Raw genomic sequence first — 57,671 nt, 5'->3', positions numbered from 1 at the left:
CCAAAGTTCATTCATTCTTTTGTACTCACTTAGTAGATATGATTCTGTAGATTGTTCTGCTTGAATTTTAGCGGCAATCAGGCGAACCTTGGCCATAGCGGACGCATATTTGGCTTGCCGCCGATCAAAATCACTAAATACCGCAATGACATCTTCCTTGCGTACAGCTTGCCCCTCTTTCACCAGAATTTCTTCTACCCGGGCACCATCACCATCGTAGGAAACAACAACAACGCGGGAACGTGGCTCCACCCGTCCAAGAGCACCAATTCCAGATAGTCGCCTGGCTTGATCCAAAACTTCTTCGGACGTGTCTCGACGTACCGTAGTCTTTGATTTTTCTTGCCCGCTCAGCAGCCAATAAGCTGCTATAGTCAGAACGAGTAGGGCTATTGCTGCCCAAGCGATTTTTTTGTTATATTTCATCGGTCGACTCCTCAATTGTTCTTTCCAAATCGGTCACGCAATTTTACTGGTTTTTTGTTATCTTCAAATTCATCATACAGGGTCATCATGAATCGCCGCTAAAGAAAGTATAAATTTCTGTAAAGCAGATCTAAAAAATAATGAAAAAATTGCATTTACTGTGGTGAGGAAGGCAAAAAAAGGGCTGATGGATATAAAATCCTCAGCCCAAAACGTAAAAATTATCTTCATTCCGGAGCGATATCCCTTTGGCAACACCGCCCGTTCAAATCAACGGAATCGTGAACCTGATTCCCAAGCCTCCGTATTGGGAATGAAAAGCGCTGATTTGACCGCCGTGGTGTTCAATAATGGATTTGCAGCTTGCCAGGCCAAGTCCGGTACCCCCGCTCTTATTTTCCCTGGACTTATCGACGGTAAAGAATTTCTGAAACAAGGAATCCAGGTCCTGGGCCGGCACTCCCACCCCGTTATCCTCCACTTGAAAATGGGCATAATCTCCCTCCTGATAAACGCTCAGGTAGATATGGAGTTCTTTCCTTTCTCCATATCTTAGGATGTTGCTGAACAGATTCCCAAAAACCCGGCGGATCATAGGCTTGTTAATCATTACAACCTGATTGGCGCTGAAGGAATGACTCGAAGTCAGCCGATAATCAAACCCGGACAATTCGGTTTCATATTCCGCCACAATGCTTTCAAACAGTTTCAGAACCTGCACAGGTTGCTTATCGATTGCCTCCAATTTAAGCTCATCCCTGGTAAAAGCTGAAAAATAATTTATCAAATCCACCATGTGCTTTGATTTCTTTAGAATCAGCTCATAATATTCCTGTTTGTCGCTCTCCGAAAGATCTTTTTGCAGGGTCAACAATTCCACAAAGCCGTTAATGGTCGTCAGGGGAGTTTTTAGATCGTGAGCAATCGCCGCAATCATATCGACCTGTTCCCTGTGCGCCTGATGAAGCCTTGCTTGCATTTCGTTAAAATAATGATACAGTTCCCCGATCTCATCCTTCCTTTTCAAATATAAGGAGGTAAATGAATGCCCGATATTTACCCTTTTTAACCGGGTATTCAGTATCTGAATCGGCCTGGTGATGCTGAAATGAAAATATACTGCCAGAACAACAAAGATGGCAGCTATCAAAAACAGCATCAACCAAAGGAACAACATGAGTTGCTCTCTTGAATTTTGTTCCCACTGGAGAACCCTTTCAATCTCTAAAAAATACACTAAGTGGTTCTGGGATGTTTTTACGGGTAACCAGAAATTCTTTAATGCTTTATCGTCATAATCGTCGTACGGTTTCAAATAGGATAAAAGCACCGCAGATGCGTCGTGATTATATAGTTTCAAGGAAACATTTTGAGAGTTGGAAATCTGCCTCAGATAAGCAGCGATTCCTTGCTGATCAGGATATAACGCAGCCACACGATCGGCTATTATTTTATTGTCAGCGGCATAATCTTTATAACCTGGAAATAATTTATCCATGGTGTATACTCTAATAGCCACAAGCAAAAACACCAGTGTTACCAGCATCAATAAAAACAGCAAAGGCAGTTTAATTTTGAGCTTCAATTCTCCAGTTATCCTTCCGTATATTTGTAGCCGACACCCCAGATCGTTTTAATCAAATCATACTCCGAGCCGAGCTTTTTGCGAATATTTTTGATATGCACGGTGACGGTGTTTAGTTCACCGTATTCGTCTCCCCAAACATTTTCATAAATTTGTTCCCGGGTTAAGACCATATTGGGATGGTTCTTCAGAAAAGCCAAAATCAAAAATTCCTTGGTTGACAAATCAAGCTTTTGCCGGTTTAAAAAAGCTTCAAAAGTCTGCTCATTTAAAACCAACGGCGACATAGATGCCGATCCGTTGCTGTCAGCATCTTTCCTGCATTCGTTCCACTCCTCATACAAACGGTCCACCTTTCGGAAATGCGCCTTGATCCGGCTGGTCAACTCTTGAATGCTAAAAGGTTTGGTCATGTAATCATCGGCGCCGATTTCCAGTCCGATAATCTTATCAATGTCCCGGTCCCGCGCGCTCAAAAATAAAATCGGGATATTATAGTCAGTGCGGATGTTGCGGCAAACTTCCAACCCGTCCATTTCCGGCATCATGATATCCAGCACCACAAAATCAACGGGAGTTGCTATAAGTATTGCCAGGGCCTCTTTCCCTGAACAAGCCGTCATGACTTCAAATTGTTCGTATTTTAAACTTTTGGTGATCAATTTGATAATGTCCGGATCATCATCAACTACCAAAATAGTTTTTCCCATGAGAACTTCACCCGCTTTATTGCCTTTTTTCTATTATAACAAGAACATGTAAAGAGAGTATAAATAATTCTAAAAAATCATGAAGGTACATTAATGGTATAATGAAAATGGAACTCTTTTTTTTGAGTCGGTCCTTAATCATATCCGGAAGATCTTTTATAATATCAGAAATGGCTGTGAACATTTATAAAATGCGACAGGGACGGCCCCTGTCGCATTACGCAATTTTATTATCATTTGCGCATCGTACTTGTACTACCTAGCATCTCTGACATATCAGTTCTAAACCTATTCGTACAATAATTGTATCTTTGGTACTAATAAAAGAAAAAAATCACATCGATTCGAGAAGAATTTTATTGGGCCTGATTTCGTTTAGGCTTCATCCGAAATATTCGTCTTCATAAGGCTCCTACATAATATGTCTGCAATTTTATGCATAGAATCAACGAAAGATACAGAATTGTTTAGGTAAAAACTCTGATCCATCAACTCTTTCACAGTACCATCAAAAATTATCCTTAGTATAGTCAAATCAAGAGAGTCAATAGAACGAAAATATCCAGCCTCAATACCTTGTGTTATTAAAGATTCAACGATTTCCCATTTTTCGGTCCGGGACTGTTGAATTTTGTTCCATTCCTCCGGAAAATGACGCTTCAAGTCAAACATAAATTCCATACTTACATCCATGGGGGGATGAGCCAATAATAATGCCTTTAATTTCTCAGGCACATTCAAAGTATTATTATTAAGTATGTCCTTCCTCTGTTGGCGCAGGCTTCCCAAGGCCAGGTCCACTATAGCTCCTATCACCTCTTCTTTCGATTTAAATTGTGCATACAAGGTACTTTTGCTAATTGACAGGCGTTTTACGAGGTCACTCATTGTAAACTTTATACCAAACTTGTTTATATCTTCTATTGCCGCTGCGATAATTTGATTACGCAAACGGATCACCATCCTTTGTTAAAGCATCAGTACAAAAAATGTATTTTCGTTACTATGGTAACCGGCTTTTCCTTCCACGTCAATATCTAACAATAACCAGAGTAAAAGTTTTCTTTATATGTAAATATTTGATATTTTTTCTTTACTCCTAAAGTAAGATCCTGCCATAATAAACTATATGGCAGGATCAGCTAATATCTAACCATTTATTGTTGTATTCCATTAAATGTTACTTTAATGAACATGGCACCACTGTCATGCTCACTTGGTTGACTGATTCAGACGAGTTCAGCATTTCAAGCATCTGAATAAGTATATCAAGCTATACCGGAAGGTGTTTAGTACTGATTTTTAAAAAAAGATGCCCCGAAGTAATACTTCTTCGGGGCATCTTTTTTTATTTAGCATTCTGGTGAACTGCTCCGTTAGCTTTAGCTTCTTCTGCTATCGCTTGCTCGCCATGTTTAATAGCTTCTCTAATAATAGAGCCAACTTCACCCGTAGTAACGTCATCTCAATGAGATGTTTCTAAATAACCTTTTTAAGGCCCGGTCTCATATTATCTGCTTATTCATGGATACCCAAAGTAAACAGTTGACCACTTTCACCTAATCGATTATTCCGGGCATCATCAAGTAAGTTGCACAATAATTTCAATTCTGTTTTCCCGTGCTCAATGGCACTGACAATGATGTAAAGAGCGCTCCTGGGGACAAACGGGACCATATTCGCGTATTCCTTTTGCATCAGCACTAGATTTGATTCCAGTTTTTCAATTCTGTTTTCCAGCATTTCTGCTATTCGAGACTGATTTCCATGATAAACAAACGCTAAACCGGCATGTAATGGATTATAGACTTTATCATGGTTTAAAAACTGTTCCAATAATAATTTATGAAATTCTTCTACGCCTGCTTCTGTAATACGATAAATTGTCTTATAGGGATGTGAACCGTCTTTCACAACGTCGACAACTTCGGTCAGACCATTTTTTGTTAATTGTTCTACTGCATAATATAAGGATCCTTTTTGTAGTTTAATATATCTTGACATATTTCGCTTGACCATAATCTGCTGCATGTCATAAGGATGCTTTTGACCTTCCATCAAGATACCCAGAACAATTAGTTTCATTGACATGCTTCGTTGGCCTCCTTGCGTGCTTCTATAGGAACTTGCGCAACGGTCATCTTAGAATTACCCATTAACATAATGCATGCTGCAGCCAAAAGTATAAAAATAAGTGCCCAGAAAAATATATGAACAACCGATTCCGTCAACACAGTTAACATGATACTCAAAATCTCCGGAGGCAGGTTCAGCCGTGTCTCCGGCTGTAAAATCGTGCGGATTTCATTAAATCGACTTAAGTGAGAAAAGCCTGGAGGCACAAGGTTAGCCAATTTTTCCTGCATCTCCATGTTTTGAGCGCTGCCTAACAACGTAAGTCCAATTGTCATACCGATAATTCGAAAGAAAACAACCAACAAATTGGCTGAACCGCGTTGACGAATGTCCAATCCATGAATAGCGGCTGTAGTCAACACAGGAAATGAGATGCCAATACCCAATCCGGCAATCGACATATATGCGGCAACTATGAATATAGGTGTGGTCGCCTTTAACGTACTAAGCAAATATATCCCGCTGAATAATACGCTCGCCGATAGCAGCATAAGATTGCGATAGGATTGAGTTCGTAAGGAAAATCCTCCGACCTGGCTTCCGATCACAGAACTTAGCATCATGGGCATAAGTATCATTCCGGCATTGGTTGCCGAACCGCCAAATGTACCAAGCGCATATATGGGAATATATACGATTGGCAGAATAAATACACAGCCATAGAAAAAACCAGCAGCCTGAGTAGCCAAAAACAGCTTGTTTTTAAACATATCCAACGGAATGATCGGTGACGAAACCTTCCGCTCTATGGCAATAAATACAATACAGGATACAGTAGATAAAACCAGTAATCCTAAAATGAGTGCAGAATCCCATGGGAATTTTTTCCCTCCCAGTTCAAGCACAAACAACAAACCGACAAGTGAAATAACCATACATAAGGCTCCCCACCAGTCAACTTTTTGTTTTCTATGTTCAAAAGACTCAAAATAAAATTTATATATGAGAATCATAGAACCTATTCCCAAAGGCAAGTTAATATAAAAAATCCACCGCCAGTTTATATAATCGGCAAAAAGAGCTCCAATGAAAGGACCCAAAATACTTGACAAACCAAACACTGCACCAAACAATGCGGACATTTTACCACGCTGTTCTGACGGGAAAATATCAAAAATAATAGTAAAGGCAATAGGCATGATCGAACCGCCCCCGAGTCCCTGAATGGCGCGATAAATACTAAGCTGCAACATGTTTTGGGCCGTTCCGCACAGAAGGGAACCAATGATAAATAAGCTCAACCCGGTAATATAGAAAAGCTTTCGTCCATACATATCGGATAACCGACCAAAAATCAGCATGCTGGGAACGCTGGCTATCAGATAAGCCGAAGTTACCCAAATAATCTGATCCAGTCCGCCTAAATCCGCAACGACTTTGCCTATTGCCGTGGCTACTATGGTATTATCCATAGAGGTCATTAATATTCCTAATAATAATCCTCCAATCACAGACTTTCGAGTGTCATCATGAGTCATAAAATATTCCCCGTTTATAGTCAAGAACGGGAGCGTAATGAGTCCGGTATCCAGCCACCCAGCAGGCCCAATTAATATTATTTTGCATTTCCCATAACCAACAATTTTATCTAATGTTGTAAAAAACATAGACCATCAATAGATAAGTGCAACAAAAAAACCGAAGCCTTAATCAAAGACTTCGGTTTTTTTATTATTTAGCATTCTGATGTACTTGCCCATTCACTTTCGCTTCTTCAGCGATTGCCTGCTCACCACGTTTAATAGCTTCTCTAACCATAGAGCCAACTTCACCTGTAGTAACGTCATCCCAATTTCCGTCCTCAACTTTTTCACCAAAACCAAGATCGTGCGCTAATTTATATTTTGTTTCTTCCGACATAACTTTTCCCATATCAAGCCACCTCCAAATTTATTTTAGGAAGCCTATGTATAGTATTGCCGTTATGCCAAAAGCTATTCTGTTAAAAAAGGGGATTCTGTTACATCCCAGTAAAATGTTCCAGTTAACCTCTTCTTGTTGGCGAAATCTGCACATCCGCTAATAACAAAAACCAGCTCAAAGCTGGATATTTTTTACTGTTTTCGTCGTTCCCTCAGAACATCATAAAACATTTTCTTTTCTATAAGTTTCTTCTGGATATTGGTTTTTTCCGCCTCAACCGCAGTTTGCAACTCTTCTTCCAACTTGGCGATCTCTTTACGCAATTCCATTTCCGGCGGGAGAGAACCGGAATTTCCCAGAGCCAAAAATGCTGCCCGCTGTTCCGGAGGAACAAACCTGAGATCGATAAGCTGCTGGGGTTTACCCTGGCCGGGCAAATTATCAAACGCGCCCTGTTTCATAGCCCTTTTGATATTCTGCTCTATGATCCTGCTGATCCCATCATTCATCTTTCAGATGCTCCCTTAAAACCTTTAGCATCATAACACCCATAAGTTAAACTGGCACGGTAGTTTGTTTTCTGAGTACGCCTTCATAGTGTCTTCCTATTGTATAGGAAGTATAAATGTAAAATTATGTGATATAAGGAGATGACAGAGTGAAAAAAAACTGGTTAAGCAACCAGCTATTTCACTTGGCGCACCGGAAGCGCCGCTACTGTCTTCTGCATTGGCTGCCGGAAGATCCCTCGTGGGGATCTTCTCATGCTATCCGGCTTGTTGTCAACGCTTCTTGCTCCCGGTTAAACGGGTTATTTCATAAGAAACAACTCTACGTGGTTTCGTTAAATAATCTAAACAGCCAAAAGCAGCCTGTAACGTCTTAATAAGCAGTTACAACCTTAACGCCCTTTTGCAGCATGGCAATCCCTTTGGCGCCCAGAACCTCAACAGCCTTCTCGACATCCTGCTCGGTTACCTGGGCTGCCAGCCCCTCGCAGGATGCGCTGAGTTCACGCGGGACAGGCACCAGCTCTGCCAGGATTCCTTGTTCTTTGAGTATCTTTTTTGCCCGGAATGCATGATAGACGGACGGAAATGTAATTACGCAACTGCTCATATTCTGACCCTTTCACATATATGGATGGATATAATCACTGTTTGGATATGTTAATAGTATATTCGCCGTTAGCCTCAGAACAATCGACACGGAAGTTCTGGGACTGGGCATATTTAATGATATTTTCCTTGGCAGGCGGTTCATCAACCAGTACGGTTACTGACGCCATTTCCTGCAGAGCGTCCCTGGCTTTAATGAGTGGTATCGGGCAGCTCAGGCCCCTTACATCCAGAACATTCGCCATGTTTTGATCAAACTCCTTTACTTAGCGGGATTAGTTTTTCCCGGCACATATAGCCAAGACCTGCAACCAGGACAATGCCAATAATCACGGCAAATTGCCCGTTTACCCCGACACCGGCGGCTGATCCGGCCGCACTTAGGTTATGGGCCAAACCGGCGCCGGCCAGCATGCCTAACACAGTAATCATGGCATCTGTACTGCCTTCACCGGCCATGATAAGCTGACGCAGCGGGCAGCCGCCAGCCAGGGTAGCAGCCAAACCGGTCAGGAATAAGCCGAGGAAATTCCACACATGCATGGTATGAGCCAGCGGCTGATTCTCAAATCCCAGTTTAAAGAAACCGAAGTAAAGGTTGCCTGCCAGCGCCGCCAAAAACATAACACCGTAAATTTTAAGCAGTGATGTGTCACCCACAAGCATAAAATCGCGGAAGCCGCCGCTTAGGCACATACGGGTACGCCAGGCTAAACCGCCTGCGGCCAAGCCGGCAACCAGACTGGCTATAACCGGAGCATGCATCGCTCCTGGTCCTTTGTCGCTAAAGTTCAAAAATCCGGCGCCGGTACTGACAGCAATTAAAAGAATAAGTGCGACAACAGCAGCCAGATAGCCGCCATATTTTACGCCACCGGCATAGACATGGGCACGGCCCAGGTTAAAACCGCGTTTTAAGAAGAGTACACCGGCGCCAATTCCGGCAATAAAACCGGCAAGTGCCGTAAGTCCGTTCAGGTCACCGCCGGCTACCCGCAAAATAGCCCGCAGCGGACAGCCCAGAAATGCCAGGGCGCCGATCATCATAGCCATCCCCAGCACAAACCGCATCACCGGACTGGAGCCGCCCCGTGGCCTAAACTCACCGCTAATCTTCGCCAGGCCAAAAGCGCCAAGCACAAATCCGAGAATTTCCGGCCGGGCATATTGCAGCGTGGCTACCGTATGAATCCCTAATGCACCCGCAATATCCCGCAGTTGACAAGCTGCGCAGAAACCATAGTTTCCCGGGTTCCCCAGCTTAACCAGCAGGACGGCCCCCAAACCGAATACTAAACCGGTTACAATGATCAAACCATTCACTCCATCACCTCATACAAAATATTTTGAATACATACATAAATATTATATATCTGTATTATTTTTCCTGCTTTTAAAACTTGTAAGAGGAAAATATATCTGCTAACACGAATTGAAATAGCTAATATGCAATAAATATTCCTGAGGTGACAACATGTCTTATATTCAATCACTAACCGTCTTTCTCCAGGTTGCTGAAGAAGGAAGCTTTTCAGCGGCAGCAAAAAAACTCGACCTGACACAGCCGACCGTCTCTTTTCATATTGACAACCTCGAAAAAAACTTTGGATGCCCGCTTTTTACCCGGACATCCAAAGGCGTTTCTTTAACAATATACGGTGAAAAATTATATGAAACAACCCGGACCATAAATGGCCTGATTGCCAATACTCATAATGAAATCCAGGCCATGACCCAGGGAACGGCCGGCCGGATACTGCTTGGCGCAAGTACAATTCCGGCTGACTATATCTTGCCGCCGCTATTGGCCGGTTTTCTGCTGGAACACCGGAACCTCTCAATCTCCCTGGTAACCGGCGACAGTAATACCATTCTGGATAAGTTTCACAAGGGTGAAATCCCTGTTGCCATTGTCGGCGTAAAGCCGGAAGACAGTCTTGTGAGCCAACCGCTTTGGTCGGATAATCTGGTCCTGGTTGCCCACCCCGATTATCAAGCCCTGGCCCCGGTTACGCCAACCGGGGAGTGGCTGCTTTCCTTACCCTTTGTTTTGCGCAAGAAATCGTCAGGGACCGCCATTTCCGCGCTGGAAGCATTGACGCGGTTAGGAATTGCCCCGGACAAACTCCGGGTTGTCCTCGAAGCCGGCAGCAATCAAACAGTCAAAGCAGCGATTATGAGCAAAATCGGTGTTGGTTTCATCTCAGCCTGGGCTGTTGAAAACGAACTTGCCGAAGGCAAACTCATTTCCTTACCCTTACCCGGTCCGGTCATTAAACGGCAATTCTACGCCGTCAGCCGCCAGCCGCTCCGGCCAGCATGCCTGGAACTTTTCTGGCAGTATCTCATCAATCAGCCAATTATATAAAGAAAACACGACTTGCGCCGAGCCTCTGGCGAAAGCGGAAGTCGATGTTGCCCTTATCCAGGCGAAAGTTATACTTTCTATCAGGATAAGAAAAGACTTGGCTTGTGCCAAGTCCTTCAGGACGACCGAATTGCTATGCCATCCATGGCGCAATCGGCACTAGCGCCATCCGGGCGCGTCGCGGCAGAAGCCTTAGTTAGTCGTTCTTACTTATTATCAGAAAGGGGATATACTTTCTGATAATGTAAAGCAAACACGGCCTCAGCCGAGCCTTTGGCGAAAGTGGAAGCCGATGTTGCCCTACTTTGTATCAGAAAAATAAACCAATCTGCAGGTGGGTTTAAGTCCCATCTGCAGAAGCAACCCATACCTGATTGCGTCCTGAGTGTTTAGCTTCATAAAGGGCAGCATCGGCACGGGCTATCAATTCCGCCGGCTTTGCTGCGGGCTTCACCCGGCCGCCGGCTACGCCGACACTCACTGTTACATGATCAGCTACCTGCGAAGCAGCATGTGGTATATGGCATTTTTCCACAGCCACACGTATCTCTTCGGCCAGCTTCTGCCCGCCAGCTACACCTGTTCCCGGTAAAACAATAACAAATTCCTCTCCGCCATAACGCGCCAGTAGATCTGCCGGGCGCTTCAACACCCGGCCCGCGGTAGCCGCAATAACTTTTAAACAATCATCACCTTCCTGATGCCCGTATGTATCGTTATAAGCTTTAAAAAAGTCTATGTCCAGAAAAAGTATCGAGAGCTCGTAACCCTCCCTGGCGGCCCGACGCCATTCGACATCGTAAACCTGGTCAAAATGCCGCCGATTCGCAATGCCGGTCAACCCGTCAAGCGAAGACAGGCGGTGTAATTCTTTATTAGCGCTTTCCAACTCTTCAAGTACCTTTACCAGTTCGGCTTCCCGCGCTTTGCGCTGGTCTATCTCATACTTGATTCTTAGCGCCGAATGAACCCGGGCTTTTAACTCGAGCTGGTTAACCGGCTTGCTGATAAAATCAGTGGCGCCGGCGGCGAAAGCCTTATCGAGCGTTTCGGCGTCATTACTGGCAGTAATTACAATAACCGGCACGTCGACAAAACACTTGTGGGACTTTAGCAGCCAACAGGCTTCTATTCCATCTACCCCCGGCATAACAACGTCCATAAGCACTAAATCAACGTTTTTGACTATACAGGCAGGTTGATCAAGCCCCAGCAGCGCGAAAGCGTCAGTAGCCGATTCGGCTGTGAGAATATCACTAAACCCGTTTTTCTCCAGGATACGTTTTAACAGTTCCTGGCTTTCCACCGAATCATCAACAATCAGAATAGACATTTGTACCTCCCAGCTGCTATTCATAGCGGATTTCAATGAGTTCGAGATACTCCTTAAGCCTGTGAGCCAGTTCCCTGGCTTTGTTACCGTCTTTAATTTTGGCCGCCTGCTCAATAGCGGCCCCCAGCATAGTTATCCGTTCAAAACCATAACCGCCGCCTATTCCTTTTAGCGTATGGCCGACTATTCTGATACTCTCGTAATCTTCGTTATCCGCCGCCGTTTGTATAGACTTTATATCTGTCTGCCGCTTATTGATAAAGCCCGGAATCAGATCCCTAAGGTCGCTGTCAATAACTACCGTTTCTTTATTCATATTGTCTGCCTCCTGGCATATTGTTCTATTGCATTTAAAAGCACCTTTTTCCTGATTGGCTTGGCAAGGTACGCGTCGCAGCCAGAGTCTTGCATTTTGGCCGTATCTTCATGCTGTGCATACGCAGTCAGGGCAACAATGGGGGTATGACCGAGCCCGTGCTGCCATTCCCATTCCCGGATAGCCTGCGTGGCCTGATATCCATCCATTACCGGCATCTGCATATCCATCAGTATGAGATCATACCGGTTTTGACGAACCTTTTGCACAGCCATTTCCCCGTTTTCCACCATATCCAGTTGATATGCGGTTTTCTTAAGAAAGGATTCCACCAGCAGTTGATTATCTTCTGAATCCTCCACTAGCAAAATATGTAGTGCCGGCCCGGATACCGGGACAGGCAATGGCAGCTTGGGCACAAGTTCTGTGCTCGCCTCTTCAGTGCCGCTTTCCAATGAAGTCGCAGCACACTGGCTGTCACCAGGGCCAAACAGCACAGTGAAATAGAAGCTGCTGCCTTTTTCAACAGTGCTTTCCACCCAGATGCGCCCTCCCATAAGCTCTGTCAGATGCCGGGAGATAGCCAGCCCCAGACCGGTACCGCCATAGCGGCGCGTATTTGAGGAGTCAACCTGCGTAAAGCGTTCAAAGATATGTTCCAGCATATCCTGCGGAATGCCAATCCCCGTATCTCGTACCGTAAAGAGGAGCTCTACAAGGCCGTCTTCTCTCGTACCGGTTTGTCTGATTTCCAGGGCTACTTCCCCGGTATCGGTAAACTTTACGGCATTATCCAGCAGGTTAATGATTACTTGCCGCAGCCGTACCGGATCGCCAATCAGATTGACAGGTGTTCCCGGCGCTATTGACTGGGTAAGCCGGATACTTTTTACCTGGGATTTGATCAGTAACAGTTCACAGGATTTTTCTATCACTTCCGGTAAGGAAAAACGCGTTCTTTCTAAAGGCAACTGCCCGGCCTCCACTTTAGACAAATCAAGAATATCATTGATGAGGTTAAGCAGGTTTTCTCCCGCTGCCGCTGATATGCGCACATGTTTCTCCTGCTCCGGTGTAAGCTGTGTCTCCGCCAGCAACTCCCCCATTCCGAGGATAACGTTAAGGGGAGTACGAATTTCATGGCTCATGTTTGCCAAGAACTGTGATTTGGCAAGCGATGCTTCCAGAGCAGCATCCCGCGCCTCGGTAAGCGCTTTGTTGGCAAAATACAGAGTTTCTGTTTTTGTGTCGATATTTTCCGCCATATAATTGAAGAGTTTGCACAGATCCCTGATTTCAATAACCGAAGTTTCAATAAGCTCCGGCCGGATACGATAGCTGTAATCGCCGGCCCGCACAGCAGCCGCGCCGGCAAACAAGTGTTTAAGCGGAGTTTCCAGACTGCTGGCCAATACCATGGTGAGCGGCAATGAAACAGCTAACAAAATAACAAAACATAAAAGCAGAATATGTATTTGGCTATAAAAAGGATACAGTCCGTAATAAGTAAAAACCAGCATCAGGCATGTACTTGGTAAAAGCACCAGCATTACTCCCCAAAACCGGAGCTGGGCCTTAAGAGTTTTAATATGCAGCCAGTGATTAACTAATACAAACCAACGTTCCAAAAGCTTCATTTTCCACCTCCGCTTGCTGATATTTCCTTTTTTCGCCATTCCTGGCATTTGCTCCTCCTGCTGAATAAAGATATTTCTAAGGATATACAATAAGAACGTTGTTTACTGGCGAAAACGCGTCCTCCCCAAAAACGGGGAGTTTCTTTTTTCCCGGATTAGCAGTCAAAAACCAATTATAATCTTTACCAGAACATACGTTCTGGTATATAATGAATAGGAGCAAGGGAGTTGATGTACGTTGGATGCCTTTGATAAGTTAACAATCCTGACAGATGCAGCCAAATATGATGTAGCATGCACATCGAGCGGAGTTAACAAGAAGGCCGCTGCCGGGGGAATCGGCAGTGCGGCCGCCGCTGGAATTTGTCACAGCTTTTCGGCAGATGGGCGTTGTATTTCTTTGTTAAAGATATTGCTGACTAATGTTTGCATCTATGATTGTAAATACTGTGTTAATCGCATTTCTAACGACACGACGCGCGCTTTCTTCACACCCAGGGAACTCGCTGAGTTGACGATGAACTTTTACCGCCGCAATTACATTGAAGGCCTGTTTATAAGTTCTGGCGTTATAAAAAATCCGGATTATACTTGCGAGCAAATGATAGAAGCTCTGCGTATCTTACGTGAGGAGTACCGGTTTTCCGGCTATATTCATGCCAAAGCAATTCCGGGAGCCGATAACATACTGCTTACACGCCTTGGAATGCTGGCGGACCGAATGAGTGTAAATATTGAACTACCTTCACAAAACAGCTTACAATTGCTGGCGCCTGATAAGTCAAAGCATTCCATTTTTACACCGATGGAATTTATTCAGAATCACATACAAGAGAATTCACGTGACATTGTTAAATATAAAAATGCCCCCAGATTTGTCCCTGCTGGCCAGAGTACGCAAATGATTATTGGCGCCACTCCTGACACCGACTATCAAATTTTGAACTTAACCGAAGGTTTGTATAGAAAATATAAGCTAAAGCGGGTCTTTTTCTCTGCTTACATGCCGGTAACTGAAAATAGTCTTTTACCTGCATTAGATACAAAACCACCGCTATGGCGTGAGCACAGGCTTTATCAGGCGGACTGGCTTTTGCGCTTTTACGGCTTTTCAGCCCGAGAACTTCTCGATCAGCAGAATCAGAACTTTAATCCTTATTTAGACCCTAAATGCAACTGGGCTCTTAACAATATAGACTTTTTCCCCGTAGACGTTAACCGGGCTCCTTATCAAAACTTACTAAGAGTGCCTGGTATTGGTGTAACCAGTGCAAAGCGGATTTTATCCGTCCGTCGTACTGCAACACTTAATTTCGACAGTCTAAAAAAATTAGGGGTTGTTCTAAAACGCGCCCAATACTTTATTACTTGTAATGGAAAAAGAGCAGACGGAATTAAAAATTCACAAAGTGTGATGTTGCAAGCTTTACTATCGGAGAAAGCTCTGGAAATAAAACGCTGGGATTTTTCTCGCACAGAACAGCTTTCCCTGTTTGAGCAGCACCTGCCGGTTTTACCTGCAGCGATGGGGGTTATGGAAAAGTGTATAGCCAGTCAGATTTGATCTACTGCTACGACGGTAGTTTTGACGGATTATTGTGTTGTGTATTTGAAAGCTATGAGAAAAAAGAAATTCCAATGGATATTGTATTAGCAGATGAAGCTCATTCCCTGCTTTTTGCAACAAAAAAAATCTCGACCGACTTGTATAAAGCGGGTCGAGTACTGGATTCTATACCCAGAAAGATGGGAATTTCCGCTCTTGATTTTGTACGTCACTCTTTTTTAACTTGTCTTGCCCAAAAAGAATTATACATTTTACTATTTCTGCGTCTGGGATACCGACATGGTCCTGCGGTAATGAACATGTTAACGGAAGATATTGTAAATAAGCTTTTTAAGGCAGTTCAGCATCTGGAAAGGGAAAGTCATCTGTTTAAAGGATTCCTTAGATTTTCTATCATTAACAATGTCCTTGTCGGCGAAATAGAACCCAAAAATTACGTATTGCCTCTCTTGGTACAGCATTTTTGCGAGCGTTATCCGGAAGAGCGTTTTTTAATTCATGACAAAACACATGGGATGGGACTTGTTTATCGGCCATACCAGTCTGCAGTCATTTCGATTGAAGAACTTGAACTGCCGGAAGTTGATGAGGATGAGAAAACTTTTCGCGAACTATGGCAGTTGTTTTACGATACTATTGCAATACAGGGTCGATATAACCCGCAATGTCGCATGAGCCATATGCCCAAACGTTACTGGAAATATATGACCGAGTTTGGGCGACAAACACAAACAAGTATCCCCCGAGACCGGTCTGGCTCTAGTGATACTTTATTGAGCATCCCGGCGCATGAAACTTAATAAAATTTATTTCTTTCATCACCCATTTTTATTCGTTGTACACCTATTTCCAATATTGATAAACTTCCTTAATTGGTTTATTCTTATTGTTGACTGCCAAATAGAAACGCAGGTGTTGTACGCAAACGGGCCTTATCGTTTGTCACCATTGACAGACGGGTTCGCGCTTGGCCGCTCCAAACTTGCCACTAACCAGCCGTCAAAACTATTTTCAGCTTAATTTATCCGATGACTACCCCGCCCTAAGACTCCCGCTTCGATAAGCGGGAGTGAAGAGCGGCTAAGTCTCTGGATAAGGGCGACTAACCTTCAGCTGGGGTTAAAACCCACCTGAAGCTAAGTCTACTTTATGGAGGGACTCGCGTGATTATATGCTCACCGGCGCCATGGCCGATCATAAAAGCAGCGCTTTTGTCACAAATCCATAATGACCTGCCATGCTTTCACGGGGAGCAGGACAGTCTGGGCCTGTTTAAAGAGACTGACCGCTATGATGCCGATACTACGGCTCTGACGGTCCTGGTCAGACAACTGGCCGACACCTGCAGCCTGGATGCCGGCTGGTTGCTTGGAATGCCCGGGCAAACGCTGGCGCGCCTGATTTTTACCAACCTTCGCTATCAGGCAAACGACAAAGGGGCTGTCATCTTTTCCGCAGTCGAACAAGCCCTGCGCTACGGTTATTCTTACTGCTGCTGCGGTATTGGGGACATCAGCCGGATTTTTCTCTCCCGTGCTAAGGTAGTCTCCCACGAAGTTCATAAAATGACCGGCTTTATCCGGTTTCAGCCCGCGCCTGACAATACCTTGGTTGCCAAACCAAAGCTTTTTCACCAGACCGGCGATCTAATTTTAAAGCAGTTTGCCCCTCGCTATCCCAACACCCGCCTTGTACTTATCCTGGAAAATACGGCTCTTGTGTTTATTAACGGCAAAATGAGCAGTACAGACGCCAAACCATTCTTGCCATATCTGGAGAACCAGGATTTTACCGCCGCCTGGGAAACTTATTACCAGTCGCAGTATATTGCCACCCGTAAAAACATCAGACTGGCCCAGCATGCCATTCCAAAAAAATACTGGGACTGGCTGACTGAGAGCAAAATTCTGGAAAGTGAGGCTTCCAACTAAACCATGCGTAAATATCTGCCCCAACCTTACTTTAGCCGGTTTATCAGGGCCATTATCGAATTCGATATGCTGCAAGCAGGCGACAAAATCCTTGTCGGCTTGTCCGGCGGCAAGGACAGCTTATTTCTCACTTATGCTTTGGCAGTACTCAAGGATATTTCGTCGGTCCAGTTTGAACTTGGCGCTTTTACCCTCGATCCTTTATTCACCGATAACTTCGACCCGGCGCCACTTGTGGATTTTTGTGCCAAACTGGGTATTCCCTACGGCACAGAGCAGGCTAATATCGCCGGTATTATTGATAATAACGAGGGTAAGGACCCGTGCTTTACCTGTGCCTTTTTCCGTCGCGGCTCTGTCAACAGCTATGCGCAAAAACACGGTTACAACAAAGTAGCGCTGGCCCATCATCACGATGATGCCGTGGAAACTTTCTATATGGGGCTCTTATATGCCGGCCATTTGAAAACCTTCTCCCCGGTAACGCATTTAAGCCGGACCGGACTTACCGTAATTCGTCCGCTGGTTTATTTCCGGGAAAGAGAAATTAGGGAAACGGTAGGATTGCACGGATTAACCCCTATCGCCAGCCCTTGCCCAATGAATGGTAAAACCAAGCGCCAGGAGATTAAAGAGCGGATCGCCGCATTGGAGCAAGCCGACCCGGCTTTCTATGCGCATCTGGCTGCAGCTATGCGCGGTGGAAAACCGCTCGAGTTATGGCCAGACGAACCTACCAGAACTCAGCTCAAAGCTAAGCATGACGCATTCTGGCAGCGCAAACCGGTATAAGGTTTTTCATCAGACATAAAAATCCCAAAGGAAATCTATGGATTATCATAGAATCTTTTTACAAGTCATAAAAAACGGATAAAAGATTGTGAGGGATTTTTATGTTATGGATGAAAAAGGTTTGCATAGTTGTTGGGCTGTTCCTATTGCTCACCGGCGCTGCCGCCCCATTCCAGGCGCAGGCAAGCAGCAGGGATCTCACCAGAGTTACAGTTATTTTCAAGGTGGACAACCCTGATTATTTCTGGCACTACCCCTTCCTGGGCAAACCGTTGGACCAGATTACCGTTTCCAGTTTCGGCAAAACCTTTACGATACCGTCTTCATCAGATACCGATAAGATTGAAATCGATGTACCGACAGACTACTACCTGCGGCTGAATATTCAGTTGCAAAGCGATGACACGACACTGCAGACTATTCCTTATATCTCAAAACACCGGATACGTTCCGGCAGCACAAGTTTTACCATTGTGCTCAAAGCGCCTGAGCCGCAGTCAGTCAAAATATCCTCCGATGATTTTGAAGCCGCCCGTCCTTAGAAACAAAAATACCCTGCTTGGGCAGGGTATTTTTTATTGCTTGACTTATCTTTCTCATTTAACCAGCTGGTTGGCATAAACCAGGCGAATACCGGCTGCTTCAATCTCGGGGATCATTTCCCGCACAGCCACAACTGTGTTAGGGCGGGAATGCCCGATTACAATTACGGAACCATAGCGCCCTGCCAAATCAACTGCTTTACGCAGTTGATTTTTTATGAGCCCAATATCCGGGCTGTTATCCAGAAACAACTCGTTTTCCCCGGTTCTAATCCCCATCTGTCTGGCTGTTTCGGCAGCCACCGATTGACTGCTGGTGCGGCTATCAATAAAAAACAAGCTCTGCGATTTAATAACACCTAATACTGTTTTCATGACCCGCCGGTCGGCTGTCGCCTTTGAGCCCTGATGATTATTGACACCCTTGACTCCAGGTACAGCAGCAATGGCGTTGGTTACAGTCTGGCGTATTTCCTCATCACTCATGCCGGTAGTAATAACAGTCGGTTCAACCCCTTCACTGGCCGACAGTGGTTCTAAGGGTAAATGGAGCATAACAAGATGACCGGCGCTCAGGGCTTTGGCAGCCGCTTCATTGCTATAGGTACGGTAAGGCAGTACGGCAAAAGTAATTGGCCGCCCCATCTCGGCAAAGCCGGCAATAGGCTCCCGGTTATAGCCAAAATCGTCAATAACAATGGCCATTTCCCCACGGCTGCCTTCCCCTTTGGATTTTCGTTTTTCGGCAGGCTTGCCTTTAACAGCAATATATAAGCGGTCAGTTACCAACGTCAGCGGCTCACCACCCAGTTTCTCCTGCAAACCAATATCAAATCGCACTACAGACTGTCCGGCGTAGGTATCCGGCTCGGTTCCGAGCAGTTTGACCTCTGCCTGAATCAGCATCTTTTCAAGACTTTGAGGTGACATAACATCAGGCAGTTCGATAAGCATCTGGCGGCTGTGCCAACGAATCAGTCCTTCAACCTCTTTCCTGGGAACCTCGCGCTTGCTCTCCTTCGGTTCTTTTACTGCCAGCTTGGCATTGGCCAGTACAGCATCAACAGCATTATGAATTTTTAGCGAAGCCTGCGAATAATCAGCAACAACCCCTGCCCCTGTTTTTTCCAGATTATAGCCGGGCTCCGGGGCAGGCTTGGCTTTTCCGGGAGATTTTCCGTTGTAATAATAAATAAGGCCAATTATAGCAATCCCTAACAGCAGCCACCATTTTAAACTTCCGGTTTTCTTAGCCATGTTGATAAATCTCCTTGCGCAAATTAACAGTATCTCGGGCAATATTGTCAACTCAATTATATAAGCAGCCAGCGTTCATTGTCTACTTTAATGTTGTGAAAGCCTGTTGCAATATTAACATAAAATTAACCTTATCTTAAGAAAACATGGAAGGAAAATGTCGTAAAAAAAACTAACATTTTATAACAGCCAGGAAAAAAACGCTAAATCAAAAAACCGATCTAAAGGAGTACAGCGTGAACATTATCAGAAATGCCGCAGTAAAATTACGTAAAATCCATGTCAAAATGAAAGCCCTGCACCTCCCCGCAATCCTTCATCGCAAACTTCCCTGTTTTAAGACGTCATTAACAGCCTGCCGCATTCCCTGTTGCACTGTTTACGGCAAGATATTAAGCAACCTCAGTCTGCAAGCCAAATTGGCCGCAATCATTGCCATTATGTCACTTTTATCGATCGGTGTTGGCGTAATCGGGCTGCAGGGTATCAAGAATTCTAACGATTCACTGAAAGGCATGTATCAGAGCCGCATTGTATCGCTACAGGAGCTTAAGGTCATGTCAGATAATTTTACAATAAATATTGTTGATACCTGCCACAAAGTCAAGGATGGGCATATGGCCTGGGCGCTAGGGCGCAGCAGGCTGCAGGAAGGCACCAAGGCCATCAAGGAACAGTGGACTTCCTATAAAAACAAACCGCTCACGCCCGAAGAAGATCGGATGGTTTCCCAGATTGACGGATTGTTCGGGATTGCGGACGGCGCTATTGCCAAAGCCACTGAAATTATGGTCAAAGAAGACAAGAATGCCCTGTCCGCCTTTATGATTGAAGAAATGTATTCAAGTATCGAACCGGTATCCGGGAAACTATCCGAGCTGCTGGACTTGCAGCTCACCCTGGCCAACCAGGAATACCAGGAGGCCGATTCCCGCTACACCCGGCTAATTATGATATTCTGCACCATGATTATCGCTGGTCTTGGTACTGCTGTCGGACTGGCTTTATTCATTCTTCGCCAGACTCTCAAGGAAATTCATACTATGGTCACCTGTGTTGAGGATGTCGCTGCCGGTAACCTGGCAATACCGGAAATTGTTATTACCTCTCAGGACGAAATCGGCCGTCTGGGTACTGCCATCAACGCCATGGTGCTGAACTTACGCTCCCTTGTGCAAACAGTGTCTCAGTCAGCCGAACAGGTAGTTGCAGCCTCGCAGGAAACTGCCGCCTCAGTTGAGCAAGTGTCGGTTACAGCGGCTGAAGTCGCCAATAACAGCGTCGCGTTGGCCAATGACGCTGCTATTGGTACTGTATCCGTTGTGGAGGTTTCTAAGTCGCTGCTGGAACTATCCTCGCTGACCGATATTGCCAAACGGGAAGCAGCCTCTGCCGCCGCCAGTTCAAAAGAGACACTGAACACTGCGCTTGAAGGCCGGCAGACAGTGGATCACACGGTGGTTTGTATGGACAATATCAAGATTAAAACAACCGAGACCGAAAAAGAAATTACCATGCTCAACCAATACATTGCGCAAATCAGTGCAATTACCGAGACCATAACCAATATAGCCTCGCAGACTAATCTTCTGGCCCTTAACGCGGCTATCGAAGCTGCCCGGGCCGGCGAAGCAGGCCGGGGTTTTGCCGTAGTAGCCAAAGAAGTAAAACACCTGGCCGAGCAATCCACCCGGGGTGCAGGCGAAGTATCCCTGCTCATCAGCAAGGTTACACAGAGTATCGCCGCCGCAGTAGCAGCTATAGAGGGCAGTCGTATGAAAGTGGAAGAAGGTGTTGCCAGCGCCGGTCAGGCGCATAAAACCCTGGAGAATATTTTGACAGCCGTTAATCATACGGCAACCGATATTGAAGCCGTTCTTGCCATTACCGATGAAGAAGTAACCCATTCGGACATCCTAATCGATTTGATAGATTCACTGGCCACTGTAATTGAAAATACGGCTCAGCAAGCCAAGGAAGTGTCCGGGGCGACACACCAGACTTCGAGCGTAATGGATTGCCTGGCTACCACTTCTACCGCTACGAATTCCATGGCAACCAATCTCAAATTGGCAATGGCGCAATTCAGGACATGATGAAGCAAGGAGGATTACTTATGGAAAATCAAGAGTTTGTGATTGTGGACAATCAGGTTGTTATTAATCTGACCGGTGACCTGCAAGGAGAGCTGGCAGCCGCCATCAGAGAGGCTGTGTTAGGATATATTGATGATGGCTACCCCAATTTCCGACTGAATTTCTCCCGGGTGAGCGGTATCAACTCAACCGGTTTGGGTATGCTTGTCAATATTCAGAAACGGGCTCTGCAAAATGGCGGCAGCATTACCATCGCCGGCCTCGACGGCAGTGTCAAAGCGGCCTTTGACCGCACCCGGCTGACCCGTGCCTTTACTATCCTGGATAATCAAGCTGCTGCAGCCTGAGATAAAGAAAACACGGCTTGCGCCGAGCCTCTGGCGAAAGCGGAAGTCGATGTTGCCCTTATCCAGGCGAAAGTTATACTTTCTATCAGGATAACAGAACGCAAATGCCCGCGGCCTGCAATGTGAGGGGATGACCAATCCCTTGCATTGCAAACCAGCGGGCATTCGCGCTTTTATTTATACCGTAATAAATAGCGTTCTCTTATGAGCGGAAGTTGATAAACTGCAACTCAATACCAAAGTCTTTATCTTTCAGCTTCTGAATGACGGCCTGCAAATCATCCTTTTTCGCGCCGGTCACCCTTACCTGATCATCCATAATTTGCGCCTGCACTTTGAGTTTTAAATCTTTTATGGCGCTAACAACGTCTTTGCCTTTTTCCTTGCTAATTCCTTTTTGAATTTTTACCGTCTGTCGCACCGTGCCCCCTGACGCTGGCTCTACCTTCCCCTCATCCAGGCATTTTAACGGCACATTGCGTTTTACCATCTTACCTCTTAGGATATCCAGCATAGCGCCAAGTTTGTAATCATCCTCAGCCGATAATTTAAGCGAATCACCGTCCAAAACAATTGCAGCCTTACTGCCTTTAAAATCATAGCGCTGGCCAATTTCCTTACTGCTTTGATTAACGGCGTTATCCATTTCCTGCATGTCAACTTCAGATACAATATCAAAAGAACTATCTTTTGCCATAACACAAACCCCTTCCTTGCTTTAACTCACCAAAGCCAATATTTTGTTTGCTGTTATTCGTTTCTCTATTTTTCCCACAAAAACCTGCCTCTATCACTTTCTAATCCATAATTTTCATCGATCGAGAAATTCAGGCAAGTCTTATAACCGGAAAATCGCCTTTACCTGACAAACCACAGGATAAGAACCGGCGCCAACACCGAAGTAAATATTCCGGCCAAAGCCATGGCCACACCGGCCATCGAGCCTTGCTGCTCTCCTTCCAGCAGGGCCATTGCCGTCCCCTGGCCATGCGATACCGTACCCATTGCCAGCCCCCGGGCCACCGGATCATGGATTTTGAACCAGGACAGCAGGGCTAGCCCGGCTACTGAACCAAACGTACCTGTTGCCACAACAAAAGCTACCGCCAGCGCCGGATTACCCCCGGCCATCTGGGCAACGTCGACGGCAAAAGGAATCGTCGAGGATTTAGGGATAATGGACACAATTATTTCCCGTGATAAACCACCGGCCCCGGTGATACAAAGAACGGTAACCATTGATACAACGGTTCCCATGCCAACACCTAAAATAATAGCGGCGCCGTATTGCCGCAGCAATTGCCGGTTACGGTATAAGGGCACGGCCAAAGAAACAGTCGCCGGCCCAAGCAGTATCGTCATAATATCCTTGGCCGGAGTGTACGCTGCGTAAGAAAACTTGCCTAAGGACAGAATGGCGATAAGCACAACCGAGCTAATTAGGACAATATTAACTAACGGATTATTATAGCGAAAATATAAATAGCGGCTGCCAAGGTACGCTGCGACAGTAAGCAAAATAAAAATGCCGGTAGTAATTACTTCCATTTCCTATCCCCCCTCTGCAATAGCTGCGTCAGGATGCCCACCGTGAAAAACGGTAAAACAGCACCGGCCAGCAGCGCAACCGTTAATATCACCCCGTACTCATAAAAAACGGCTCCCCAGTCCATTAACCCAACCGCAATCGGAATAAAGAAAAATAACATATGTTTCAGTAAAAAATCAGCAGCAGCCTGAATGTAGTGGAGTTTTATAATTCCACTGAGTAACAGGACAAACAGCAAAACCATGCCAAACACGGTTCCGGGGATAGGTAAACCGCTAAGGGCTGTAATTTGGTTGCCTAACCAGTAAATGATCCATAGCAGCAGGCCTTGTGCCGTCATCTTGAGCAGATTCAATAGCATGTGAAGTTCTCCTTATGAACATATATTAAAATGGTAAATGAAAATAGGCTATTCTGTCAAATTAAGTGTTAATAAAAACGCTGCATTCCCGGAATCTGAATGCAGCGTTTTGCTTTATCCGCGACTAACCTTTAGATGGGGTTAAAACCCATTTGAAGCTAAGTCTACTTTATTGTGGGCAATATCGGGGAAAACTCAGGTTTTTTAAAAAACCGTTCTGAAAACCAGGCTGCGCCGCCAATTCCACATAATTAACTTTGGCAGCTATTGCAATACATCGTTGCATGCGTTCGGCCGACAGCAGTGTCTGAACGGCGCCGGTGCCGGCTGCATTTCCGACCGAATAGATGCATTCCGGCCTGACACCCGGCAGCATACCAATAATTACGGCACTCTCAATGTCAATATAGTTGCCAAACGCGCCGGCCAGGCACACCTTTAGCTCATGCCGCGCAGACAACCTTTCCTGCAGAAATTCAATACCGGTACATATCGATGATTTTACTAATTGTATCTGGCGCACGTCGGCCTGCGTAATGGAAATATCAGCTCCGCCGGCGCTGTCCTTAGCCGCGACAAGAACAAACTCCCATTGCCCGTCACGCTTTTTCAGGCGCTCACGGATTGATAGCGGCAAACCGCCGGCTGCTGTATTAAAACGTCCGTTAGCAGCTAATACGCCGGTTTTCACCAGTTCGGCCACAGCCTTAACGATGCCGGAGCCGCAAATGCCAACAGGCTTAACATTGCCAATTACCTGAATCAGAACATCCTCGCCGGTAATAACAACGTCGGTAATAGCCCCCTCGGCAGCCCGCATGCCATCGCGGATGTAGGCGCCTTCAAAAGCTGGCCCGGCCGCAGTGGAACAAGCATAAAGCCGTTTGCCGTCACCAATAACCATCTCGCCGTTTGTTCCCAAATCCACCAACAGTAACGGTTTATCGGCAATGTCCTGCTCAATAGCCAGTATGGCAGCGGTCGTATCTGAACCCACAAAACTCGCAATGTTCGGCAATATGATGACTTTTCCCTGCTTGTTTATGGATAGTTCCAGCTCCGTTGGATCAAGCGGGGCTATATATTTAAACAGTGCGGCGTACGGCTTGCGTACCAGCGTGGACGGTGAAATCTCCAGCGCTAAATGCGACATTGTGGCATTACCGGCCACCGTTACCGTATAAATATCGTGAAGCGCTATGTTCGCCATGCCACATAATTCAGCAATAATTTGGTTCAGGCAGATCCTTATAAGTTGGGACAGCCGTTCCAGCCCGCCTTCCAATTCGTGTGTCGCCTGAATCCGGGAAATGACATCAGCTCCCATCGACGCCTGCGGATTATTTTTTGAGCATACGGCAATTACCTTACCCGCCTTGATGTCCGCCAGCATTCCCACTACCGTTGTTGTGCCCACATCAAAAGCCACTCCGTACAGCCGCCCGGAAGTATCGCCGGTTTCAACTGCGATTAACTGGCTGTCAAGCAATGTAAGGGTGATGCGTTCAGGCTGCGTTTCGACCACTGCTGCCAACCGCCGCAATATGGCGGCCTGATCAAAGAACCGGAGACTGGCGCCAAGCCGGGGATCTGACGTTTGAGACGCCAGCGCCTGCTGAAGCATATCCTGTAAAGAATAGTGATTGTCGACAGTCGGATACACGGGAGTAAGCACTACTTTCTTTACCAGCGGCGTTTCTTCAGCAATACCAATTTCAATATTCTGCCCTTTTGAACTGACCGCCGCCTTGTTCAGCAAAATAGTAATGTCCCCCCGGGGATACACCTGACAGGCCAGATAGGTTTTGTCCGGTCCGGGCTGAACAGGTTGCCCGGTTTGCGTAGTAACCTGACCGGACAGCACCTGGATCTTGCACCGGCCACAGGTACCCCGGCCGCCGCAATTGGCTTCAATAAATACGCCACAGTCAACAAGCGCCTGCAAAATCGTCTTGTCCTTTTTACAGGTAAAACACCGGTCATTGCCAGCTATCAGTAAGTTATAAGTTATGTCTGCATCCATTATGTAGACCTTCTTTCTTCGGATTATGCAAAATGCCAAAAAGAAGAACTACTTTTATATGACAGATAGTTCTTCTTTCGGTGGAATGTATGCAACGAGCCTATCGAAGAGGACAGACATCGAAACAGCATTGTATTATAGTACCCAATAAAGATTGACAGACAGGCAGTGAGTAAAAGCATAGGTTAAGCGTCAGCGGCGAAGCGTTACAAACTGACCGCCTATGAAAGAGCCCATATTGGATTTCTATATAGATTACTCTTGGCAGCTGCTATCCCGGCGCAAAATCGCCAGCGAGCCGGCAACCACTTCTTCCAGGACTTCCGTACGCTGACCGAAGAGCAATACATTGATGTCTAAGTGAATCGTCTTCCAGGTACTGGTCAGTTCTCTTGCCCATTGAGCCGAGAGTTTGATGTCAACCTGGTCCAGTCTGGTAAGGGATAAAAATACAAATTCCGTATCCGGTAATTTTGCCACCATTTTAATATGTCCCAGTATAATCCCCTTGTGCGACAAAGGCCTGCCGATATCCTGTATCAGGCGGGTCATCAGCGTTTCGATAACCGGTTTAGTCAGAGCCTGAGGGAAGTCAAAGTCGTATTTTTTGCTGAATACCACAGCATCGTCCATTTTACTCAAAACGAATGACCTCCTCGATTACCTCGGCAGGCAGCTTGCCGGCCGCACTGGCAACCAGAATAGGGACTTCGCCGACGATTTCCTTAATGTCCCGGGTAATTTCCAGCCGGTCAGAACCGGCAATATCGGCTTTATTAATAAGCACTAAGTTGGTTTTCTCCACCTGACCGGTAACAAGCGGGCCAAGAACTTCCTTTAACTCCAGCCAGCGGCCCATATCAACAAGGGTAATCGTTTTGAAGCCGGTGTAGAAGCTGCAATACTCATTAATCAGTTTGGCGATATTGCCCGGAATAGCTAAGCCAGTCATCTCAATGATTAACCAATCAGGTTTGATGGTTTCATGAATTTCTCTGACTGCCGTGATTAGATCACTGGTAATCTGACAGCATACACACCCGCCAAATAACGGTCTAACCTGTAAGCCACTGTCAGCGAACAGCTGATCATCAACGCCGGCTTCACCAATCTCGTTTTCGATGAGAGCCACCGTTTCTTGTTTATTTTCCGTTATGTATCTGGCAATCTGCAATATGGTCGTTGTCTTGCCCGAGCCTAAAAAACCGCCAAAAAGTAATATATGCATTGTCTTCCTCCACCTTTTACTGCGAACATTCACTATACCAACCGCCAGTCAACAACCCACCCGGCGGTTTCCCGAATATCCCATACAGGAAATCCGGATTGTCACACAACCCGGATTAATCCTGCATGAATAAAGTTTTCGCAACCGTCACCGTGAAGCAGCTTGGGAAACAGGCTCATCACTATCGCTTTCCACAGGAACTTTGCGATCGCTCAGCCACCCGATTTCTCTGGCTATACTTACTATTTTATTAATAATTTGCGGTACCTCATTTTGGGTACACTCTGCATCCGGGATCTGACTTTCAGGCAGGGTATGCTGCCTGACCATAGGCTGCTCACTCCCGGCCTTTTGTGTATCAACATTACCGGCAATACTGCCTATTTGCTTATTTTCGTCTTCCATAGCAGAAATACCCTCCTTCAAACCAGATTATTCGATAATAAGGAACTCTTAATTAGCCCCGGATGCCTTCTTGGACATCTCCACTGCGTCATAGGCATTCTTGCAATACCCGTCGGCAGAACACCATTGAGCGACATTTTGATCAACCGGGCCGCCGCCTACCAGAACTGTTGCTTTAGACCCGCTTGCTTTTACGGCGGCCACTGTCTCTTTCATTACATCAAAGGCAGTGGTCAGAAGGCAGAACATGCCAACTACATCAGGATTATGGGTCTTAACCGCATCAACAAAAGTTTCTATAGGAGCATCCACGCCGATATCTACTACTTTAAAACCATTACAGCTTAAAATAGTGGATACAATGTTTTTACCGATATCATGAATGTCATCTTTAACCGTTCCCAGGATAACAGTACCAACGGATTTGCTGGCGCCGCCTTCATCAAGGGCCGAGCCCAGGAGAGCAGCTGCATTAGAGAATACTTCCGCCGACATGATCAATTCGGACAGATAATAGTCACCGGCTTCATAGAGTTTACCCACGCCTTCCATACCGGCTTGCAGTTGTCCAAGAATTTCAATGGCAGATACACCTTCTGCCGTTTGTTCTTTTACCCCGGCAATGACCAAATCCTCTTCGAGCTCAGTTACCGCTTTTACCAGATCAATCTTTGACATTCGATCTCCCCCTAAAATATATATTATAGAGTAATCCCGTTTTCCTGAGCTGTTACGCGGTTATGCGTAAAGCCCTTTTCTATGAGCTTTCAGATACTTGGTACAATACCGGTCATTGCCCAGCAGGGCCTGTCCGGCGTATACCACGCCCATCATTGCTTTGTCAGTGGGGTTCAGGATGTAGCCGTCCATGCCCACTGTCATGGTTTGTACTACAAACAGCCGGTTAAGAACGGCCCGGTTGGGGAACCCGTAGGAAATGTTGCTTAGGCCGCAGGTTAAGTGTACGGCAGGATATTTTTGCTTAATTGCGTAAATAGCATCTAAAACCGATTTGCCATACTTATCATTTGTACTTAACGGTTTGATCAGCGGGTCAATATAAATGTCATCCTGCTGGATGCCCTCTTTCGCCATGTCGTCAATCAGCTTGCTGGCAATCCGCAAACGATCCTCGGCCGTTTCCGGCATACCGGCGTCTTCAATACAAAGAGCCACAATTTTAGCATTGAATTCCTTAACCAGCGGCAAAACAGCTTTGTATCGCTTTTCTTCGGCTGTTGTAGAATTTATCATGCGCTTACCATTTGTCGTCTTAGCCAGAGTCAGCCCGGCTCTCAATGCATTCTCGTCAGGGCTGTCAATGCATAGCGGCAAATCGGTAACTTCCTGAATCGTATTGACCAGCCATTCCATGCATTCAATTTCCTGACCGACCATTGTCCCGCAATTTACATCCAGATAGTTCGCCCCGGCTTCCTCCTGCTGTTTGGCAACTTCCTGAATGTAAGCCGCGTTTCTTGTCTCAACGGCTTCACGGATGGCTTTACGGCTGGTATTAATGAGTTCTCCGATGATTAGCATCTAAAACGTTCTCCTCCTCTTAGGCATCATGTATATACATCTATATAAATAATAGCTCGGCATTTCCCTTTTGTCAACAGAATTTTTCTTATATTGCAAAAAGTCTCATTGTGTTTTAAATTGACCGGTTCATACTTACTAACCGGCCCGCTGGCTTATTTTTATAATACCCGTGTAACACAAAAACATACCGAAGTTGTGATCCTTCCTTACGCAGGATGCTCATGAAAAAAAGGGGGCGCATTCCGCTTTTCATTTAAACGTTTTACGCATCCCCTTTTCAATATGCTCTCCATCTGTTACGCCAAAAGAATTGTGCCGACGTTCTTACTCAGGGTCAGCTCAACCGCAACCTCAGCCTCAGGAAAGCCTGGCAACTGAACCTGGACAGTATAATTGCCGCTGTTGGCCGTTAGTCCGTCAAACTTAAAATCACCAAAATTATCGGTAACAGCTTCCGCCAGTTTTTCCTGCCCTTTTAACAAAGTTACGCTGGCGCCTTCCGCGCAGTCGACAACATCCTCCCGCTTCATTGCCACACTACCGCCAATAAAGCACTTGTTAAACCGGTACAGGTTTTTATAGTACACACCGGGCCGTGTATTGGCTTCCGGCTGCAAAACCTCCAGCTTCTCCGTCTGGCAGAGGCGGCTCATTTCAGCATCTTCCACAAACTCCGCCCGCAGCGCGCCGGTGGGACAGGCCTGGACACAGCGCGGCTTCTTCCAGCCCTGGTCCAGGAGATGGGCGCACAAGGTGCATTTTTGCGGGGCTGCCTGTTCCTGGTTCCACCAGATAGCCTGATACGGGCAGGCCTTAACCAGTTCCTGCTGCCCTGCCGCCTTTACAGGGTCGATAATTACAATCCCGTCCGGCCGTTTGGTAATACTGCCCTTTGCCGCCCGGATACAGGGAGCATCGTCACAGTGCATGCAGGTAGTCGGCCTGTACGCCACATCAACAAGCGGGTACTGCCCCCGTTCCGTACGCATGATGTTTATCCAGCGGTGGCCATGCCGGGGCTGAGGGCGGGTGTAGTCCGGCCAGTCATTCTCGACATGCTCGTCCTTGCAGGCTAAAAAACAATTATTGCAATCCACACATTTCTCAACATCAATGATTAAACGCCACTTTTTCATGAAACACTCTCCTCGCCGCCCCATTTGGCAATTTCAATCAGGCAGGAATTGGCCGCCATAGCGTGCGATTTCTTAATCATCATCCGGCTGGGAGTTAGCAGGTTGATGCAGCCGCCAATGTCCGGCGACTTGCCGGGTTCACCCACCGGTTTGTATACCGCCGATGATTCGTACGAGTGTACCGTTCCCGGGGGAATGCGTTCGGTTAACTGCGCTGCACAAATAACAGCCCCCCGGTCATTAAAGGCCTTGACCAGATCGTTTTCCTTAATACCGCGAGTCGCGGCATCAAGAGGATTGATCCGGATAATCCAGTAATAATGGCCATTGATGAATACCCGGTGATCCTTAATGTCATTGATGGCGCTGTCTTTGCCGTCACTTTGCGTATGGAAGGTGAATTTCGGATGCGGCGAAATCAGCTGCAGCGGGTATTTGGCATAAAGCTCCGCAGCGTGCGGCCCTTCCCAGGCCGGGATGTATTTCATAATCGGCGGCCGCTCCGGATCGTTGGGGTCAAAACGTTTTAAGCTGGAAGATTCAAATTCCAGTTTGCCGGACTGAGTCTGCAAGCCCATGCGGTATTCCCCCGTATAATCAGCCGGGGCCGGGAACGGTTCGGGCGTATCCTTGGGGCGGCCTTCCGCATACCAGCGGAATGACACCGGATCACGCCGGTCTTCAGGCAGCGGCGGAATAACAAAATAGCCTTTCTTGAGAAACTTTTTCCAGGATATGCTGTTTGGCAGGTCGGTCCCTTCGAACAGCCGCTTGCACCATTCCAGTTCGGTAGAGCCTTCGGAAAATACTGAACCCAGCCCCAGCCGTTTGGATAATTCCAGGAAAATCTCGATATCGGATTTTGACTCGCCCAGCGGCTCGATACATTTGTGCTGCAACACGGCAACCCGGTGGTTAACCTGGGTAAAGGAATGATAGATATAGCCGCCGCAGTTGGCAAATTCACTGATATCCCAGCGTTCAAAGTTAGTACAGGCCGGCAAGATTACATCGGCAAACTGCGCCTCGCCCTCAAACCAGATTGATTGATTTACAACAAATTCAAGCCCGTCTGAGCGGTACATGTTTACATACCGGTTAGTATCGACCATTGTGCCGATATGGGAGCCGCCGTACTTATAATACATTTTTACCGGTGAATAGCCGGGAGACGGGTATTTAAGCGGGAAAAACTGGCCTTCGATGGTTTTGGCATCCGCAATATAGGCCTCGCACTGTCCCTCCATAATGGCTTCCGGTATTTTAAGACGCGGCACCCCCTGATTGACAGTATTCATAGTGACAATATTCGGCATCCGCTGATATAAGTTGAGGAAGTTGCCGGTCCCGAAAATATCGCCCGACATACCGCCTTCGGCGTAACCTGGGAAGTAGAAGCGGGTATCCACCGGAGTCCCCTGCTGCATCCCGCCCATATTAACGCCGGGTTTGCCTAAGCCCTGCATCGCCATGAGACACACCATGCCTCTGGCCCAGTCGGTGCCATTGGCAGTCCGGCAGGCGCCGCCGAAACCGATTATACCGCCGGCCGCCAGATAGGTCTTTTTCCGGCCCCATTCCCGTGCCAGCGCCCGGATATCTTTGGCCGGAATACCGGTTTCCTGCTCCTGCCACTCCGGCGTTCTGGCTATACCGTCTTCTTTCCCAAAAATGTAGTCCCGCCATTTATCAAAACCGGTCGTGCGTTCAGCCACATACTCTTTGTCATACAGGTTCTCCGTAATCCAGACATAGGCGATCGCCAACACCATGGCGCTGTCGGTACCCGGTCTGGGCGCCAGCCATTTACCGCCAAGCAATCCGGCCGTATGGTTAAAATACGGATCAATATGCACAAGCTTAATGCCAAGTTCTTTCAGCCACTGCCGGCGTATTGTCCCTTCCTGCGCTCCGTATACACCACTGGTAGATTCGGGGTCGCTGGACCAGAAAACAACCATTTCACAGTTTTGGAGGCAATCTTCCACCAGATTGTAAGTTTCCGAGCCGCCATTGCGGGCGCTTTGCCCCCAGTGGTGGGTTGCGCCCCAGAACCACCCTTCCCAGCTATCCGGATTATGCACCACCGGCGTCCAGCCGATAGAGTTAAAAAACCGCAGCCTGGCGCTTAGCCAATACCCTAACGCCCCCCAGGTATGATGAGAACCGCTGCCGTTCATAATTGCGCCCGGACCATGATCTTTTTTAACCCGTTTAATTTCGCTGACAACAATATTCAATGCCTCGTCCCAGCTAATCCGCTCATAACCTGATATTCCCCGGTTCTGCGGGTTTCTTTCACCATTGGGGTCAAAGTCGACCCGTTTCATGGGGTAAAGCAGCCGGTTCGGCGAATAAATCATCGATTTCCAGGCCAGGGTATGGGGATTCACCGTGGTTCTTCTAGGCGGCGAAAAACTCTTGCCTCTGGCCCGGACCACCCAGGGGTCGGCATCCTCTTCAGCAAAATCAATCGGTGTAATGCGGATGATTTTCCCAGCCTTGACATATACAAAGACCGGGCCGCCATTGGTATTGCTTGTATAGCGCGTGACTCCGCCGCCCATATCCACACCATATTCCTGGTCAACACTCATTGTCATATTCAGGGTCTCGGCAAACCAGAGCGTCAGTTCGTCCGGCCCTTGCATGTCAATCTGAAAATGCTTGGCAGCACTGATAAATTCCAGTTGGGTTTTAGTTGGCTTCATTAATCGTACAGCCGTTGCGGCATCTTCAAAGGACATAATAACATCCGGTTTTTGGTGTATTCCCGCCTGTGAAGCAACTTTGCCGCCTTTAAAAATAAAATATCTGCCCTGCGAGTTATCTCTTAACTTAATTTGCGCAACAAAATCCTTTTCTTTAAGCCGCGCGGCAAATGTGTCAGATCGCAATGCCGTCATCTTCAGGATTTTTTCCAGACCAAAAAGGATAATAGAAAATTGTGTACTTGCAAACGCCATGCTAATCAGCTCCCTTCAAACAACTCCATTATTTCAACCTCATAATACTGCAATCTGCTTTCTTTGGGAAATACCATGTCTGTCTAAGCTTATGACAGAAAAGTATTACGCCCGGCGGAACTTATCTTTTTTGCCGGAAAGTACTTTCCCTCATTCTGTAATCTCTTTATACTATATGATATAAGCGTTATCCAGGGGGGATACAATGGAAGTCCAGTTATTACGTGAATTCGTATGCCTCGCAGAACATTTAAATTTCAGCACGGCAGCCAAGGAGCTCTTTATCGCCCAGCCTGTCCTCAGCCGCCACATTGCTGATTTAGAATATGCACTGGGCGTGCAGTTATTTGCCCGCAATAAACAAAATGTCCGGCTCACACCGGTCGGTGCAGCGGTGCTTGGCGAAGCTACAACCATTCTCGCCCATTACGAGGCAGGTATCCAAAAAATCCGGCTGGCAGTCGCCGGCTTCGCCGGCCAGCTTACCATCGGCTTTTTGGGAGCACCGGTTAAAAGCTTTTTCCCTGCGCTTATCTCACGGTTTCGCAGCACCTATCCCAATGTCGATTTACAATTAAGCCAGATGAATCTGGGAGCACTTGCCACTGCGTTAAAACGCGGCGATATCGATATTGGCTTTACGCTTTCGTTTGATTTGCTGAGTATATCCGGACTGTGCTGGAAGACTTTGTACGCCGATTCGCTGGCCGTGGTCCTGCGGCAGGATCATCCTGCCGCCAACGAGAATAAGCTCATGCTCTCAGCCTTGTCCCGGGAAAACTTCATCTTGCTGGCCCCGGAAGAATCGCCCAGTCTTTACAATCAGATTATGACGCTTTGCGCAGCCGGCGGCTTCTCCCCGAAGGTTGCCAAACTGGCCGCCTTTCCTGAGAACGCGTTGCTGATGGTCGAATCAGGCATCGGCGTCGCTGTTTTGCCGCGGCATATTAAAGAATACGCCGGCTCTGAGCTCCGCTTCCTGGACATCGCCGGCGGCAGTACCGGCTTTGATGTGGTTGCCGCTTGGGGAGAGGTCCATTCTAATCCAACCGTTCCTCTGTTTCTGCAAGAGCTTGAAGACCTGCAGGCAGCCGGCAGCCTCCGCTAATAAATTATGAATACAGCCCCGCCCCGGCCATAAGCCGCAGGCGAGGCTGTAACTGTTTTAGAGTTTAAAAATACAACTTCAAATCGGCGGTAAAATAACTGCGGTCGCGGGGAACGCCATTCATGTCTTTGACCCGGTCAGCCGGGGCATAATTGAGCTTCAATACTGTATTATCGAATACGGTATGTTCATAAGAAATTACTAAGCCTTTAAAGTTATCAAAATTAGAACCATTTGTTGGATATCCCCAGCCATTAGGAGTAGTCTCCAGAACAGTATTAGTGCTTGGGTCAAAATATGGATCTGCTTTAACATACATTAAAGAAGCCCCGTTAGAACCGACTTGTCCCGGAACAGCCCCGCGGTATTTAACCCGCGCAAAAAAAGCATCGGCAGCCGATCCGTCATTTTTCAATTTAGCCAGGTTGGCGTTATTGCGCCCGTATTCGCCGGTAAAAACCCAGTCCTTAGCCAGCTTTTGCTGATACCCTACCGTTAAAGTCTTATACGCATTATAGAGATCTTTATCAGTATCTTGCCACAGGGTCGCTACAATCTTCTTATCTTTCTCCACATCATAAGCCACATCCACCCCGTAGTAGGTACGGTTATTGGAAACCGGCCCCCCCAGCTCCGGTATGAAGGTGCAGTTGATTACATTACCAGCAGTAACAGTAGTTGTTAATTTATCATTTTTTAATTTCACGCTGGCCCCGTCAAAATATGGGCTAGATCCAGTTAACCCCAGACCCTGCCAGGTGATTAAACGGCCAACATTGAATTCAGCATTGCCCTTTTTAGCTGTAATCATGGCCATCTCAAGAGAGGTTTCGTCAAATCTCCTACCTAGGTCATAGTTTTCATCAGTATTATGTGAGCCTGCAAAAATCATCCCCGTAAAAGATACATTTTTAGAAACCGGGACAATCAAGCCAATATCGGCCCGGTGATAAAAACCACTTTTACTATAATCATCAGCGAAATTATATATCCCCTTATCATTAGCACTGCTGTATCTGGTATTGAATGTACCGGTTATGACTACATCAGCTCCGGAAATGGCCAGACAAGCCGAATTAGCAGAGACGCCAATCATAAGCGCGGTCAATAAAGCCGTTACCTTTTTTTTCATTAAAACTCCCACCTTAATTTATCTAATATCGTTTTCTAAAATTTGAATAATCTGAAATTAATTTTTAGATGTCCTGCTCGCAAAGCACAGAAACTAATCCATAATATGCTCCCTGTCACCCATCGTCGGAATAACTTTCCTCTCCCACAACTTTCCCAAAGGCCGGTGTAGCCTTATGCTGCTCTTGGCAGATCGCGAACAACATTACGGCTTGTTCCATTCGTACATCACCTCCAAGTAAATTCCGAATTTACTTAAAATGTTACCATATGGAACTTAGCCGGGGAAATTCATTCTTCTAATGGCAACAATAAAAAAATATAATCATAGCCAAACTCTTTGTTTCAATATGTTGTCAGCCTTAGAGAAACTTGTTTTTCTTTCACTTCTATATTTCCTAATCCTTTTTAAGAGACCGATAGGCAGTTATGGCTCCAAATACCAGCATCATTATAACGATTGAGGCCATCCAGCTGGTCTCCAGCAACGGACCGCTATTCATAATGCACTCCTCCTGATTTCCGGTTTTGGTACCAAATAATGCATTGCCCCACAAAGCAGACAAAAATCATAACTCCCATATTGGCAAGGAACAAATCCCAGAAAAGCATTCCAATTCCTCCCCTAAAAATCTCATAGCGTTCATCACGCCTGAGCCGCCTCAGCCCTTTCCTGGGCCAAAACAGCTTTAGACACTCTAAATATTCCGGGTTTTCCTGCGCACAAAGCGGTCATCAGAATACCAACGACAATCGACACACTCAAGGTCGCATACACATTGGCACTTGTCAGCATTTCCAGGCCAATCGCGGCGGGCAAACCGGTAAACGACCAGAGCATGTTAACGATCCAGGCAGCAAACATGGTGGTAATGGCTGCTGTGGTCGACCGCTTCCAGAATAGCCCGATCAGGCACATGACCATGATGGGCGCAGGCCAGGAGAACAGCCAGTTGATGGCAGTAACAATCGGCGGCAGGATGGGCGCCACCGCGGTTGCCAGAATGCAGAAAACGATAATGGTTATGCGGGCCACCCGGTTCTCTTCTGCCGGTGACATACATTTTCTGCTGGTATAAGCGTAAATGTCTTTAGTAAACAGCGTTGATGTTACCAAGGCAATGATAGAGAAGCCGGACAGCATGGATCCGAAGAAAGCGGCCAGCACCAAAGCAATCGCATAATTCGGCAGGTACTCCAGCAGCATCGATATGGCCGCCATTTTAGGACCAAGCGCATGAAATTCCGGAATGCTCTTGGCAGCCAGTCCCATGGAAATTGTAAATACCGCCAGCATACCGTTTACAATCACGGCCACCCACATGGAATTGGCGACAACGCGGTCATCCTTGGCGGCCATGCAGGGCTGCATGAGCTGCTGTCCGAGGCTGTGATTGACAAGAATGGCGATAACCGTGCTCATGCCAAAAGAAATGAGGATTTGCGGCGTGCCCCAGATACTTAGCATCCAGGGCTGCCCCTGATCGATAAAGTACTGGGATACCCCAGCCCAGCCGGCAGGCAGCTTTTCAGTCAGCAGGACAGTAGCCACAGCGAGGCCGCCGTATTTAATGAACGCATTGATAATATTCAGCCAGACAACCTGATTCAGGCCGGACAGGCATACGTACAGTACGCCTAGAATAGCTCCCAGATATACCCCCTGTTCTACGGTAACTCCGGTCATTAAGGCGAAGGATATACCCATCCCCTGCAGTTCCAGGGTCATTACCGCCCAAATGATGGGGATCATAACCGATGGCAAAATCAGCCGCATTTTTTCGCCAAACAGCAAATGCATCAACTCCGGCATGGAGGATACATTCAGCCGCCTAACCCATCTGCCGGTGAATACGCAAACTACGACCAGCAGGATGGAACAGCCAAAACCAAACCATAAACTTGCCGCTCCCATAAACCAGGCCATTTCAAACATCCCGTAAATATGCGGTGTCCCTAGAATACTCAAAGCCAGGGTTATCGACAACAATTGCCAGTTGAGACTGCGGCCTGCCAATAAGAAGCCGTCCTGCCTGGTTTGCTGTCTGTTCAAGTACCAGCCAACGGCAATTATACATAAAAATTCAAATACCAGTACCGCAATCAAAATGCCCAACTTCATTTTACTCCCCCTTTTACCGATGCTTTTTTATTCCTCTCTGGTCGGGTTTTCTTAAAACCAAATAAAAGCAAAATCTTTGTACCTGGGAAATTTTCCTCCTTTCATTGCAACATTATCGCCCGTCATTGTTTTCATATTATTCTGTAAATTTTAAATAACAGGCATGCCTTATTCGCCTTCTATCCACCATCAGTAAATGAAGGATACAAGCTATAATTATAATAAACGGAAAGACATTTTTATGGAAATTCACTTTTCTCATTGCTGCCATAACAAAAAATAATCCCCTGGGCGCCCTTTCTCAGCACGTCTTTATCAAAATAAAAAACTGAGATATAGTATCTCAGTTTTATACTTTGAATTGCTGAATACTACCGCGCAGCTCTTCTGCCATTTTTGCCAGCAGTTGACTGGAATCAGCAATTTCGCCCATAGCGGCGGCTTGTTGCTCGGTAGCGGCCGATACGGTCTCCGCCCGGTCTGACGTATCTTTACTGGACCGGTCAATTTCTTTTACCGCCGCGACAATCTGCTGACTGTTTACAGCCAGTTGTTGAATAGCAGTGGAAATTCCCTGTATCTGCTTGGAAACCTGATTGATTAACGTTTGTATCTTGCCAAATAAGTCTCCTGCTGCGTTTACAGCCTCGGTTCCCAGGTTAACTTCCCGGTTACCCGAATCCATACTGGCGACAGCTTTAGCTGTATCTCCCTGAATTTGACCAATCAGCAGTGCAATCTGCTTGGCCGCTTTTTGCGACTGCTCTGCAAGATTTCTCACTTCTTCAGCTACAACGGCAAAACCACGGCCTTGCTCGCCGGCGCGCGCCGCCTCGATGGCCGCATTGAGCGCCAGTAAATTGGTTTGACCGGCAATATTGGCAATAACATCGACGATTTGCCCAATTTCCCTTGATCGTTCGCCCAGTTCACTAACCGCCTGTACGGAATTGTTTACTACGCTTTTTGCATTTGCCATTTGACGAATTGCCGTCTGAGCAGCCTGGCAGCCTTCTGCGGCGACATTGGCAGTCTGTTCCGCCATTGTGGCGACGTCACCTGTATTGCCGGCGATCTGCCGGATGCTGCCAGCCATATTTTCTACGGCATCGCCGGCGCTATGCGCTGCCTGCACCTGAGTTGCCGCGGCGGCGGCGACATCGCAAATGGCGCCGGCAACCTGCTGGGCTGCCTGAGCTGACTGTCCGGCGCCGGCAGTCATTTCTTCCGAAGATGCTGCCATATGTTCGGATGCCTGATTTATATGTTTAACCAACGTACGCAGACTCTCAACCATCACATCGAATTCACCTGATAAGCGGCCGATTTCATCAGAACCTAATGCCAAACTGCTCACCGCAAGATTGCCGGCTGCAACTTCCTGCGTCCGGTCAACAAGCAATCGTAAAGGAGTAATGATTGTTCTTGCAATATACCAGGCTATACCGCCTGATAATATTACGGCAATTACCAGGACAACAGCCAGTAAAAGGTAGGAGACGTACCTGCTGTGAACAGACTCAGTCAGCTTATTATCCGCTTCTTGCGAAGCATAAGCGGCTAATCTGCTCAAGTTGGCATTAATTATATCAAAATTTTCTGCCACATTCCGGGTAAACTCACTGTACGCCTCCTGTCTTTTTCCTTCTGTCGCCAATTGCATAGTTTTCGAGATAGCCGGAGCTGTTCTTTGCACCGCATCTATCAGACTATCAAACTGTTCCTTCTCAGCAGGATTTAACGGTTGTTTGCTAAAGTTGCCAATAATCTGCTCATTCTCCTGAACTAGCTGTCCAAGTCTGCGGATATCCGCCTGCGCCTTACTGCTATCGGCAGTAGTCGTCAAATCCAGCATTATGGTTGTCACTTGCTGTCCGCGAAAGGCAAGATCACTAATTACTATGGCTTTACTCATCTGCCGGTGAATTTCGTCTGTGTCCTGGGAAATTTTCGCGAAATAATAAATGGCAAAAAAGCCGGATAGTAACTGGCAGGCTAATACAACAACAACTAAACAGGCAAACTTTTCTTTTACTGTCAAATTTTTAAACCAGCTCATGAATTCCCTCGCAATCTTCTGTAATCAAAATATCCCGTGCTCCTCAAGATCACGGGATATTTTGTGATAATAATTTCTATTTCCCCAATTTTTCCGGAACTAATGATAAATTGGCTGAAACTAGTTTCTTAATTGTAGCGTCCGTATTTTTCCACCGCGTCAAAGAAGGCTTTCATATTCTCATGTTTGGCATTCATCGGTACACAACAACCGGAAGAGTAAATGAAACCGCCGTCTTTACCAACCACATTAAACAATTTTTTCGCGTATTCATCCACATCAGTTGCTGAACCTACCGTTAAAAGGGCTGCCGGCATATCGCCCATAATTGCGCAATGACCGTTTAGTATTTCCTTGGCTTTAAAGATATCGGTCGAGCCATCCAATTGAACAACAAACTTTTTCGCCGGCAATTCTAATAAATAGGGCAGATTTTTCGTCCAGTCCGAGTCAAGGTGCAATACCGGAATAATGTCTTTTTCATTCAGGCCGTTGACAAGTCGCTTCATGACCGGCATAAACAGCGCTTCGAACTTTTTCAGGGATATCCATTGAGCACTGCTGCGGGAATCGCCGATAAACGTACGTCTTATACCAATTTGATCGGCTTGCGCCGCAAGGATTGCAATCATGCCATCGGTTACCACATTCATGGCCTCATATACTTTGTCAGGGATCTGAATTACATCTTTAAAGAATTTTTCCAGAGACCGGGTCATAGACAGTACATCAGGCGCCGACCCGCCCAGTATGCCCCAGGTTGAACTCTGCCCGCGGCGCTGAGTACGCAAGTTTTCGTCGACCAGCAGTTTGCCTTTTTCCTCAATAGCCGCAAGCTGCTCTTCCAGAGTAGACCCGTGAGCCACCTGATTAAACTTGCCTACATAAGCCAGGAAGCCTTCATTAATTAAGAGATCATAATCTTCACGGGTTGTAATTTCAACTTCATGCATTTGGAAGGAAGCATTGTCAGGCAGTTCCTTCCCCGGCATGGCGGTGCGCATAAGCCCTACCTTTTTCATCAGCGGCGCATAACGTTCGCACATAATAAAAGGATTGCTGTCCCAAATGGGATAGGCATCTTTCACTTTATCAAGCGCATTCATGCATTTTTCCCAGTCCCACATAAATTCTTTATTAGTAATTCCTGCGAATTGACCGGCATACTGGTCAATCATGGGGGCGCAAACTACCCGGTCCACTGGCTCAAGATTTATTGTGGCAACAAGTCTTTCCTCTGGTGTCATTTGATCTTTATTTACTGCCATTGCCTTCACTCCATTACTAAGAATTTGTTTTCAAATAAATGATACCGAAAAAACCTCGATCAGGGAAATGCATTCTCCTAATCGTGACAATAAGAATTTAAAATAGCGTCAAAGTTCAGGATTTATTTGCCGGTCGCTGCGGCAATCATTGCTTTGACATTTTCCACCTTGGCATTTACCGGCACAGCGCAGCCTGACGCCAGGATAAAACCAGGCCCCATATCCCTAATTAATTTTGTGCAATAATTGTAGACTTCATCCGGTGTGCCAAGCGTAAACATGGCAGCCGGCACATCGCCCTTAATACACATACGATCGCCAAGAACCTCTTTGATCTTATAAATATCGGTTGCGCCATCTGTTTCAAATACGCATTTTCCTTTGGGGAAATCCCTGAAATATTCCAGATCGCGCGCCCAGTTCGAGTCAATGTGAAAGTTAATTACTGCGCCTTCCTCGATAATCACGTCGGCTACCTGCTTTAGATATTTCCAGACAAAACGCTCCCACAGCTTGCGCGAAAAGAATTCACTGGCGCCGCGCGCCGGCGAAATAAAGACATAAGAAGAATTCGTGTCGCGAATCTGCTTGCGCATGTTAGCCAATACTTCTGCCTGAATTACATCAAGAACAGCCTCTACTTTATCTGCCCGCTTGTATAAATCCTGGATGAATTTAGGCATAGACCGGCCGCCGCTTAAAAGCTCATTGACCAGATTAATAACCAAGGGGGAATACACTACATAACCGGCATCTTCAAAATTCTTGACCATTTGCGGCGTATCCGCCAGTTCTGCCATCAGTGAATCAAACTGGACATTTAAGCGTGTTTTCACATAATCCTGCATAAAAGGCGTCCAGCCTTTATTTAAGATCGTGTCATAATCCTCTACCGTCATAACTTCCTTTTCATCAAGCTGCCAGATTACATTATCCGGCAGTTCCCGCCCGGGCAGCTTAATATTGGTCATAAAACCCAAAGGAAAAAGCAAAGCGGCGGCAAAGGCCGAGTCAAAGCCGTCGATATCACCCAGGTCTTTTATGGATTCGACCATTACTTTATTGGAAGTTTTCAGGCTTGTGCAAAACTCAGACAGCCTCACTCCCATATGTGCAGCGCAGAATCCGTCAGCCAGGGTTACTACCGGCGTACGGTCCGGTTTTTCCAAGGCCACTGCCTTTCTGATTCTTTCTTTACGTTCCTGCAGCAGTTCCTGTGATGTTTTCACAGCAATACCTCCAAATGAAAAATAAAATTCGCACTATTATCAATTTTTATATTATAATAAAGTAATCTGTTATGGAAATTTAAAATTCTCATTACAACAATGAGAAAATATAATCACTCATTTTCGAAAACAATAGCTGTTGTCCTATTTATGTTAGCTTGTAATTACCTTATAATTTAGTTAATATTGTGCATATTTTTATTTTGCTGAATTTTTTTTCCAGTTAGGAGGAACTTATGGATATTCGTCAATTGGAGATCTTTGTATGTGTCGCAGAACGGTTAAATTTTACCGAATCAGCCAAACACTTATATCTCACACAATCTGCAGTAAGTTTACAGATAGCCGATTTAGAAAAACAGCTTGATGTTAAACTCTTTGTGAGAAATTCCCATTCAGTCCAGTTGACGGAGGCCGGCCGTTTTTTTTTGAAAGAAGCAAAGTTTATTATTGCCGCTGCAGAGGAGGCAATAATAAAAACCCGTCATATCGCATCCGGGTTTGCCGGTACGCTGAAAGTCGGGTTCCTGGAATCTCATACGAAACACTTTTTGCCTAAACTGGTAAAAGATTTCCGCAGTTCCTATCCGAAAATCAAATTAATACTGACCCAGTTGAATTGGGGTGACCTGAACCTGGCCCTGGAACGCGGCGAGCTGGATGTCGGCCTGACTATGTCGGCTTCCCTGCAAAATACGCCCCGGGTGGTTTGGCAGACACTCTACCATGACGTGGAATGTTTTGTAATGCCCAATGATCATCCTCTGGCCAATCAGCCGCAGCCGGATTTAGCCGCCATAGCCCAGGAGCCCTTTGTCGTTCTCAACCGCGAAGTCGCCCCCTTCCCTTACGATTTTACGCTACGGCTATGTGCCAACCGGGGCTTTACGCCCAACTTTGTGGAGCGGCCCTATCTTACCGAGACTTTGCTTACATTGGTTGAATCGGGAGAAGGCATTGCCATCCTCCCGTTCTTTACCACCAAACCTTACGTCAGCCCTAACCTGCGGTTTATTAAGCTGGAAGGCGACGATGCACAAGTTGAAATGGTCGCATCCTGGAAAAGAACCAACCGGAATCCTGCTATCCCCTTGTTTCTTAACAAAGCACGCGGTGCCATTCAGTTCTTTCAAAATAGCATGCGGCTTCCCGATATTCCCGAATAAATTATTTACCAGTGGCCGCCGCCAGCATGGCCGCTACATTCTCAGGCTTGGCGTTAAACGGTATATCGCAGCCGGAAGACAGGATAAAGCCGCTTGGCCCGATTTCCCGGATTAGTTTGCTGCTGTATTTATAAACATCTTCCGGGGTGCCCAGAGCAAAGAGCGAAGCGGGAACATCGCCCATGATGGCCATATGATCTCCCAGGACTTCCTTAATCTTGAAGATATCGGTTGAACTGTCCGGCGAAAGGATGCATTTCCCCTTCGGCAGCTGCCGGAAGAAATCCAAGTCGCGTTCCCAGTTGGAATCCAGATGGAAAATCGGGATAACGTCTTCTTCGAGCAATACCTCGGTCAATTGCTTCATATATGGCCAGACAAAACGCTGCCAGGTCTTAGGGGATAAGAATTCACTGGCTGACCGCCAGCCGCCAACCCAGGCCCCGACAAAACCTGTACCGTGATAAGCAGCGCGCAAGCCCTGGATAATGTCAGGCATGGCAGCGTCCATAGCCGCCTGCACCTTGTCCGGCATCTTAAACAAATCGCGCATAAATTTCGGCATAGTACGCCCGCCGCAGAAGGCTTCATAAGGGATGACAGCCTGTACACCGGGTGACAGCGGCACAACGCCGATCTCCTGAATCCGTTTTATCGCTTCAGGCAGATAGTCGGCAAAGGGCTGCACCCTAGCCAGCAGGTTGTCCAGGCGGCTGGCCTGAAACTCAGCAAAGAATGCATTATACCCTTTGCTGATAATGGTATCGTAGTCCTCCACTGTCATTAATTCATTCTCGGCTACCTGCCAGGAGACCGTATCCGGCAAATCACGGCCCGGAATCTTCACTTTAGACAGCCAGGCTACCGATAATAAATGGACCGAAAATGTTACCTGCTGCAAAGCGTCAAACTCGCCAAGGCGGGTAAAGGATTTAATAATAGTTTCGTTTAACAGCTTGGGATTATCGGCAATCTCTGATATTTTGACCCCTAAATGATTGGCGCAAAAGGAAGTTGCCAGTGGAACCACCGGCACCCGATCCGGTTTTTCAAGCGCCACCACTGTTTTAATCCGGTTAAGCCTTTCCGTATAAAGTTCTTGCGCTGTTTTCATTACATCGACCTCCATTTTTTAATCCACAGGTTTATAAGTATAGATAACTATACTTATAAACCTGCAAAAATACTCATATATGAATGCATTCATACCGGCGGTATAAATACATATCATCCTGGTTTTTTATAATTTTATGATAGCTTACGCCCTGCAATTAGGGAAATTGGATATTCCGTTTACACTGATTGGAAAATATAATAACAACTGTTTATTTCGCTCAAGAGAAATATACTACGGTCACCGGAGGATTTATGGACATTCGGCAATTGCAATGCTTTACCTGCGTGGCAGAACGTTTAAGTTTTACCGAAGCAGCTAAACACCTGTATCTGACCCAATCGACAGTAAGCCAACAAATCGCCGATCTGGAAAAACAGCTTGCAGTAAGACTTTTCATGCGCAATACCCATTCGGTTCAATTAACGGCAGCCGGTTCGGTTTTCTTGGAGGAGGCTTATGCCCTCATCGCTAAATCGCAAGAGGCTGTTAAACGGACGCGCCAGACGGCGTCAGGCTTTGCCGGCAGTCTAAGAATCGCTTACTTGGAATCAACTGTCCAAAATTTTCTACCGCCGGTAATAAAAAGTTTTCGAAAAAACTACCCAAATGTTAATTTGCATTTGGATATCTTGAACTGGGAGGAACTTAACCGGGCAATTATCCAGGGGGATATCGATGTCGGCTTTACCGTATCCTATGCACTTAGAAATTGGACCGGCATTCTGACCAAAACAATTTACACCGATTACCTTTGCGCAGTTTTGCCTGCCGGTCACCTTTTAGCCAATGAAACTAAGATTGATCTCTGCGCACTGGCTAATGAACCTTTTATTACACTTTCGCCGCAAGGTGCTCCCATGGCCGCATATCAAACGGTAGAAATTTGCGCCAACCGGGGCTTTATGCCCAATATTATCAGCCAGCCGCAACTCCATGAAGGCATATTGCTAATGGTTGAGACCGGCATGGGCGTCGCTATATTGCCGCATCATATCGAGTTTTATGCCGGCCCCGGAGTTCGTTTTGTTGATTTTGCCGGTGAAGATCATTCGCTTGAAATTTTAGCCGCCTGGAAAAAATCCAATACCAACCCTTCCCTGCCGCTATTATTAAATGAATTGCCGCCGCAGGTTGCCAACCGGCCTTGCTGTGACTAGAGACTTAGATCACCATGACCGAAAACACCGCACATTACCAACCAAGTTGTGCGGTGTTTTCTATTTTATATTGTGAAATCAGTATTTTTTATTGACAATCATTCGCTAGTCTATGTAAAATGTTATATAGATGTATATACATAATGTGATTTATATCTTTTATACTGCCGAAGCAGTTTTACCTCAGCAAATAGCGTCAGCTGGAAAAGATGCACAATAGGGAGAATCATATGGCTGCCAGGATAAAGTTAGATATTGTAACTCCGGACCGGATGGTCTATTCCGCAAATGTCAGTATGGTCATAGCCCGGACACAAACCGGCGATCTTAAAATTTTTCCCGGACATGCTTTATTAGTTACCAGCCTTGAAGTTACGTCAGTCAGGATTGTCAGGGAAAAAAGCAGGCAGCAGCTGTCACTGTGCGGCGCCTTTATGGAAATCCGCAAAAAAAAGATCACAATATTAGCCAGTTATGCGGAGATCCAGGCGAAACTTGACGGCAAACAGACCAAAACCGCTAAGATGCGAAAAGAATTACAATTAAAGGGCAGCGCTGACATTGACACCCGCCGTGCCCGGATCTATACCTACCGGGCGGCGCTGAACCCTGAGGTGACTCAGCAAAAAAAAAGCGTAATTAGCAAAAAATATCCGTAGACATATGTCTGCGGATATTTTTTATAATTGTCAGCGACGCTGTTGGCTGCATGCAGGCTACTCCATTATTCATGGTCAAGCGATGGCCATATTAGCTTACCAGCCTGCTTTTTTTATTCGATTCTTCCTTATGTTCAATCCGATTATCGTAAACAGTTAGAAGCTACTGCTGCATCATTTGCCGGTAGCTGCCGCAATCATGGCTTTCACATTCTCCGGGTCAGCATTAAGCGGTGTACAGCAGCCCACTGCCAGAATAAAGCCGTCCGGCCCTAAATCGTTAATCAGCTTGCTGCAATACCGGTATACTTCATCCGGTGTTCCCAGAGTAAGCATGGCGGCAGGCACATCGCCCATAATGCACATACGGCCGCGCAGCACTTCTTTGGCTTTATACAAGTCAGTATTACTATCGGAAGACAGGATGCATTTACCCTTAGGAAATTCTCCCAGATATTCAATAGCGCGGGTCCAGTTATTGTCCCAGTGGAGCAGCGCATAAGCTCCGGCGTCAACTACCGCTTCTACCTGTCTTTTTAAAGAGGGCAGGGCAAAACGCTCCCACATTTTAGCCGACATATATTCCGGCGCACACCGGGTTGCGCCGGTAAAGACGGCAAACGGCTTAATCTGCCCGATTCGCTCTTTGATCATAGCAATCATTTCCGTGGTGATAATATCGATTACCGCTTCCACCTTATCCGGTATCCGGTACAAATCCTTAGTCAGGTTTACCATTCCCCGGGCGCTTGACAGAACATCAAAGGGAACGCCAAAGATTAGCGGGCTAAACGGCACAATACCGGCATTAACGTAATTTGCCACTATTGTTCCCCAGTCTGCTGACAGGTACTTTTGCAGATCAGGCACGGCAAGCGGCAAATACTGCTCAAATACTTGCTGCTGATAGTAGGCAAACCCTTTGTCCAAAATGACATCATAATCCTCCACAGACATGGGTGAAATTTCGTCAATCTGCCATTGAGCGTCCGGCGGCAATTCCCGCCCTGGCAATTTCACCCTGGCTAGAGTTCCCGCGCCCAGGGCATGAACGCAGGGGGCCAAATACTGAATACCGTCGATTTCACCAAGCTGAGAGAGTGATTTTAGGTTGATTTGACTGCTGCTCTCCAGATTGTCAAGATAGTCGGCCAGAGTAACCCCCATATGCCGGGCAAAAAAAGAATCGGCGGCTAACACAACCGGCACCCGGTCCGGCGTTCCCAGTGAAATTGCCGTAGTAAGCCTGTTTAAATGCGTTTTGTATAATTGCTGGCTTTTCTCCATGCTTCCTCCCCCTACAACGTTATGCCTGAGACAGCATTCTGATGTTCACATAGACTTGCCATCAGGCATGCAGTTTATACTATAATGGTAGCCGAAGCTACTACTGTCGTCAAATTCCTATAATTCCGAAAACTATTCCCAAAAATCACACCAACGCGCTCCTATCTTCCGGATCATTTATTCAGAGACTTGGCTTTTGCTGGAGTTAAACCCAGCCTGAAGCTAATCTCTTTATTCAGCATATAAGCCCGGAATTGAGTAAAAAAAAGCGAGACTGCAATCTAATCAGTCTCGTAAATGCGTTCAGGGACAAGTGAAGGTGGGTACGCTTGCCCCGGCCTCCTCAATAAGCGAGTCGGCTTACGCCATTATCTATGTAACGCTTTAAAAAAAGCGGGTTTTTACTTTCATAAGATCTTTCTCTTTATAAACATTCGTAATACATTAACCATGTTTTTATAATACAAATATAGTTAATTTAATTCTTCCTGTCAAGGATTTTTTTCCATTTATTCAAATTCAGTCGTAAACAAGCCGGCAATTGTGATTATGTTAGGCAACCTCTTGGATGAGGCAGGACCAGGCTGTGTTGATGCTTAACGCTCTGCCAGTTTCGATTCAGAATTTCGTAATACAAAACACCACTTGTCTAGCTATTTATTTTCCCATTCACTTTACTATGTAATTCTTCTATTGTAATATATTACTTGTAAGGTGGTGTATAAATGGTCAGACAATCCGATATAACAGACGGTAAGGCTACGGTTAGCGCCAGAGTCAGCAGTGTGGCTGTCGGTATTCTGAAGGAGCATGAGATTCCTATTTCCGATGTAATTGAAGGTGGCATAATTCATTTTTTGTGCCTGGACGACATTGACAAAGTCGCTTATCTTTTAAAAAATAATTCAGATGTCGCCGATAAAAGTGACTATAAAATTCCTCATGCCTCATGGCCGGAATGTATAAAAGAAGTATTGGAATTAAACGAAGCCGCCGATGTGAAAGACGAAGTCAAAAATTTCAAGGCTGCTGCCAAATGGCTGCCTGACAAAGGCGCTACCAGAATCAATCAACTAAGTCTAAAGAAACTGAGCGCGGTAGAAATTATTGAGAAGGCGTCTGCTCTAATACAGGCAGGACATATGTCGGACGCACTTTCCTACTATGATTATGCAATTATGGTTAGTAAAAGATCAGGAAATCCCCGGGAAATCGGCAAAGTTTTTCTGATTTTGGGTGATGCGTCCCGTGATATAGGCAATTTCTCGCTTGCTTTAACCTCCTACGAGGGAGCCGAGACATATTTTTCCAAAGAGCAAATGCTGCCGGATATGGCAAACTTAGCCTATTCCCGGGGGGTTTGTTTTCAGCTTTGGGGCAAGCACAAAGAAGCCTATAGTTACTTCGAACAGGCCCGAAACTTATACATAAAGAGTGGCGATTTGGGTAAGCTCCACCAAACGCTTACTCGAATGACACTCAGCCTTGATTTTTTAAATCCTGAAGATGCAATTAAAGCTTGCAACGAGGTACTTGACTACTTCACGCAGCGAAAGTCTTACTTTACTACAAAGCTAGCACCACCAAGCAGCCGCTAACGGCCAAAATAAAAACACCCACAACCTCCTTCAAGGTGGATTGCGGGTGTTTTCTTCATACAGGCCTAAAACAAACCAACAATTTTACCGCTGTTGTCAATATCCATTCTGACGGCGGAAGGTTCCTTCGGCAGTCCGGGCATGGTCATAATTTCGCCGGTAATGGCCACTAAAAAACCGGCGCCGGCCGCTACCCTTACTTCCCGGACAGTAATTTTAAAGCCGCTTGGACGCCCCGGCTTGCTAATATCATCACTTAGAGAGTATTGGGTCTTAGCCATACAAATCGGCGTTTTGTCAAAACCCAGAGCCGTCAGCTCCTGGATTGTTTTTTCTGCGGCCGGCGTGTAGTTAGCGTCATCCGCACCGTAAATTTTTGTGGCAATTGCCTTGATCTTATCTTTTATCGGGGCTTGTTCATCATAAGCAAAGCTGAATTTATTAGGCTTCTCGCAGGCAGCCAGTACTTTTTCCGCCAGCGCCTGCCCGCCCAAACTGCCTTTGGCCCAGACTTCCGACAGCGCCACTTCGGCCCCCAGTAAATTGCACTTTTCTTCGACAAAGTTTAGTTCATTAGCGGTATCTGTGGGAAAAGCGTTAATGGCAACTACCGCGGGCAAGCCAAATTGCTGGATATTTTCAATATGCTTGGTCAGATTAGCCAGACCTCTCTCCAGGGCGGCCATGTTCTCACCGGCTAGTTTGGTCTTGGGGACGCCGCCATGCATCTTGAGCGCCCGGACGGTGGCTACGATTACGACGGCACTGGGTCGGAAACCGGCAAAGCGGCATTTGATATCAATAAACTTTTCTGCTCCCAGGTCCGCACCGAACCCAGCTTCTGTAACACAGTAGTCAGCCAGTTTGAGCGCGTATTTCGTCGCCGACACACTGTTGCAGCCGTGCGCAATATTGGCAAACGGGCCGCCGTGCACAAACGCAGGCGTATTTTCCAGCGTCTGGACAAGATTTGGTTTAATGGCGTCTTTAAAAAGCAGGGTCAGGGCGCCGGTTACCTTGAGATCGGCGGGCGTTACCGGTTTCCCGTCATAGGTATAGGCAACAATAATCCGGCCAATCCGTTCTTTCATGTCGTCGAGATCCTTAGCCAGACAAAGAATAGCCATCAATTCCGACGCCACCGTGATGTCAAAGCCGGTTTCGCGGGGCACACCGTTGGCTTTGCCGCCGAGTCCGCAGACAATATTGCGCAGAGCGCGTTCATTAAGATCAAGCACACGCCGCCAGGTAATGCGGCGGGGATCAATGCCAAGGGCATTGCCGTGGTGAAGATGATTGTCGAGAATGGCCGCCAACAGGTTGTGCGCGGTAGTAATGGCATGAAAATCGCCGGTGAAATGCAAATTGATGTCTTCCATGGGAACAACCTGGGCATAACCGCCGCCAGCCGCGCCGCCTTTTACGCCGAAACAGGGGCCTAAAGAGGGTTCACGCAAGGCAATAACGACTTTTTTACCCTGCCGTCGCAGCGAATCACCAAGGCCGACTGTTGTTGTTGTCTTACCTTCGCCAGCCGGCGTCGGATTGATGGCCGAAACCAGAATGAGCTTGCCATCCGGCCTGGCCTTGATCCGGTCCCAGGTCTTAAGCGAAACTTTCGCCTTATAGTTCCCGTACAACTCCAGCTCTTCAGCAGGAATATCCAACTCCTGCACCACGCCGGCGATGGGTTTCATTGTGGCTTCCTGTGCAATTTCAACATCACTTTTCAAAACGATTGCCCCCTAGCTGCTTTATCATTTTTTAATTCAATTTTATTTTTCCGCCACTTCGGCCACTTCTGTAATTGAGCCGTGAATACCGCAGACCGGACACATCCAGGTTTGCACTTTTAACAGTACTTCTTTGTCAGCAAAATTGTGCTTAACTGTAGTATATTTGGAATTCTTTTCATCATGTTCACACCATAAAGCCGAATTCATGGCCATGCCCCCTTAGATTTTTAGAATACCGGCACTGTCAGGCACTTTCCTGCGCAATGCCGGTATGTTTATAGTAGCGCATTAAACATTAAATTCCCATAAAATTCACAACCTTGTGTATTACAAAATAATTAAAAATATAAAAATTATAAACGCTTATAAATAGAACCCCCTGACCTTGTAGTCAGCAATACAAGGTCAGGGGGGATTGTCTCCATTAATTTATGCAAGGCTTTAGCAAGCTGATGTTATGTGCAATCAGCTTGCTCAGCATTAAATAATATAAGCCCAACATAGGACACGGTGTTCTTACCGTTATAATACGGGATTCCACAGGTTTTTTCCAGCTTAATAACATCAATCCCGTAGGCTTCCACGGAAGCAAAAGCCTCATCCGGGAAGCGGCAAGGCTCTTTGTCCAAATAAGCGCACCGTTCGCAATACTCGCAATTGCCCGCATTCAGCGGCAGGATATTCTGCAGCTCATACTTATTCTTAACACTGTCTAAGATGTTTCTGAACACACCGTCATGAATCTTTTTGGCAGCCATCATGCCTTTCCAGTCAAAAGCGCTTTTCATCTGATGGACGGTTTGGAACAGAAGTCCGTTTTTATACTGACAGGCCTTGTCTTTTAATTCTGCAAAGGACCCGACAGCAGGCGGACAGACCCAGTTGGTATTATATTTCCGGCACACATTTTGCTCACAGGCTTTTCTAAAGTCCTCGACAAAATTGATTTTTGCCACCTCGGCAATTGCCGCATGATCTGCTTTGGCTGCCAGGGCAGTCTGCACTAATTCCTCAAAATTGATTTTCATAAAGTCTCCTCCTGTAACAACAACTCTCACTAACCGCAACGTTTTTCAAAATATTACCGCTTGTGTGTAATCATAGGGCCTAGCTACCTTATATATACATCTATATATAAGGTAGCTAAAACAATCTACTTTGTCAATATTTTTATATTATTCTCATAATTTATTTGAATGAGTCGCGGCTGCGTTGTTTAGAAGAAGAAATCCAGTTCGGCTTTTACCGTGTTCAGTTTGCCGGTGTGGACGCCATCGGTCGGTTTAAGGGACGCAGCCCAGAACATCATGCCCACGTTTTTATCAAACATAATCTGACCGCTTAATTCCGGTCCTTTAAGGCCCCAGTCATATTTTGAGATCCAGTAATTATCAGGAGCAATGGACGAATTCGCTTCCGCATTGATATAACGGACAGTAAGACCGTAGGAACCGGGCACATTGAGGTCGGCGCGTTTGTAGTTGACACCGACTATATAGGCTTTTTTCTGGCTGGCGGCGTTCGACTGCCCATAGGTGCCGAATAACTGCCAGTCTTTATCCAGCATTTTATCGGCGCCAACTTCCCACAGGTTGATATTGTCTGAGATTACACTCGTATCGGAGCCATCTGTCCTTATATTATGATAAGCCGCTTTAAAATTAGCAGCCGGCGCCAGCGGGACATCATACTCAATGGCGGCGTAGCGATTGTCAGTAGTAGTGGAAATGATTGACGGGTTTGTGGCATTACCGACCCAGCGCTGCCGGAAGTAACCGTACGTCAATGTCGTCTTGGCTTTGTCGCCAAAAGCAAATTGAACTCCCTGTACGCCCTTACGCCCCGGCGCCACCATCAGGCCGTACGCCGCGCCATAATCAAACTTGCCCGCTTTTACCGCCGTAGCGCCGACAAGGCCCTCAGCGTACATTTGGCTGTTATGCTGGGACCCGCTTACATCGCCATCATACCCGTTGCCCCAGTAGCCGCCGCTTCTAAAATCCCGGACAGCTTCATCCTCAATTTTTACCTGCCATTTATCATTGACTTTATAATTGATATACAGATCAATTCCCAGGGCCGGATAATGGCCGTCCCGGGCGTGCGGGGTATCGCCGGTGGCAGCCGTATGACCTTTGAAATCGCCCCTGTTATCCCAGACCTGTTCCGACAGGTGGAGAAACCCGCTAACGGATAACCTGTCGCCTAATTTATCGCCTTTCTTTTCAGGTGCATTGTCCGGTGTATCGACGGACACGCCCAGGCTTTTCAGTTCACTGCTGAATTCTGCCGACAGTTTATCAATTAAAACCTGATCTTCGGCGCTGGCTTTTTCCCCGTTCCACACGGCACGGGCCACCATTTGCGCCATTTCATAACGGGTAATCACCCGGCCTCCCGCCAGACTGTCCTGGCCTAAACCATCAATCAGGCCGTCCTGCTTCAGCTTGTTCACCGCATCATAAGCCCAGTGTCTGTCCGGAACGTCCCCGAACGGATTCATTGGCGCCGCTACAGCGCCGTTAACGCTAACCAGGGTCATTAGGGCTAACGTAACAATAAAACTGCTTCTTGTTTTCATGCTTTCCCACCTATTTATATTTCTAATTTTTATATTCCTCTTTGTATGACCTGCCAGCCGGAGTTACTTGCCGGTAGCGGCGGCAACCATGGCTTTGACGTTTTCAACTTTGGCATTGGGAGGGATTGTGCACCCGGATGCCAGGATAAGCCCCGGCCCGATATCGTTAATCAGCTTCGTACAATAGTTATATACATCCTCCGGCGTCCCCAGCGTCAGGAGCGCCGCCGGAACATCCCCTTTAATGCACATATGATCGCCAAGAACCGATTTTATTTTGTAAATATTGGTGGCTCCGTCAGATTCAAAGATGCATTTGTGTTTGGGCAATTGCTTAAAGTACGCTAAATCCCGCTCCCAGTTGCCGTCAATATGCAAATCAACCACGGCGCCCTCTTCAATGATCATGTCGGCGGTAGCCTTCAGATATTTCCAGACAAAGCGCTCCCATATTTTAGGGGAGTAAAATTCACTGGCGCCCCTGGCCGGCGAGATAAACACCACCAGCGGTTTGACAGCCCGTATTTGCTGCCGGAATTCCGCCAAGGTCTCGGCCAGAATAATATCCAGAACTGCCTCCACTTTGTCCGGCATTTTGTATATATCCCGCATAAATTTAGGCAGTGACCGCCCGCCGCTTAAAAATTCATTGACGGTAATGGCGGCGCTGGGTGTATAAACTACATAACCGGCCTCTTCAAAATTTTTCATAAACCGGGGCACATCCGCCAATTGCGCATTTAGCGAGTCAACATCGATACCCAGGCGATTTTTCAAAAAGTCAAGACTAAAATCTTTCCAGCCTTTGTTCAAAATGGTATCATAATCTTCCACTGTCATCATTTCCTGTTCATCAAGCTGCCAGGGAGTATCGTCGGCAAGCTCACGGCCGGGCAACTTGATTTTGGTATAAAACATCAACGGAAACATGGTGGCGGCGGCAAAAGTACCGCCTGTGCCGTCAACATCGCCGAGCATCTGGATTGATTTAAAAATGGCTTCATGCGATGCTTTCATATTGGCGCAAAACTCGGACAGCTTCATGCCCACATGCCTGGCGCAAAAAGCGTCACCGGTGAGAATGACCGGGGTTCTGTCCGGCTTCTCCAGCGCAATTGCCTGCTTCAGGCGGGTAAGACGCTCCTGGTATAATTCCTGGTTGGTTTTCATAATGATTCCTCCAATTTTAATTTATAGTAGCCGATTTGGACGGCTGCACAGAATTCTGCAGCAATAACAGCAGCCCTATCGCCACGAAACCTACTGCGCTGACAAGCAGCGGGAATCTTCCCGGCGCCTGGCCAAACTGACCGGAGATGGCTTCAAAAACGAAAGGGGCTGCAAACTGGCCGATGCCACTGAGAGCGGACGCCAGCGCCAGGCTGAAGGCAACCCGCGACGGCGGCGCCAAAACCGAAAGACTGACAAAAAAGGCCGGACAAGTAGTGGAAAATCCTATTCCGCCAATAAAGCAGCCTGCCAGCAGCAAAGTAAAGTCATGCGCACTGGCGATCAGGGCCATGCCGGCGCCGGTTATCAGCCAGCCCGCCGGAATTGTGATATTTTTTAAGCTTTGCATAATCTTGCCGAAAATCAACCCGCCGACAAGACCGCCGCCGGTAAACACCGTTAAAGCTACGCCGGCGCTCGCCGCATTACCCAGCTTTTCGCCGACAACCTGGATAGCTACATTGGTAAAAAAAGCAAAAATCAGCATGTTATAGAGAAATACCGCCCCTTCCATAACATATACGCTGCCGGGCAGAGGCGCTTTCGCCGCCGGATTGTCCTGATCCGCCTGCTCTCTGACAGGCTCCGGCAGATAACAATAGACAAAGAGAAATATTACCACGCCAACCGTATAAGCCAGGAATGTATTGTGCCAGTCAGTCACACACAAGACGCCGCCCAGCAGGGAAAAGATGATGCCGCCAAGGTTTACGCAGACGCTTTGCAGTCCCATTATTGTTGCCCGTTCATTCCCGGCAAAAAAATCAGAAATAAGCACCAGGGATAGCGGAAAAATAAGTCCTAAACTCAGCCCCAGAATTGCTCTCATCGCCAGAATCCAGGTAATATCATTCATAAAATAGGGACTTATGCCGCCAATTAGAAAGAATACCATGGCCAGGTTGAATACCGCTCTTCTGCTCATAACCTCACTCAGCCTGCCAAATACCAGCGAGGCCAGCACCATAGTCATAGAAGGCAATGCCACCAGCAGCATAATCGTCTGGGCGCTTATGCCCGGAAATGCCGCGCTGATATTGGCCAGCGCCGGGGAAACCGCCGTGGCTGCCAGCAATAACAGCGAAACGGACAGCACTACCGCTTTCAGGAGTATTCTGTTCATGTCTTTTCACCCTTTCCTTGACTAATAATATCCGTACTTTTCCACTGCCTTGAAAAAGACGTTTACGTTTTCAGGTCTGGCATTCATTGGCATACAACAGCCGCAGGCATATAAAAAACCGCCGCCCTTGCCCACTGTTTTGATAAGCTTATGGCAATATTCGTCCAGTTCAGCGGGTGAGGCCACCGTGAGATAAGCGGCCGGTACGTCGCCATGGATGGCGCAATGACCGCTAAGTACCTCCTTGGCTCGAAAAATGTCAGTGGCTCCGTCTAACGCCAGTACGAATTTTCCTTGCGGCAATTCCAGAAAGTATTCCAGATTTTTGGTCCAGTCACAGTCGAAATGCAGTATTGGCACAATGTTTCTGGCCGCTAATTTTTCTACTAAGTCTTTAAGATACGGCCATACCAGTCTGTCAAAATATTTGGGGGCAATAAACTGTCCGGCCGACCTGCTGCCGCCGACAAAGACCCGGTTGACTCCGGTGGCGGCTACCGTTTTTTCCGACCCTTCCACAAAAGCATCTACCAGAATGGGCATTAACGCTTCCAGCCGGTCGGTGATCTGGAACATGTCTTTGTAGTATTTTTCGATTGATCTTGTTAAGGAAAATGCATCAAACGGGACCAAACCTCCCAAATCGCCATACAGCGGCGCCTGCCCCCGGCGCCGTATGGCTGCAAGTTCCGCCGCCCTGATCCGGCCGGCTTCGGCAATACCTTTTAACACCTCGTCACGGCCGATGCCATTAGCCCGTTCCAGGAATGTCAGCCAGTATTCCCCATAGCCATTGTCTGTGACAATGGTATAATCGTCCCGGCTCATAACCTCGGTTTCGAGGACCTGGCTGGAAGCGTTATCAGGCAATTCCTTGCCCGGTAATTTCATCTTCCCCATCCCGGCTCTTTCGGCTACATAGCCGCTGGTGATGCCGTTAATATCGGCGCTGGAATCCCACAAGGGATAGTCATCAGCTAGCTTCCCGACAGCCGACAGGCCCTTGGTCGCAAATTCCCAGACAAATTCCCTGTTGGTCATGCCAACATATTGTCCGGCATAGTTTCCGGTCTCCGGCGCACAAACCACCCGGTCGACCGGCTCCAGCTTGATGGTTGCCACCAGTCTTTCTTCCGCAGTCATGGTATCCTTCCCCATGAATTCACCTCCACTTGTTTTTTTATTGCCCATTACTCCCCTGGATTTGTTTGAATATTCTTTCCAGTCACGATGATAGCATGAAAAAAAAACCATGTGAAATTCATAAATTGACGGACGACCCTAAAAAAAATCATAACCCCGGCCGGCGCCATCCTGTTGAAAACAACAGTGGCAAACTATATGATTAAATAAAATTCAGAATATACAAAATTGCACAAATCAGGCCAGCAAACCTATACCGCGATTGGAGAGGATAAAGTGGAAGATATCCGGCATCTGCGTTCCTTTATTTGTGTAGCCCAGCATCTAAACTTCACCAGGGCGGCCGAGCATCTTTATATGAGCCAGTCCACATTAAGCAAACATATTGCCGAGCTGGAAGAACAACTAGGTGTGCAATTGTTTATCCGTACCCATCACGCAGTGCATCTAACCCCCCAGGGCGCCACTCTGCTTGAAGAGTCGAGCCGGCTGATGGCCAAAATCGACGAGTTGTTTGAAAGGACACGCAAATCCCAGATTGCATTCTGGGGAACATTAAAGATTGGCTGCATGGGCACGGAACATGTCTTTCTGCCGAAGATCCTCAAGCATTTCCGTGCCCTGTATCCCCATATTAAGCTTGACATCCAGGTGATGCCTGTCCCTATGATTAACGAAGCACTGGATTGCCAGGAACTCGATATCGGTTTCAACCCGTTC

Annotated in this window: 55 protein-coding genes (2 of these 55 only partly in view); 15 read left to right on the top strand and 40 right to left on the bottom strand. The window is 46.8% G+C overall.

All coding sequences use genetic code 11. From position 1 onward, the window contains the following. From SATMO3_RS12660 to SATMO3_RS12625, 8 genes are all read right to left on the bottom strand, one after another. Positions 1-426, bottom strand: partial view of an HlyD family efflux transporter periplasmic adaptor subunit gene (locus SATMO3_RS12660; RefSeq protein WP_371381149.1) — the 5' portion only. The gene continues 516 nt to the left of window position 1, outside the view; 426 of the gene's 942 nt are visible here — the first part of the coding sequence; it begins with the start codon at positions 424-426; its stop codon lies beyond the left edge, outside the window. 265 nt (positions 427-691) lie between these two features. Continuing rightward, positions 692-2,011, bottom strand: a complete 1,320-nt coding sequence (locus tag SATMO3_RS12655) for an ATP-binding protein (RefSeq protein ID WP_371381148.1) — start codon at positions 2,009-2,011, stop codon at positions 692-694. A gap of 8 nt (positions 2,012-2,019) precedes the next feature. Beyond that, on the bottom strand, positions 2,020-2,721 hold the full coding sequence (locus SATMO3_RS12650) for a response regulator transcription factor (RefSeq protein ID WP_371381147.1): 702 nt from the start codon (positions 2,719-2,721) through the stop codon (positions 2,020-2,022). Between the two features lie 375 nt (positions 2,722-3,096). Then, entirely contained in the window at positions 3,097-3,672 is a 576-nt protein-coding gene (locus SATMO3_RS12645; RefSeq protein ID WP_371381146.1) for a TetR/AcrR family transcriptional regulator, read from the bottom strand. Positions 3,673-4,239: 567 nt separating this feature from the next. Further along, positions 4,240-4,812 carry a PadR family transcriptional regulator gene (locus SATMO3_RS12640; protein WP_371381145.1) on the bottom strand — a complete coding sequence of 191 codons (573 nt, stop codon included), beginning with the start codon at positions 4,810-4,812 and terminating at the stop codon, positions 4,240-4,242. Then, the gene (locus SATMO3_RS12635) at positions 4,803-6,335 is read right to left on the bottom strand and encodes an MDR family MFS transporter (RefSeq protein ID WP_371381144.1); all 1,533 of its coding nucleotides are present in this window, start codon (positions 6,333-6,335) and stop codon (positions 4,803-4,805) included. Before SATMO3_RS12635 ends, SATMO3_RS12640 begins: the two co-directional genes overlap by 10 nt. Before the next feature lie 193 nt (positions 6,336-6,528). Further along, complete coding sequence (locus tag SATMO3_RS12630; RefSeq protein ID WP_371381143.1) at positions 6,529-6,729, bottom strand: small, acid-soluble spore protein, alpha/beta type; 201 nt, start codon at positions 6,727-6,729, stop codon at positions 6,529-6,531. Between the two features lie 182 nt (positions 6,730-6,911). Continuing rightward, positions 6,912-7,229, bottom strand: a complete 318-nt coding sequence (locus SATMO3_RS12625; RefSeq protein WP_371381142.1) for a DnaJ family domain-containing protein — start codon at positions 7,227-7,229, stop codon at positions 6,912-6,914. A 149-nt stretch (positions 7,230-7,378) separates the two neighbouring features. On the opposite strand from SATMO3_RS12625, the gene SATMO3_RS12620 reads away from it, so the two are divergent. Beyond that, positions 7,379-7,606: a hypothetical protein gene (locus SATMO3_RS12620; protein ID WP_371381141.1), complete on the top strand. Its 228-nt coding sequence runs from the start codon at positions 7,379-7,381 to the stop codon at positions 7,604-7,606. Here the strand turns inward: SATMO3_RS12620 and SATMO3_RS12615 are convergent. The 3 genes from SATMO3_RS12615 to yedE are packed head-to-tail and all read right to left on the bottom strand — an operon-like array spanning position 7,603 to position 9,161. Further along, complete coding sequence (locus SATMO3_RS12615) at positions 7,603-7,839, bottom strand: DUF3343 domain-containing protein (protein WP_371381140.1); 237 nt, start codon at positions 7,837-7,839, stop codon at positions 7,603-7,605. The genes SATMO3_RS12620 and SATMO3_RS12615 overlap by 4 nt on opposite strands. 34 nt (positions 7,840-7,873) lie before the next feature. Beyond that, entirely contained in the window at positions 7,874-8,083 is a 210-nt protein-coding gene (locus SATMO3_RS12610; RefSeq protein WP_371381139.1) for a sulfurtransferase TusA family protein, read from the bottom strand. A gap of 7 nt (positions 8,084-8,090) precedes the next feature. Then, on the bottom strand, positions 8,091-9,161 hold the full coding sequence (gene yedE, locus SATMO3_RS12605; RefSeq protein WP_371381138.1) for a YedE family putative selenium transporter: 1,071 nt from the start codon (positions 9,159-9,161) through the stop codon (positions 8,091-8,093). Positions 9,162-9,312: 151 nt separating this feature from the next. On the opposite strand from yedE, the gene SATMO3_RS12600 reads away from it, so the two are divergent. Further along, positions 9,313-10,206: a LysR substrate-binding domain-containing protein gene (locus tag SATMO3_RS12600; RefSeq protein ID WP_371381137.1), complete on the top strand. Its 894-nt coding sequence runs from the start codon at positions 9,313-9,315 to the stop codon at positions 10,204-10,206. Between the two features lie 340 nt (positions 10,207-10,546). Here the strand turns inward: SATMO3_RS12600 and SATMO3_RS12595 are convergent, their stop codons facing one another. From SATMO3_RS12595 to SATMO3_RS12585, 3 genes are read right to left on the bottom strand one after another with little or no spacing between them, the layout of a single operon-like run. Next, positions 10,547-11,539, bottom strand: a complete 993-nt coding sequence (locus SATMO3_RS12595) for a diguanylate cyclase (RefSeq protein WP_371381136.1) — start codon at positions 11,537-11,539, stop codon at positions 10,547-10,549. Positions 11,540-11,555: 16 nt separating this feature from the next. Continuing rightward, positions 11,556-11,855 (bottom strand): Hpt domain-containing protein, encoded by a 300-nt coding sequence (locus SATMO3_RS12590; RefSeq protein WP_371381135.1) that lies wholly within the window; start codon positions 11,853-11,855, stop codon positions 11,556-11,558. Beyond that, entirely contained in the window at positions 11,852-13,531 is a 1,680-nt protein-coding gene (locus SATMO3_RS12585; protein ID WP_371381134.1) for an ATP-binding protein, read from the bottom strand. Before SATMO3_RS12585 ends, SATMO3_RS12590 begins: the two co-directional genes overlap by 4 nt. Positions 13,532-13,730: 199 nt before the next feature. Between SATMO3_RS12585 and SATMO3_RS12580 the strand changes: the two genes are divergently transcribed. The 5 genes from SATMO3_RS12580 (at position 13,731) to SATMO3_RS12560 (ending at position 18,324) form a co-directional block, all read left to right on the top strand. Next, positions 13,731-15,056, top strand: coding sequence for a putative DNA modification/repair radical SAM protein (locus tag SATMO3_RS12580; RefSeq protein ID WP_371381133.1), 1,326 nt, complete (start codon positions 13,731-13,733; stop codon positions 15,054-15,056). Further along, positions 15,035-15,859, top strand: coding sequence for a TIGR03915 family putative DNA repair protein (locus tag SATMO3_RS12575; RefSeq protein ID WP_371381132.1), 825 nt, complete (start codon positions 15,035-15,037; stop codon positions 15,857-15,859). Before SATMO3_RS12580 ends, SATMO3_RS12575 begins: the two co-directional genes overlap by 22 nt. Positions 15,860-16,222: 363 nt before the next feature. Then, positions 16,223-16,990, top strand: coding sequence for a DUF4130 domain-containing protein (locus SATMO3_RS12570; RefSeq protein ID WP_371381131.1), 768 nt, complete (start codon positions 16,223-16,225; stop codon positions 16,988-16,990). Between the two features lie 3 nt (positions 16,991-16,993). Then, positions 16,994-17,782 carry a tRNA 2-thiocytidine biosynthesis TtcA family protein gene (locus tag SATMO3_RS12565; protein WP_371381130.1) on the top strand — a complete coding sequence of 263 codons (789 nt, stop codon included), beginning with the start codon at positions 16,994-16,996 and terminating at the stop codon, positions 17,780-17,782. 101 nt (positions 17,783-17,883) lie between these two features. Beyond that, positions 17,884-18,324, top strand: coding sequence for a hypothetical protein (locus SATMO3_RS12560; RefSeq protein WP_371381129.1), 441 nt, complete (start codon positions 17,884-17,886; stop codon positions 18,322-18,324). A 54-nt stretch (positions 18,325-18,378) separates the two neighbouring features. Here SATMO3_RS12560 and SATMO3_RS12555 read toward each other — a convergent pair whose 3' ends face one another. Next, the gene (locus SATMO3_RS12555) at positions 18,379-19,581 is read right to left on the bottom strand and encodes a divergent polysaccharide deacetylase family protein (RefSeq protein ID WP_371381128.1); all 1,203 of its coding nucleotides are present in this window, start codon (positions 19,579-19,581) and stop codon (positions 18,379-18,381) included. Positions 19,582-19,817: 236 nt separating this feature from the next. Here SATMO3_RS12555 and SATMO3_RS12550 point away from each other — a divergent pair, with 236 nt between their 5' ends. After that, complete coding sequence (locus tag SATMO3_RS12550; protein ID WP_371381127.1) at positions 19,818-21,677, top strand: methyl-accepting chemotaxis protein; 1,860 nt, start codon at positions 19,818-19,820, stop codon at positions 21,675-21,677. A 20-nt stretch (positions 21,678-21,697) separates the two neighbouring features. Continuing rightward, on the top strand, positions 21,698-22,024 hold the full coding sequence (locus tag SATMO3_RS12545) for an STAS domain-containing protein (protein ID WP_371381126.1): 327 nt from the start codon (positions 21,698-21,700) through the stop codon (positions 22,022-22,024). A gap of 202 nt (positions 22,025-22,226) precedes the next feature. Here SATMO3_RS12545 and SATMO3_RS12540 read toward each other — a convergent pair whose 3' ends face one another. From SATMO3_RS12540 to SATMO3_RS12490, 11 genes are all read right to left on the bottom strand, one after another. Continuing rightward, a complete protein-coding gene (locus tag SATMO3_RS12540) occupies positions 22,227-22,721 on the bottom strand; it encodes a YajQ family cyclic di-GMP-binding protein (RefSeq protein WP_371381125.1) in 495 nt (164 codons plus the stop codon). Positions 22,722-22,882: 161 nt separating this feature from the next. Continuing rightward, complete coding sequence (locus tag SATMO3_RS12535; protein WP_371381124.1) at positions 22,883-23,572, bottom strand: LrgB family protein; 690 nt, start codon at positions 23,570-23,572, stop codon at positions 22,883-22,885. Beyond that, a complete protein-coding gene (locus SATMO3_RS12530) occupies positions 23,563-23,934 on the bottom strand; it encodes a CidA/LrgA family protein (RefSeq protein WP_371381123.1) in 372 nt (123 codons plus the stop codon). Before SATMO3_RS12530 ends, SATMO3_RS12535 begins: the two co-directional genes overlap by 10 nt. A gap of 169 nt (positions 23,935-24,103) precedes the next feature. After that, positions 24,104-25,957 (bottom strand): ASKHA domain-containing protein, encoded by a 1,854-nt coding sequence (locus SATMO3_RS12525; RefSeq protein ID WP_371381122.1) that lies wholly within the window; start codon positions 25,955-25,957, stop codon positions 24,104-24,106. 255 nt (positions 25,958-26,212) lie between these two features. Next, positions 26,213-26,599 carry a hypothetical protein gene (locus tag SATMO3_RS12520; protein ID WP_371381121.1) on the bottom strand — a complete coding sequence of 129 codons (387 nt, stop codon included), beginning with the start codon at positions 26,597-26,599 and terminating at the stop codon, positions 26,213-26,215. Further along, positions 26,592-27,185 carry a GTP-binding protein gene (locus tag SATMO3_RS12515; RefSeq protein WP_371381120.1) on the bottom strand — a complete coding sequence of 198 codons (594 nt, stop codon included), beginning with the start codon at positions 27,183-27,185 and terminating at the stop codon, positions 26,592-26,594. Before SATMO3_RS12515 ends, SATMO3_RS12520 begins: the two co-directional genes overlap by 8 nt. A gap of 147 nt (positions 27,186-27,332) precedes the next feature. Then, positions 27,333-27,590 (bottom strand): hypothetical protein, encoded by a 258-nt coding sequence (locus tag SATMO3_RS12510; RefSeq protein WP_371381119.1) that lies wholly within the window; start codon positions 27,588-27,590, stop codon positions 27,333-27,335. A gap of 48 nt (positions 27,591-27,638) precedes the next feature. Further along, on the bottom strand, positions 27,639-28,268 hold the full coding sequence (locus SATMO3_RS12505; RefSeq protein ID WP_371381118.1) for a B12-binding domain-containing protein: 630 nt from the start codon (positions 28,266-28,268) through the stop codon (positions 27,639-27,641). Between the two features lie 60 nt (positions 28,269-28,328). Then, positions 28,329-29,132 (bottom strand): methyltetrahydrofolate cobalamin methyltransferase, encoded by an 804-nt coding sequence (locus SATMO3_RS12500; protein ID WP_371381117.1) that lies wholly within the window; start codon positions 29,130-29,132, stop codon positions 28,329-28,331. Between the two features lie 299 nt (positions 29,133-29,431). Next, entirely contained in the window at positions 29,432-30,271 is an 840-nt protein-coding gene (locus SATMO3_RS12495) for a 4Fe-4S dicluster domain-containing protein (protein ID WP_371381116.1), read from the bottom strand. Beyond that, complete coding sequence (locus SATMO3_RS12490) at positions 30,268-33,237, bottom strand: molybdopterin-dependent oxidoreductase (protein ID WP_371381115.1); 2,970 nt, start codon at positions 33,235-33,237, stop codon at positions 30,268-30,270. Before SATMO3_RS12490 ends, SATMO3_RS12495 begins: the two co-directional genes overlap by 4 nt. 205 nt (positions 33,238-33,442) lie before the next feature. Between SATMO3_RS12490 and SATMO3_RS12485 the strand changes: the two genes are divergently transcribed. After that, positions 33,443-34,345, top strand: a complete 903-nt coding sequence (locus SATMO3_RS12485; RefSeq protein ID WP_371381114.1) for a LysR family transcriptional regulator — start codon at positions 33,443-33,445, stop codon at positions 34,343-34,345. Positions 34,346-34,409: 64 nt separating this feature from the next. Here the strand turns inward: SATMO3_RS12485 and SATMO3_RS12480 are convergent, their stop codons facing one another. From SATMO3_RS12480 to SATMO3_RS12460, 5 genes are all read right to left on the bottom strand, one after another. Then, entirely contained in the window at positions 34,410-35,477 is a 1,068-nt protein-coding gene (locus SATMO3_RS12480; protein WP_371381113.1) for a hypothetical protein, read from the bottom strand. A 645-nt stretch (positions 35,478-36,122) separates the two neighbouring features. Further along, a complete protein-coding gene (locus SATMO3_RS12475; RefSeq protein WP_371381112.1) occupies positions 36,123-37,598 on the bottom strand; it encodes a sodium:solute symporter in 1,476 nt (491 codons plus the stop codon). A 349-nt stretch (positions 37,599-37,947) separates the two neighbouring features. Further along, a complete protein-coding gene (locus SATMO3_RS12470; RefSeq protein WP_371381111.1) occupies positions 37,948-39,657 on the bottom strand; it encodes a methyl-accepting chemotaxis protein in 1,710 nt (569 codons plus the stop codon). 128 nt (positions 39,658-39,785) lie between these two features. After that, complete coding sequence (locus SATMO3_RS12465) at positions 39,786-40,925, bottom strand: uroporphyrinogen decarboxylase family protein (RefSeq protein ID WP_371381110.1); 1,140 nt, start codon at positions 40,923-40,925, stop codon at positions 39,786-39,788. Positions 40,926-41,047: 122 nt separating this feature from the next. After that, complete coding sequence (locus SATMO3_RS12460) at positions 41,048-42,154, bottom strand: uroporphyrinogen decarboxylase family protein (RefSeq protein ID WP_371381109.1); 1,107 nt, start codon at positions 42,152-42,154, stop codon at positions 41,048-41,050. Between the two features lie 236 nt (positions 42,155-42,390). On the opposite strand from SATMO3_RS12460, the gene SATMO3_RS12455 reads away from it, so the two are divergent. Next, positions 42,391-43,320 (top strand): LysR family transcriptional regulator, encoded by a 930-nt coding sequence (locus SATMO3_RS12455; RefSeq protein WP_371381108.1) that lies wholly within the window; start codon positions 42,391-42,393, stop codon positions 43,318-43,320. A 1-nt stretch (position 43,321) separates the two neighbouring features. Here the strand turns inward: SATMO3_RS12455 and SATMO3_RS12450 are convergent, their stop codons facing one another. Then, a complete protein-coding gene (locus SATMO3_RS12450) occupies positions 43,322-44,434 on the bottom strand; it encodes a uroporphyrinogen decarboxylase family protein (RefSeq protein ID WP_371381107.1) in 1,113 nt (370 codons plus the stop codon). Positions 44,435-44,688: 254 nt separating this feature from the next. On the opposite strand from SATMO3_RS12450, the gene SATMO3_RS12445 reads away from it, so the two are divergent. Together SATMO3_RS12445 and atpC are read left to right on the top strand one after the other, a co-directional pair. After that, positions 44,689-45,594 (top strand): LysR family transcriptional regulator, encoded by a 906-nt coding sequence (locus SATMO3_RS12445; protein WP_371381106.1) that lies wholly within the window; start codon positions 44,689-44,691, stop codon positions 45,592-45,594. 230 nt (positions 45,595-45,824) lie between these two features. After that, positions 45,825-46,253, top strand: coding sequence for an ATP synthase F1 subunit epsilon (gene atpC, locus SATMO3_RS12440; RefSeq protein ID WP_371381105.1), 429 nt, complete (start codon positions 45,825-45,827; stop codon positions 46,251-46,253). Positions 46,254-46,427: 174 nt separating this feature from the next. On the opposite strand, the gene SATMO3_RS12435 is transcribed toward atpC, so the two are convergent. Next, positions 46,428-47,540 carry a uroporphyrinogen decarboxylase family protein gene (locus SATMO3_RS12435; RefSeq protein ID WP_371381104.1) on the bottom strand — a complete coding sequence of 371 codons (1,113 nt, stop codon included), beginning with the start codon at positions 47,538-47,540 and terminating at the stop codon, positions 46,428-46,430. A 725-nt stretch (positions 47,541-48,265) separates the two neighbouring features. Between SATMO3_RS12435 and SATMO3_RS12430 the strand changes: the two genes are divergently transcribed. Continuing rightward, entirely contained in the window at positions 48,266-49,138 is an 873-nt protein-coding gene (locus SATMO3_RS12430) for a hypothetical protein (protein WP_371381103.1), read from the top strand. Between the two features lie 65 nt (positions 49,139-49,203). Here SATMO3_RS12430 and SATMO3_RS12425 read toward each other — a convergent pair whose 3' ends face one another. The 7 genes from SATMO3_RS12425 to SATMO3_RS12395 all read right to left on the bottom strand — a co-directional run bounded on the left by SATMO3_RS12425 (position 49,204) and on the right by SATMO3_RS12395 (position 56,966). Further along, the gene (locus SATMO3_RS12425) at positions 49,204-50,871 is read right to left on the bottom strand and encodes a formate--tetrahydrofolate ligase (protein WP_371381102.1); all 1,668 of its coding nucleotides are present in this window, start codon (positions 50,869-50,871) and stop codon (positions 49,204-49,206) included. 42 nt (positions 50,872-50,913) lie between these two features. Next, complete coding sequence (locus SATMO3_RS12420; protein ID WP_371381101.1) at positions 50,914-51,081, bottom strand: hypothetical protein; 168 nt, start codon at positions 51,079-51,081, stop codon at positions 50,914-50,916. 248 nt (positions 51,082-51,329) lie between these two features. Next, positions 51,330-51,902 carry a DUF2284 domain-containing protein gene (locus tag SATMO3_RS12415; RefSeq protein ID WP_371381100.1) on the bottom strand — a complete coding sequence of 191 codons (573 nt, stop codon included), beginning with the start codon at positions 51,900-51,902 and terminating at the stop codon, positions 51,330-51,332. Between the two features lie 188 nt (positions 51,903-52,090). Further along, entirely contained in the window at positions 52,091-53,455 is a 1,365-nt protein-coding gene (locus SATMO3_RS12410) for an S-layer homology domain-containing protein (protein WP_371381099.1), read from the bottom strand. Positions 53,456-53,518: 63 nt separating this feature from the next. Then, on the bottom strand, positions 53,519-54,625 hold the full coding sequence (locus SATMO3_RS12405; protein ID WP_371381098.1) for a uroporphyrinogen decarboxylase family protein: 1,107 nt from the start codon (positions 54,623-54,625) through the stop codon (positions 53,519-53,521). Between the two features lie 16 nt (positions 54,626-54,641). Further along, positions 54,642-55,808 (bottom strand): MFS transporter, encoded by a 1,167-nt coding sequence (locus tag SATMO3_RS12400; RefSeq protein WP_371381097.1) that lies wholly within the window; start codon positions 55,806-55,808, stop codon positions 54,642-54,644. A 21-nt stretch (positions 55,809-55,829) separates the two neighbouring features. Continuing rightward, positions 55,830-56,966, bottom strand: a complete 1,137-nt coding sequence (locus SATMO3_RS12395) for a uroporphyrinogen decarboxylase family protein (RefSeq protein ID WP_371381096.1) — start codon at positions 56,964-56,966, stop codon at positions 55,830-55,832. Positions 56,967-57,227: 261 nt separating this feature from the next. Between SATMO3_RS12395 and SATMO3_RS12390 the strand changes: the two genes are divergently transcribed. Continuing rightward, positions 57,228-57,671, top strand: the start of a protein-coding gene (locus SATMO3_RS12390) for a LysR substrate-binding domain-containing protein (protein ID WP_371381095.1). The gene runs 486 nt beyond the window's last position; the window shows 444 of its 930 coding nt (coding positions 1-444); its start codon is at positions 57,228-57,230; its stop codon lies off the right edge, out of view.

Origin of the sequence: Sporomusa aerivorans (genome assembly GCF_041428895.1) — a bacterium.
GTDB lineage: Bacteria > Bacillota > Negativicutes > Sporomusales > Sporomusaceae > Sporomusa > Sporomusa aerivorans.
Note: the sequence above shows the minus strand (reverse complement) of the source record. Positions and strands in the feature narration are given on the sequence as shown.

Excerpts from the sequence above, each read along its gene's own strand:
- SATMO3_RS12445 (WP_371381106.1), top strand. The coding sequence starts at position 44,689 with ATGGACATTCGGCAATTGCAATGCTTTACCTGCGTGGCAGAACGTTTA.
- SATMO3_RS12485 (WP_371381114.1), top strand. The coding sequence starts at position 33,443 with ATGGAAGTCCAGTTATTACGTGAATTCGTATGCCTCGCAGAACATTTA.
- SATMO3_RS12635 (WP_371381144.1), bottom strand. The coding sequence starts at position 6,335 with ATGACTCATGATGACACTCGAAAGTCTGTGATTGGAGGATTATTATTA.
- SATMO3_RS12640 (WP_371381145.1), bottom strand. The coding sequence starts at position 4,812 with ATGTCAATGAAACTAATTGTTCTGGGTATCTTGATGGAAGGTCAAAAG.
- SATMO3_RS12490 (WP_371381115.1), bottom strand. The coding sequence starts at position 33,237 with ATGGCGTTTGCAAGTACACAATTTTCTATTATCCTTTTTGGTCTGGAA.
- atpC (WP_371381105.1), top strand. The coding sequence starts at position 45,825 with ATGGCTGCCAGGATAAAGTTAGATATTGTAACTCCGGACCGGATGGTC.
- SATMO3_RS12465 (WP_371381110.1), bottom strand. The coding sequence starts at position 40,925 with ATGGCAGTAAATAAAGATCAAATGACACCAGAGGAAAGACTTGTTGCC.
- SATMO3_RS12430 (WP_371381103.1), top strand. The coding sequence starts at position 48,266 with ATGGTCAGACAATCCGATATAACAGACGGTAAGGCTACGGTTAGCGCC.
- SATMO3_RS12505 (WP_371381118.1), bottom strand. The coding sequence starts at position 28,268 with ATGTCAAAGATTGATCTGGTAAAAGCGGTAACTGAGCTCGAAGAGGAT.
- SATMO3_RS12415 (WP_371381100.1), bottom strand. The coding sequence starts at position 51,902 with ATGAAAATCAATTTTGAGGAATTAGTGCAGACTGCCCTGGCAGCCAAA.
- SATMO3_RS12420 (WP_371381101.1), bottom strand. The coding sequence starts at position 51,081 with ATGAATTCGGCTTTATGGTGTGAACATGATGAAAAGAATTCCAAATAT.
- SATMO3_RS12480 (WP_371381113.1), bottom strand. The coding sequence starts at position 35,477 with ATGAAAAAAAAGGTAACGGCTTTATTGACCGCGCTTATGATTGGCGTC.
- SATMO3_RS12610 (WP_371381139.1), bottom strand. The coding sequence starts at position 8,083 with ATGGCGAATGTTCTGGATGTAAGGGGCCTGAGCTGCCCGATACCACTC.
- SATMO3_RS12565 (WP_371381130.1), top strand. The coding sequence starts at position 16,994 with ATGCGTAAATATCTGCCCCAACCTTACTTTAGCCGGTTTATCAGGGCC.
- SATMO3_RS12475 (WP_371381112.1), bottom strand. The coding sequence starts at position 37,598 with ATGAAGTTGGGCATTTTGATTGCGGTACTGGTATTTGAATTTTTATGT.
- SATMO3_RS12525 (WP_371381122.1), bottom strand. The coding sequence starts at position 25,957 with ATGGATGCAGACATAACTTATAACTTACTGATAGCTGGCAATGACCGG.
- SATMO3_RS12625 (WP_371381142.1), bottom strand. The coding sequence starts at position 7,229 with ATGAATGATGGGATCAGCAGGATCATAGAGCAGAATATCAAAAGGGCT.
- SATMO3_RS12555 (WP_371381128.1), bottom strand. The coding sequence starts at position 19,581 with ATGGCTAAGAAAACCGGAAGTTTAAAATGGTGGCTGCTGTTAGGGATT.
- SATMO3_RS12500 (WP_371381117.1), bottom strand. The coding sequence starts at position 29,132 with ATGCTAATCATCGGAGAACTCATTAATACCAGCCGTAAAGCCATCCGT.
- SATMO3_RS12590 (WP_371381135.1), bottom strand. The coding sequence starts at position 11,855 with ATGAATAAAGAAACGGTAGTTATTGACAGCGACCTTAGGGATCTGATT.
- SATMO3_RS12510 (WP_371381119.1), bottom strand. The coding sequence starts at position 27,590 with ATGGAAGACGAAAATAAGCAAATAGGCAGTATTGCCGGTAATGTTGAT.
- SATMO3_RS12600 (WP_371381137.1), top strand. The coding sequence starts at position 9,313 with ATGTCTTATATTCAATCACTAACCGTCTTTCTCCAGGTTGCTGAAGAA.
- SATMO3_RS12395 (WP_371381096.1), bottom strand. The coding sequence starts at position 56,966 with ATGGGGAAGGATACCATGACTGCGGAAGAAAGACTGGTGGCAACCATC.
- SATMO3_RS12595 (WP_371381136.1), bottom strand. The coding sequence starts at position 11,539 with ATGTCTATTCTGATTGTTGATGATTCGGTGGAAAGCCAGGAACTGTTA.
- SATMO3_RS12410 (WP_371381099.1), bottom strand. The coding sequence starts at position 53,455 with ATGAAAACAAGAAGCAGTTTTATTGTTACGTTAGCCCTAATGACCCTG.
- SATMO3_RS12400 (WP_371381097.1), bottom strand. The coding sequence starts at position 55,808 with ATGAACAGAATACTCCTGAAAGCGGTAGTGCTGTCCGTTTCGCTGTTA.
- SATMO3_RS12435 (WP_371381104.1), bottom strand. The coding sequence starts at position 47,540 with ATGGAGAAAAGCCAGCAATTATACAAAACGCATTTAAACAGGCTTACT.
- SATMO3_RS12450 (WP_371381107.1), bottom strand. The coding sequence starts at position 44,434 with ATGAAAACAGCGCAAGAACTTTATACGGAAAGGCTTAACCGGATTAAA.
- SATMO3_RS12455 (WP_371381108.1), top strand. The coding sequence starts at position 42,391 with ATGGATATTCGTCAATTGGAGATCTTTGTATGTGTCGCAGAACGGTTA.
- SATMO3_RS12470 (WP_371381111.1), bottom strand. The coding sequence starts at position 39,657 with ATGAGCTGGTTTAAAAATTTGACAGTAAAAGAAAAGTTTGCCTGTTTA.
- SATMO3_RS12530 (WP_371381123.1), bottom strand. The coding sequence starts at position 23,934 with ATGCTATTGAATCTGCTCAAGATGACGGCACAAGGCCTGCTGCTATGG.
- SATMO3_RS12405 (WP_371381098.1), bottom strand. The coding sequence starts at position 54,625 with ATGAAAACCAACCAGGAATTATACCAGGAGCGTCTTACCCGCCTGAAG.
- SATMO3_RS12650 (WP_371381147.1), bottom strand. The coding sequence starts at position 2,721 with ATGGGAAAAACTATTTTGGTAGTTGATGATGATCCGGACATTATCAAA.
- SATMO3_RS12535 (WP_371381124.1), bottom strand. The coding sequence starts at position 23,572 with ATGGAAGTAATTACTACCGGCATTTTTATTTTGCTTACTGTCGCAGCG.
- SATMO3_RS12495 (WP_371381116.1), bottom strand. The coding sequence starts at position 30,271 with ATGAAAAAGTGGCGTTTAATCATTGATGTTGAGAAATGTGTGGATTGC.
- SATMO3_RS12615 (WP_371381140.1), bottom strand. The coding sequence starts at position 7,839 with ATGAGCAGTTGCGTAATTACATTTCCGTCCGTCTATCATGCATTCCGG.
- SATMO3_RS12540 (WP_371381125.1), bottom strand. The coding sequence starts at position 22,721 with ATGGCAAAAGATAGTTCTTTTGATATTGTATCTGAAGTTGACATGCAG.
- SATMO3_RS12560 (WP_371381129.1), top strand. The coding sequence starts at position 17,884 with ATGTTATGGATGAAAAAGGTTTGCATAGTTGTTGGGCTGTTCCTATTG.
- SATMO3_RS12630 (WP_371381143.1), bottom strand. The coding sequence starts at position 6,729 with ATGGGAAAAGTTATGTCGGAAGAAACAAAATATAAATTAGCGCACGAT.
- SATMO3_RS12515 (WP_371381120.1), bottom strand. The coding sequence starts at position 27,185 with ATGCATATATTACTTTTTGGCGGTTTTTTAGGCTCGGGCAAGACAACG.
- SATMO3_RS12585 (WP_371381134.1), bottom strand. The coding sequence starts at position 13,531 with ATGGCGAAAAAAGGAAATATCAGCAAGCGGAGGTGGAAAATGAAGCTT.
- SATMO3_RS12545 (WP_371381126.1), top strand. The coding sequence starts at position 21,698 with ATGGAAAATCAAGAGTTTGTGATTGTGGACAATCAGGTTGTTATTAAT.